Below are 57,189 nucleotides of genomic sequence, written 5' to 3' on the forward strand. Positions count from 1 at the left end.
TCCCGGTTCACTCACGACCCACGCTGTCTACCGTCTCGCGCCCGGCACGGCCCGTCTCGCGCCCGCGCCTTTTCCTCGCGCCCCGCTCCGTCTGCTCACGCCTCCCGCTCGCGTTCCCGGCACTCCACCCGGCCGGCCCACGCGGGGCCACGGCCTGGTGCACTTCGTACGCGCCGCCCACCAGGGACAGCGCAACACCCGTCCGTTCCGGCTGCCTGCCGCGCGCACGGGAACGGTTTCGGCGAAGATCTCGCCGCTCTGCTCGCCGATACTGCGGTTCGTACTGGACTCACCGAGCGCGAAGCTCGTGCCACCATCGCCTCGGCGGCCCGCCTGACGATGCCCGTTGTGCGGTCTCCGCGGCTGGATCGTGCCGACGGTTCCGGTCCCACGGACCGTACCGACCGGGCAGAACTCGCCGACCGCACCGGTCAGACCGGCTGAAGGACGGCTTCGCCGACCGCCGCGTCCGCGACCGCGCCGTCCGACGAGGCGTCCAGGTCGAGCGGGAGGTGCCGGGTGCTGGGCGTCGAACCGTGCGCCTCGGCGCGAATCCGCTGCTTGATGGTCGGCGGCAGCGCCCGGTCCTTCGGCAGCGACCACCAGGCCACCTGCGCCGGCGTGGGGGCGGCGGCGCGCGCCTCTGTACGTGCTCCTGTGCGCGCCTCCGTCCGCGCCGAAGCCGGTGCCGGGGCCGGTGCCGGCTCGGCGGCCCCGGGAGCCGTCCGGACCGTGGGGGCGCCCACCGTACGACCGGTGCGGCCCGACAGGTCGGCGGGCGCCGGTGCGGCAACGGCACCAGCGGTCGCGGTGGCCGGGGAGGTGAACCCGAGCATGGCTACGAGCGCGAAGAACGCGGTGGTGAAGGCGGCCCACACCTTCTTGGCCTGACTGGTCATGACGACCCCTCATTTCTGTTTCGTACAGCGGTGATGCACTGGATTCCGCAGCGAATCCCACGCGGGATGTTCTGCGTACTTTTCACATGATGCGGATGGGGTTCTGACATAGATGGACCAACGCACACAAAGTGTTTTTCTTCAGATGAACACCACCCGGTTGGCCCCTCCCAGCTGTGCGAACCGTTCCTGATGCGTTCCGATGAGACGTCACCTGAGGGCCCGTTACATCAAGGAGCGTCATGTCGCAGGCATCGGATCCCGCCCCCCGCAAGCGCCGGTGGCTTCCGCGTCGAAGGGTCACTCGCGCTGTGCTCGCGGTGGTTCTGGTCTGTGTCGGGGCCCTGGGCTGGTCCGTCAGCGACGCCCTGACCTACCCGGGCGACGACAGCACGGCGGCTCGGCTCGCGGGCTGGGCACGCGAGCACTCCATGGGCGTTGTGGTCGACAAGCTCGAAAACATCAGGTACGACCTCGATCCGCCCAAGGTCGGCGGATCCCTCTCGTCCGACGCCCAGGCCCGCATGAACCAGACCGCAGCGGCTCCGGCGCCCCCGAGCGGTCCTCAACTGCCGCTGCACGCTCAGTTGCGCCCGCCCGTCTCCCCATCACTGAAGGGCGAGGGCGTCTACCGTGCGCTGGCCTTCGACAGGAAGGGCCGGCCGATCGTGCAGGGGACGTATGTGCGCCCCGACGCGGAGCACACCTCGTACGAGGCCGCGATCGCGTGGATCAGCGCCGCAGACGCCCGCTTCCAGCTGCACCCGGGCGTCCGCGAGCCGGGCGGCACCTTCTCCGTCCCGCCGAACATTCCCAAGGGCAGCCGCAGCGGACTCGTGGCCAGTTGGAACGGTGGCTTCAAAATCACCGACGGCGGCTCGAAAGGCGGCTTCTACCTCAACGGCCGCACCGCGGGAACGCTCCGCGACGGAGCGGCCTCCGAGGTGTTCTACCGCGACGGTTCCTTCAAACTGGGCGTCTGGGGCCGCGATGTGCACATGACCCCGGACGTCGTCGGCGTCCGCCAGTGCCTGGAGCTGATGGTCGACGGTGGCCGCGTCGTACCGGACATCGACAGCGACTCCAAGTGGGGTGCCACCGACCAGAGCCGGATGTTCGTGGAACGCTCGGGCGTCGGCGTCACCGCCAAGGGCGACGTCATCATGGTGGTCGGCCAGGCGCTGACCGCCCGCACGCTCGCGGAACTGATGCAGCGCGCCGGTGCCGTACGCGCCATGCCCCTGGACATGAACCGTGCCTGGCCCTCGTTCATGAGCTACGACGGCACGCACGACCCGGCCGACCCGACCCCGAAGAACATCCTCGACTTCGAGAACCCGCCGGAGCGCTATTACAACGAAGCGACGCGGGATTTCGTCGCCGTGTACGCACGCTGAGCCGGGAGCGCGGCGAGAAGGGGCGCCCGGAGAATCCGATCCGCACCGGTCCTCACCCGAGGGGTTCCGGGCCAACTGTTCGCGTCGGCAAGGCTTCAGGCGGGGTTCTCGCCGAGCATCAACATGATGTGCTCGTGCTCGCCGTACCGGACCGTCCCGGTGCGCCGGAAGCCGTGTTTCTCCAGCAGCCGCACCGAGCCGGTGTTCCCTGCGAAGGGATCGGCGTACAGGGGACGGGCCTTCTCCCGCTCCAGGAACAGCGCCAGTGCCCGCGTGCCGATCCCCCGACCCCAGTACTGCCTGCCGAGCCAGTACCCGATGAAGCGCCGCCCCTCGTCCCACCACGCCACCGCGTTGCCCGCCAGATCTCCGTCGACCGTGATGGCCTGCACGAAGTTGGTGGGATCCCCAAGAACCTTCGTCGTCCAGTGGGTCATGAACGGTTCCCGTTCCCGGGGCGTGAACTTCGACCGTTTCATGGCCTCAGGATCGTGCTCCTGTGCGAAGAACTCCTCCAGATCGGCCGGTTCGACATCTCTCAAGCGCACCTGATCAACCATGTCGACGGAGTCTGCCACCTGCCACTGACACTCCCGGGCCGCGGTTCCTGACCTGCCGTGCGCAGCCGTGCCCGGTCGAGCGGGGAGCACCGGGAAACGACGCTCGCCCGCGGAGAGCGAGCAGCACGACGGCCCCTGACCGATGACCTGGTCAGGGGCCGTCTCTCTGCGGTGGGTGTGGGATTTGAACCCACGGTGACTCTCGCCACGACGGTTTTCAAGACCGTTCCCTTAGGCCGCTCGGGCAACCCACCCCCGCGCCGTCCCGTCGGGACGGCGCGGGAACAGACTAGCGCCTCAGCTGTCGCCCTTGCGCTGGCCCAGGGTGACCGTGACGGTGTGATCCTTGCCGTCGCGCTTGTACGTGAGCTGGACCTTGTCGCCCGGCTTGTGCGTCCAGATCGTGCCGATCAGGGTCGGGCCGCTGTCGACCACCGTGTCGTCCAGCTTGGTGATCACGTCACCGGCCTTGAGACCCGCCTTGGCCGCGGGACCATTGGCAGTGACCGCGTCCGTGCCGCTCGCGCCCTGGTCGGAGATCTTGGCGCCGTCGCCCTGTTCGTCCATGGCGACCGTCGCGCCGATCACCGGGTAGACCGGCTCGCCGGTCTTGATCAACTGCTGGGCGACCGACTTCGCCTGGCTGATCGGGATGGCGAAGCCCAGGCCGATCGAACCCGCCTGCGAATCGCCGCCCATGCTGCCGCTGCTCGCCGACTGGATGGCCGAGTTGATGCCGATGACCGCGCCGCGGTCGTCGAGCAGCGGGCCGCCGGAGTTGCCCGGGTTGATCGAGGCGTCCGTCTGCAGGGCGCTCATGTACGAGGCCTTGCTGCCCGAACCGTCGCCCGAGGCGACCGGGCGGTTCTTCGCGCTGATGATGCCCGTCGTCACCGTGTTGGACAGGCCGAAGGGCGCGCCGATCGCGATGGTCTCGTCGCCGACCGCGACCTCGTCCGAGTTGCCGAGGGCGAGCGGGGTCAGGCCCGACGGCGCGTTCTTCAGCTTCACCACGGCCACGTCGTAGCCCTGGGCCCGGCCCACCACCTCGGCGTCGTACTTCTTGCCGTTGGAGAAGGTCGCCGTCAGGGTGCCCCCGTCGGCTGCTCCGGCCACCACATGGTTGTTGGTGAGGATGTGGCCCTGGGTGTCGTAGATGAACCCGGTGCCGGTGCCGCCGTCGCCGTTGCCGCTCTTCGCCTCGATGGTGACGACGCTCGGCAGTGCCCGCGCGGCGATCCCCGCGACCGTGTTCGCCGAGCGCTTGACCTCCTGGCCCTTGCCCGGCGCGGAGACGGTGGTCGAGCCCGTCGCGTTGTCGCTGTGCTCGGCGGCGAAGTACCCGATGCCGCCACCGATGCCGCCCGCCACCAGCGCCGCGACGATCACCGCGGCGACCAGACCGCCCGCGCGCCTCGCGGGTGCCGCGGGCGGAGGCGGTACGGGTGCGCCCCAGACCGGTCCGCCGGTGCTGCCGTAGCCACCGCCGTACGCCGGGAGGACCGGCGGGGGAGGCGGCCATCCGGCGCTCGCCGCCTGGGCCGGTACGGACTCGTCGGCGGTCACCGGTCCCGGAAGCTGCGCGGTGGCTTCGGTGGCGGAAGCGGGCGTGCCCTCAGGAGCGGCAACCGGCACGGGAGGTGCGGACGGGGCGGGTGGTGCGGTCTCGGCCGCCGTGCCCTCGGTGCCCTCGTTCTCGGTGCTCACAGCTCTTTCTCCTCGGTTCCACGTCGTCTCGGTCAGAGTCCCGCTGTGCAAGTGTTGCAAGTGTCTGCGGACAGCTTTTCCCACAGCACGTCGGGGCACTGTAAACGGGAGCTGTGCATCTGCTCCCCCATCCTTTATTTCGGATGAAAAGGATGCACCTTCACACCGTCGCGTGCTCTTGTCTGCCTCCACCTACCCCGTCACGGTGGCACCATGACGCGGTGAACCACGTACGGCAGCACAGCATCCAGGTCGTCGCCCACCGGGGAGCCTCCGAGGACGCCCCCGAGCACACCCTCGCCGCGTACACACGAGCCATCGAGGACGGGGCGGACGCCCTCGAATGCGATGTGCGGCTCACCGCCGACGGCCATCTCGTCTGTGTGCACGACCGCCGGGTCAACCGTACGTCCGACGGGCGCGGTGCGGTCTCCGCCCTGGAGCTGTCCGACCTGGCAGCCCTCGACTTCGGGTCCTGGCGGAGCTGGAAGGACTCCGAGGAATCCCCGGACTGGGACCGCGAGAGCACGTCCGTACTCACCCTGGAACGGCTGCTGGAGCTGGTCCACGACTCCGGACGGCGGGTGGAACTGGCCATCGAGACCAAGCACCCCACCCGCTGGGCAGGTCAGGTGGAGGAGAAGCTCCTCGCGGCGCTGGCCCGCTTCGGTCTGGACTCCCCGGCGCCCGGCGAGGCGTCGCCGGTACGGATCATGAGCTTCTCCGCGCGCTCGCTGCACCGGGTCGCCGCCGCCGCCCCCGCCGTCCCCACCGTCTACCTGCTGCAGTTCCTGTCCCCCCGGCTGCGCGACGGGCGACTGCCCGCCGGGGCCGGGATCGCGGGCCCGGGGATGCGGATCGTGCGCAATCACCCCGGTTACGTCGAGCGGCTGCACCGGGCAGGGCACCAGGTGCACGTGTGGACCGTGAACGAGCCCGAGGACGTCGAACTCTGCGCGGAACTGGGCGTCGACGCCATCATCACCAACCGGCCGAAACAGGTCTTGTCCCAGCTGGGCCGGTCCTAGTACTGGTCACTGCACTGGTTACAGGGAGTGCACCGGCGCGTTCGATGCGTATTCGATCGTTACGAGTGCATCACCGGGCCCCCTTTGGCCGGTTTCCGGTCCAGTCCACCGGGGCATCCACTCGTTGGCGTGGGGCAAAGGAGGTCTCGGGGGTGGCGTTGGTGGTGGCACAAGAAGTGCCCACGTCGTCGAGCATGGCCGTACCCCACGGCCCTGCGGGCGTGGGTGAGGCTAGGCACCGGATGCGTGATCAGTTGCGCAGGACCGGAGTGTCCGACTCGGTGGTCGACGATGCCGTGCTGATCCTTTCCGAACTGCTCAGCAATGCCTGCCGGCACGGCAGGCCGCTGGGACAGGCGGAGATCGGTGACGGGGATGTGCGCGCCGCCTGGTGCGTGGACAAGGCAGGCAGACTGACCGTGGAAGTGACGGATGGCGGGGGTCCGACCCGACCGATTCCGGCCACTCCGTCGGTCACTGCGAGAGGCGGTCGCGGGCTCAACATCATCAGCGCGCTGGCCCGGGAATGGGGCGTACGGGACAACGCGTCGGGGGAGGTGACGGTCTGGGTGCTCGTCACCGAGGGCCGCCGCGAGGACTTCGCCACGCACGGCGCGGGCCGCGGTCCCGACTTCGCGGACGTGTTCGACGACCTCGACTAGTGCCGCGACCAGATCCGGGCCTGCTCCGGCGACGGACCGGCGGGGTGCACCCGCCGGTTCTCCGGAGGGGGCAGGGTCCGGTGTACCGGCGAGGCCCCGGGTCGGCGGACCACGCACCGTGTGGCCCCGCACGATCGGCCGGACATCCCATAGGCTCGCGCCAGACACAGGACCAGCGCAGTCGGGAGAGAGCCGCACCATGGCGAAGAAGCGTCCTCAGACGAAGGCCCCTCAAGGGAACCGCGGGGCCAGCCCTGAGCACATCCCCGCGGTCGGGGCACGTGAGCCCTGCCCGTGCGGCTCCGGCCGCCGCTACAAGGCCTGCCACGGCCGGGCCGCGGCGCATGCCGTGACCGAACTGGTCCAGCGGCCGTTCGAAGGTCTGCCCGGCGAGGGCGACTGGGTCGCCCTGCGCGAGCTGGTGCCCGCCGCGACCGTCGAACTGACCCTGAAGGGCGGCCTCCCCGAGGGCGTGCCGTCCGTGACGCTGGCGACCGTGCTGCCGATGGCGTGGCCCGCGCTGCGCCGGGACGACGGTTCCGTCCTGCTCGGTCTGCAGAACGACACCCCTTCCGGCGACCTCAGCCGCGACCTGGCCGACACCCTTCAGCGTGCGCTGACCGTGGCGCCCGGTACCCCGGTCGCCTCCCAGCAGGCCGCTCCCGACGGTCCCCGGCTGCAGGATCTGCTGGACCCCGACGCCCCGTTCGAGCCGGTCGTGCACTCCGGGTTCGAGTTCTGGGTGCCGGATTCGGAGAACGCCGCCGCGGAGGTCACCGCCTCGCTGGAGCGCGCGAACGAAGCGGCCATCCCGACCGTGAAGCTCACCTCGGCGGACTCGGCCTACTGGTGCGAGACGCCGGACAAGAACCATCTGCGCTGGGTCATGCCGTATCCCGAGGAGCGGCTCCTGGACGCCCTGGCCCGGCTGCACGCGGCAGGCACCTCCTCGCTCGGTGCCGGCACCCGGCTGGTCGGGTCCTTCCGGGCACACGGTCTCACCGTCCCGGTGTGGGACCTGCCGAGCGCGATGAGTGCCGAGGAGTGCGAGAAGCCCGCGGCGGAGTTCGCCGAGCGGCTGACCGCGGCGCTCGCCTCGGACGCCCCGCTGACCCCGGAGGAGCGCCGGGCGCGCGGCGGGCTCACCAACCGCCAGGTGACCCTCAGCTGAGAGTGACGACCCTGCGGGAACAGCAGGTGACTCCGGTCACAACTGCCCGTACCCGCAGGTGAGTCGCTGTCCGAATACGTGAGATCGAATTTGCGAACCGCCGATCTCTTGTTACCGTTCTATAAGCCCGGTCGTTGGTGCATCCCCCGTCGCCAACGGCCGGGCCTTTCCATGTCCGGGCCCGCCAATGGCCCGCAGGGGGCGCGGAGTTGCTTCCCGTACGCCGGTTCACGCGCTGTCGCGCGGCGGCCGTATGCCACGGCCGCGCACGCGACGACCGTCAATAGGCGAGTCTGCTACCGCCACCCGGAGCGCCGGTGCTCGCCTCGACCAGCGCGTCCACCACCGCTCCGACATCCGGCAGCCACGGCGCGGCGGATCCCGGAATCGGCTCCGCCGTACGCGCCGGGGCCCGGCCGGTCAGGGTGCGTCCCAGGCCCCAGGACGAGAGTCGGGGAGGGAGTTGAGGGACGGGAGAAGGGGCCCGCTCCCACCACACCGGCCCCTTGCCGGTCTCCGACGGCGGCAGTACGAGATAGCCGCCCTCACCGTGGAAGCGCAGCGAACTGGGCACCCACTCCTTGGCGTGCAGCAGTGCGCCGAGCCGCTCCAGGGAGTACGGAGCCACCAGCAGCGACCAGCGCGTGGGCGTCGCCACGACCGGGCCGAGCCGCATGCCCAACTGGTCGAGGGCCACCAGGGCACGTGCACCCGCGGCAGCCGGAAGGCTGAGCGCGCAGGGCGCACGCCCCCCCGTCGCAATTATCACCGGCGCATCGGGCCGGTTGGTCCACCACCAGCGCACCATGCGCGCGTCGGTGGTGGCCGCCAGCAGGCCGGGGTCGAAGGGGTGTGCGCCGGGTACGACGCACTCGGGGTCGGGGCAGGCACAGCCGCGCTCCCGGCCGCCCGGGGCGGTGTGCCCCACGCCGGGAACCACGGGCCATTGCCAGCCGGTGGCACAGGTCAGCGCCGCATCGAGCTGTGCGTGCCTCCCACTGCGCCGGAACCGGAGCCCACGTCGCCTTCCGAGGATCTCGCGCATGAGCGCTCGTTCCTTTCCGTTGAACGCCGAGGTCCACATCGCGCCACGCATGCGGCGCATCACTGTGTGCACACGAACTCTGAGCCTGTGGTGTGGATTTCCAGCAGGGCGGAGCCTGGTCCGAGTTCATTGGTCGAGCTTGCCGAAGGGTGGCGCATGGCGCGTGCGTGGCGCGTACCTGTCCCGTGCTGTCCGTGCTGTGTCGCTATGCCACTGTGCGAACCCCGCCATTCGGGGATGGGGCGCGACCCTCGGCGGTAGAGACGCCCAGGTCTGCCGCCAGGTTCCGGGGCCGTACCAACTGCCCCTGGCCATCACCGATTACGTACCCACCGCATTCGATATGACGCGCTGCCGAACGGCCTCAGTCGACATCAAATAACTGCACGGGGGGGTATTTTTCGGCCAAGTTGGCTGTCTACTGGAGAGAGCAGGGTTATCCCACGGACACCAGGAGCCCCAAGGGGACAATGCTGGACATCTCCTTACTTCTGCGTGTACATGTGGATCCATTGATAGCTACGCAGAATGACTTGGGGGTTTGCGATGCTATTGAGCGAAATGCACCAGTCAGAAAGCCGGCTGCCATGAGCGCCTCCCACCTGCCGAAAGTGGCTGGAATCAACTCCCCAGTTCCGGCTCCCGCGCAGACTGCTGCACCTCTTCCGGCCCCCGCACCGGATCCCGCGCCCGGCACAACTCCCGGCGCCCTGATCCAGGACCGGCTGGCCGGCTGGGTCTTCGACCTCACCACGTTGCACGAGCTCACCGAACGACTGGCAGCCACCTCCGGCCTGGACGAAGCCCTCCGGGAATTCCTGCGGGCGGGCGCCGCACTGCTCGGGGCCCGCCGCGGTCTGGTCGTCCTGGAACCGGCCGAACCGAACGGCCCGATCGGCACGCACGGCCCCACGGTCACCGTAGGACTCGGCCTCTCCCACGCCGAGCTCGGCCACATCGAGACCCTTCCGCGCGGTGTCACCGCGTACGGGCGCATCCTGGACGCCACGGGCGCCGGCGCAGTCCCCGTCGGCGGCTTCGCCGACCCCGACCTCCGCCACGACAAGACCCTCGACCCCCGCCTGCGCGACGTGGCGGCCCGCATCGGCTGCGCGGCGAGCTACGCACTCCCACTGGCGAGCGGACCGGCGGGAGTGCCGAGACCGGTGCTGGGCGCGGCCGTCTGGTTCTACGACGAACCCGCCGAGCCCGCAGGCCGCAGACGCCGCCTCGCCGGGCTCTACGCCCAGTACGCGAGCGAACACCTGGCCCGGCTGGTCGAGCTGGACCGGGCCCGCATCCGCGTGGCCACCCTCGCCGAGGAGTTGCTGCCCAGCAGGCTGCCCCGGGTGCCCGGCGTCCAGCTGGCCGCCTGCCACCGCACCGGACCGCGCGGTGGCGGCGACTGGTACGACGCGCTGCCGCTGCCCGAGGGCGCGCTCGGGCTGGCCGTCGGATCGGTCACCGGATCGGGGGCCGGGGCCACCGCCGCGATGGGGCGGCTGCGGGCCAGTCTGCGGGCGTACGCCGTGATGGAGGGCGAGGATCCCGTCGCCGTACTCTCCGACCTCGAACTGCTGCTGCGGCTCACCGAACCCGCCCGCTCGGCCACCGTGCTCTTCGCCTACTGCGAACCCGCGCGGCGCACGATCCTGCTCGCCGGGGCCGGACACACCCCGCCGCTGATCGTCGGCGACCGGCGCACCGAGTTCGTGGAGACCTCGCTGTCCGCGCCGCTGGGGATGCTCGCCTGCTGGGAGGCGCCGAGTGCGGCGTTCTCACCGGCCCCGGGAGAAACGGTGCTGCTCTGCACGGACGGACTGCTGCGCCGTACCGGAGACCCCATGGACCGGGCGTTCGCCCGGCTCCACTCGGCAGCGGCGAGCGTGCCCAGGGCGCTGCTCGGCGATCCTGCCGAGATCGCCGGTCACGTCCTGCGGACGGTGCTGCCCGACGGCCTCGACCAGCGGGAGAGCCCCGAGGACGTGGTGATCCTGGCGGCCCGCTTCGACTGAGTCCGGCCGCCTCTCCGGTGCCGGCCGGCCCTCCGGTGCCGGCCGGCCCGAACCACGGGCGCCGTGCGGGGCGTTCGGGTAAGAGGCCTTTCGACCCTGGGCCCCCTTCCGTACGCCCGTACGATGGAGGGGGCCCAGTGTCGTAACGCCCCGTGGCGTAACAAGGAGACAGAACGTGTCTGAGGAGCTCACCCCGGCGACCCCCGAGACCCCGGAGAACCCGGAGAACCCGGAAGCAGCGGAGCCCAAGCCCCGGAAGAACGGCCTGTACCCGGCCGTCACCGAAGAGCTCGCCGCGAACATGAAGTCCGGCTGGGCCGACACCGAGCTGCACGGTCTGGAGCCGATCGCCCAGGCCGACCGGACCTCCGCCCGCCGTGCCTCGCTCTCCGCGCGCTTCCCCGGCGAGCGTCTGGTGATCCCCGCGGGCAACCTGAAGACCCGCTCCAACGACACCGAGTACGCCTTCCGCGCCTCCACCGAGTACGCGTACCTGACCGGCGACCAGACCCAGGACGGCGTCCTGGTCCTGGAACCGGCGGAGGACGGGCACACCGCGACGGTCTACCTGCTGCCCCGCTCGAACCGGGAGAACGGCGAGTTCTGGCTGGACGGCCAGGGCGAGCTGTGGGTCGGCCGCAGGCACTCCCTCGCCGAGGCCGAGCAACTCCTCGGCATCCCCGCGAAGGACGTGCGCGAGCTGCCCACCGCGCTCACGAAGGCCACCGGGCCGGTCCGGAACGTACGCGGCCACGACGCCGGCATCGAGAGCGCGCTGACCGACAAGGCCACCGCCGAGCGCGACGAGGAGCTGCGCGTGTACCTCTCCGAGGCGCGCGCGGTGAAGGACGCCTTCGAGATCGGCGAACTGCAGAAGGCCGTCGACGCGACGGTGCGCGGCTTCGAGGACGTCGTGAAGATCCTCGACAAGGCCGAGGCCACCTCCGAGCGGTACATCGAGGGCACCTTCTTCCTGCGCGCCCGCGTCGAGGGCAACGACATCGGCTACGGCTCGATCTGCGCCGCGGGCCCGCACGCCACCACCCTGCACTGGGTGCGCAACGACGGCGACGTCCGCCGCGGTGAGCTGCTGCTGCTCGACGCCGGTGTCGAGACCCACACCCTGTACACCGCCGATGTGACCCGGACGCTTCCCGTCGACGGGCGCTTCAACGAGCTGCAGCGCAAGATCTACGACGCGGTGTACGAAGCGCAGGAGGCCGGTATCGCCGCCGTCAAGCCCGGCGCCGCCTACCGCGACTTCCACGACGCGTCGCAGCGCGTGCTCGCCGAGAAGCTCATCGAGTGGGGCCTGCTCGAAGGCCCGGTGGAGCGCGTGCTGGAACTGGGCCTCCAGCGCCGCTGGACCCTGCACGGCACCGGCCACATGCTCGGCCTCGACGTCCACGACTGCGCCGCCGCGCGCACCGAGGCGTACGTCAACGGCACCCTGGAGCCGGGTATGTGCCTGACCGTCGAGCCCGGTCTGTACTTCCAGTCCGACGACCTCACCGTGCCCGAGGAGTACCGCGGTACCGGCGTCCGCATCGAGGACGACATCCTCGTCACCGAGGACGGCAACCGGAACCTGTCCGCGGGCCTGCCGCGCCGGTCCGACGAGGTCGAGGCCTGGATGGCCGCGGTCAAGCAGGGCTGACCAGGTCCGCCGGATCCCCGGGGACGCGCTCGCTCAGGAAGCCCTGAGCAGCGCGTCCTCGCGCCATTTCAGGACCTTGTCGAAGCGCACCATGGCGCCCCGGCCCGGTCTGTTGCGGAAGTCGGCGTGGTCGGAGAGCTGCTCGATCAGACCGAGTCCGCGGCCGTTCTCGGACGGGGCCGACGGCTGCGCCCGGAGGTTCCGCCGGGCGGCGCCGCGCCCCCGCCCTGCCGGGAAGCCCGGACCCGAGTCGGTGACCTCGATACGGCACCGCTCGCCGTCCAGGAACGCGGTCACGCAGTACCCCTGGGACGGGGAAGCGGCGCCCGGTCCTTCGTACCCGCCGTGCTCCACCGCGTTCGCGCAGGCCTCGGTGAGGGCGACCGACAGGTCGAAGGAGATGTCCGGGTCGACCCCCGCGGTCTCCATGGCGCCGAGCAGAAGACGGCGGGCCAGCGGAACGCTGGCGGCTTCGCGCCGCAAGTGGAGAGACCACCAGATGCCCATGCTCCAGCCTCCTGGCTGCGGCGCTGCCGCTCGACATATCGATACCTATTGCCGCAGGACCCGGGGGGTAAGCACGCGGTTGACGTGATAACGCTCATTCGGCGGACGCGCGTACCCCGGGCGCCGGTGTACCGGAGGGTGTGTCAGCGGACGCTCCGGCGGGTGCGTCAGCGGGGCCGGCGCGGCGCCCCGGGACGGATGGTGACCTTCCGGACCTGCCGTACGAAGTGACCCGGGCCAGTGCGATGATGGCCCGGCCATGCTTACCTCTGCCGTACGCGCCGGAGCCGGTCCACGGCTCCTGAGGACCGCGGTCTTCACCGCGGTCTGCGTCGTGCTGGCCGGGGTGGGGCACACGCTGGCCTCCGGTGCGGCCGTCCCCTGGTGGCCACTGGCTCTGGGATTCCTCGGCCTGTTCGCGGTGGCGGCGCCCTTCGCCGGGCGCGAGCGGTCGCTGCCGGGCATCGCCGCCGGGCTGACCGCGGGGCAGCTCGCCCTGCACACCGTTTTCGGCCTCGGACAGCACGGCGCCATGGGTGCGATGGGCCCGATGGGTACGGCGGCGCAGTCCGCCGTCGGCCACCCCGGGGGAGACACCTCCGCGCTGGTCGCGCTCGCCGGGAGACTCGTCTGCGGCGCCGGGGCCGCGCCACTGAGCCTCGCCCAGGCGCACAGCATCGTCACCGCGGCGGGCCTCGACCCGGGCTCGGCCCAGGCCGCACCGCACCGTATGGCGGCGACGGCGGCCACGTCGACCGTCTTCATGCTGCCCACCCTCCCCATGGCGCTCGGCCATCTGCTGGCCGCGCTCGCCACCGGCTGGCTGCTGCGGCGCGGAGAGATCGCACTGTTCCGGCTGACCCGGCTGTCGCACGGGGTTGCCGAGGGGGCGCTCGTGGGCAATCTGCGCGCCGCGCTCGCTCTGGTACGCGCCCTGCGCACCGGACTTCCGGAAGCACCCGCACAGGGACCGCGCGCCGGGTACGCACCACTCCCCGCTCCACTGTGGACCGCGGGCGAGGCGCTTCAGCACACGGTGATCAGGCGCGGGCCGCCCTCCGCGTACGCACCAGCAGCCTGACGCGGCACCCCCCACGCACGTAGCGAGCGGGAGCGGTGCCGCGCTGCCCGCGCGCACCGGCGTGCGGGCCGCCACCCTTCCCTTTCGCACCGTGGAGTGTGTTCCGTATGAGCGTCAACACCCGTCGCATCGCCGTGATCGGTGGCATCGCCGCCACCTCCGTCCTGCTGGTCTCGGGCACCGCTTTCGCGCACGTCACCGTCCAGCCGCAGGGCGAGGCCGCCAAGGGCGGCTACGCCACCATCGCCTTCAAGGTCCCCAACGAGCGTGACAACGCCGCGACCACGAAGCTCGAAGTCAACTTCCCGACCGACCACCCGCTCGCCTCGGTGATGCCGGAGCCGGTGCCGGGCTGGCAGGTCAAGGTCACCACGTCCAAGCTCGCCAAGCCGGTGACCCTGCACGGCAAGCAGATCGACGAGGCCGTCTCGAAGGTCACCTGGACCGGCGGGAAGATCGAGCCCGGTCAGTTCCAGCAGTTCCCGCTCTCCGTCGGCCAGTTGCCCACCGACACCGACCAGCTCGCGTTCAAGGCGCTCCAGACCTACTCCGACAAGGAGGTCGTGCGCTGGATCGAAGAGCAGAAGCCGGGCGCCGAGGAGCCCCAGAACCCGGCACCGGTGCTCACGCTCAGCGCCGCCGACACCGCGGGCGCCACCCCGGACAGCGCCTCCGGAAAGACCTCGGACTCCGGCAACGGGACCGCCACGCGGGCCACCGCTTCGTCGTCCGACAGCAGTGACAACACCGCCAGGATCCTCGGCGTCATCGGCATCGTCATCGGCATCGCGGGCATCGCCTTCGGTGTCCTCGCCGGCCGCCGCCGTACCCACTGACGGCCCACCCCCGACCAGCAACTGGGACATTTCTCCATGCGCAGCACGTACAAGAAGTCTCTGACGGCCGCCGCCCTCGTGGCGGCGACCGCCTTCTCCCTCGCGGCCTGCAGCACCGACAGCGGCAGCGACAGCTCCGGCAAGAGCTCGGTCGCCGATGTGTCGGGCGCGACGAAGACGAAGGCCGCGACCGTACTCGACACCCCGTTCAAGAAGCCGGACTTCGTCCTCACGGACACCCACGGCAAGAAGTTCGACTTCCGTGAGCAGACCAAGGGCAAGCCGACGCTCGTCTACTTCGGGTACACGCACTGCCCCGACATCTGCCCGCTGACCATGAGCAACCTCGCCGTGGCCAAGAAGGCGCTGCCCAAGGCCGACCAGGACAAGCTCCAGGTCGTCTTCATCACCACCGATCCCGACCGGGACACCCCCGCCGAGCTCGGCAAGTGGCTGAAGGCGCAGGACCCGTCGTTCATCGGGCTCACCGGAGACTTCAAGACCATCCAGGCCGGAGCCCGCTCGATCGGCATCGGGATCTCCCCGACGACGAAGGAGAAGGACGGCACGATCGTCTCCATGCACGGTGCGCAGGTCATGGCGTTCTCGCCGAAGACCGACGCGGGTTACGTGCTGTACGGCGAGGACACCACCGTCGGCGACTACACCAAGGATCTCCCCAAGCTCATCAGGGGCGAGACCCCGTGAGCCGTCTCGCCACCGGGGCCACCGCCTGTGCCATAGCCGCCACCGCGGCGCTGGCACTGGCGGGCTGCTCGTCGTCCGGCGACGGCGCGAGCGCGGACGCCCGGCCCGAGCTGAAGGTCACCGAGTCCTTCATGCCCGAGCCGGTCGGCGGCAGCGGTATGGCCGCCGGATTCGTGACCGTGACCAACAGCGGCTCCACCGCGGACCGGCTCACCTCCGTCACCAGCACCCTCTCCGACGACATCACCCTCCACACCACCAAGGACCAGCAGATGCGGGAGGTGAAGTCCCTCCCGGTCCCCGCCCACGGCGAACTGGACCTGGAGCGCGGCGGGAACCACCTCATGTTCATGCACCTCAAGAAACAGCCCGAGCGCGGCGAGAAGGTCGCCGTGGAACTGCATTTCGAGAAGGGCGGCGTGCTCAAGGCCGAACTTCCCGTCAAGGAACCCACTTACCAGCCGGAACACAAGTGAGGGACTGACACATGACGGCGTCCACCGCTCCTCCGCGCTCCGGGCTCCCGCTCGCGCGGCTGCTGCTCGTCACGGCGGCACTCCTCGGCACACTGTTCGCCGCGGCCTCCCCCGCCTCCGCGCACGCGGCCCTGCTCGGCAGCACCCCGAACGCCGGGGCGGTGGTCGCCCAACCTCCCCCGAACGTCGCGCTCACCTTCTCCGAACAGGTCGCCATGGACAACAAGTCCGTCCGCGTCCTCGACCCGAAAGGCAACCGCGCCGACAAGGGCGTACTCCGTAACTTCTCCAAGGGCAGCACCGTCAGCTACGGCGTCGACCTGCGCCCCGGCCTCGCCAACGGCACCTACACGGTCGCCTGGCAGGCCGTCTCCGCCGACAGCCACCCGGTGTCCGGCGCCTTCACCTTCTCCATCGGCGCCCCGTCGAAGACCAGCGTCACGGCGACGGGGGACAACGTCGGCGGCGGCCTCGTCGGGTTCCTCTACGGCACCGCGCGCTACTTCGCTTACGCCGGGTTCATCCTGCTCGTCGGCGGCGGCGCCTTCGTCCTCGCCTGCTGGCAGCGCGGCGCGGGACAGCCTCCGCTGCAGAAGCTCGTCGTCCGTGGCTGGCTGACGCTGACCGCGGCCACGCTCGTCCTGCTGCTGCTCAGGGCCCCGTACACCGGATCGGGGCAGCTCGCCGACGCCTTCGACCTCAGCGCGCTCAAAGCCGTGCTCCAGACCAGACCCGGGGCGGCGCTCGTCTCCCGGCTGCTGCTCCTCGGCGCCGCCGCGCTGTTCGTCGCCGTCCTCTTCGGCGCCTACGCCAGGCGGGAGGACGGAAAGGAGAAGAAGGACCTCGCCTTCGGCCTGGGCCTCGGCGGAGCGGTCGTCGCCGCCGGGATCGCCGCCACCTGGTCGCTCACCGAGCACGCCTCGGTCGGCCTCCAGCCGGGTATCGCGATGCCCGTCGACGTCGTCCATCTGCTCGCGGTCGCCACCTGGCTCGGCGGGCTCACGGCGCTGCTCGTCGCGCTCTTCCGTACTCCGTCCATCGAACGTTCCGCCGTACAGCGCTTCTCCCGTATCGCGTTCGTCTCCGTCTGCGTCCTGGCGGCCACCGGCGTCTACCAGTCCTGGCGGCAGCTCGGCAGCTGGTCGGCGCTGTTCGGTACGGGGTACGGGCAGCTGCTCCTGGTCAAGGTCGGGCTCGTCGCGGTGGTCGTCTGCATCGCCTGGTTCTCCCGGCGCTGGACGGGGCGGTTGTCGGAGCACTCCGCCGCCACCGCGCCGGACGCAGCCGCGGTCCAGGACACGGCAGTTCCGGTCACGGCGGTCTCGGTCACGGCAGTTCCGGACACCACGGTCCAGGACACCGCTTCGGACGCCGCGGTTCCGGACACCGCCGCGGAGCGCCCCGAACCGGTGACCGTCCCCGAAGACCCCCGCCGCGCCGCCCAGCTCGCCCGCCAGCGGGCCGCCAGGACCGTGGTGCGCGAGAAGCGGATCAGGGACGCCGACCCGCACCGCACCGGCCTGCGCAAGTCGGTGCTCGCCGAGGCCGGGATCGCCGTGGTACTGCTGGCCGTCACCACGGTGCTGACGACCACCGAACCGGGCAGGACCGAGGAGGAAGCCGGGCGGGCCACGTCCGCGACCGCGGCGGTCCCCTCGGGTCCGGTCGACATCACCCTCCCCTTCGACACCGGCGGCCCCAAGGGAAAGGGGACCGTGGCCCTCGAAATCACCCCGGGCCGCACCGGCGGCAACCAGCTGCACGTCTTCGTGAACAACCCCGCCGGGAAGCCCTACGACATCCCCGAGGTCAAGATCGCGCTGACCCTCGCGGCGAAGAAGATCGGTCCACTGCCCGTCGTCCCCACCCATCTGTTCACCGGACACTGGAGTGCGGACGGCGTGCAGATCCCGATGGCCGGCAGCTGGGACGTCGCCGTGACCGTGCGGACCTCCGACATCGACCAGACCACCGTGAACAAGACAGTGAAGATCGGCTGACCCCTATGAACGACATCTCCAGGAGGCGGCTGCTGGGAACCGCGGGCGCCGTGGGCGCGGGCGGACTCGTGGTGGGGGGCGCGGGCGGCGCCGCCGCGTACGCCGCCACCTCGGCGGACCCGGCCACCGCGCTGACGACGGTCGGCTCCACCGAGGTCGCCTTCCACGCCGGTGCCGGACGCACCCGGCACCAGGCGGGCATCACCACCCCGGCACAGTCCACCGGGTATCTGATCGCCTTCGACCTGGCAGCGGGTGCGGGCCGCGCCGGGGCCGCCGCGCTGCTGCGCCGCTGGTCGGCGAGCGCACAGCGGCTGATGGCGGGCGAACCGGTCGGCGACGACACCGGAATCGCGCTCGACGCGGGCCCCTCGTCCCTGACCGTCACCTTCGGCTTCGGGCGGTCCTTCTTCGACCGCACCGGTCTCACCGCGCAGCGCCCCGGCCGGCTCGACCCGCTGCCCGACTTCTCGTCCGACCAGCTGGACGCCAGGCGCAGCAACGGTGACCTCTGGGTGCAGATCGGCGCGAACGACCCGCTCGTCGCCTTCCACGCCCTGCGCTCCCTGCAGAACGAGGCGGGATCGGCCGCCCGCGTGCGCTGGCAGATGAACGGCTTCAACCGTTCGCCCGGAGCCACCGCGTCCCCCATGACCACGCGCAACCTGATGGGCCAGATCGACGGGACGGGCAACCCGAAACCCTCCGAGAGCGACTTCGACCAGCGCATCTTCGTGCCGGACGGCGACGGCAAGGGCGCGGGCGCACAGCCCGAGTGGATGGCGGGCGGCTCGTACGCCGTCGTACGCCGCATCAGGATGCTCCTCGACGACTGGGAGAAGCTCACGGTCGCCAAGCAGGAGAAGGTCATCGGGCGGCGCAAGAAGGACGGCGCCCCGCTGACCGGTGGCACCGAGACGACCGAGATGGACCTGGACAAGGCCGGGCCGGACGGCAAGTTCGTCATCCCCGACAACGCCCATGCCCGGATCTCGGCTCCCGAACAGAACGGCGGCGCCGCGCTGTTGCGGCGCACCTTCTCGTACCACGACGGGATCGGCGCGGACGGTACGCCGGACGCCGGGCTGCTCTTCGTCTGCTGGCAGGCCGACCCGATGCGCGGCTTCGTGCCGGTGCAGCGGAAGCTGGACCGCGGTGACGCGCTGTCGCCGTTCATCCGGCACGAGGCGAGCGGGCTCTTCGCCGTGCCCGCGGGCCCCGGGCCCGGGGAGTACGTGGGCCAGCGTCTCGTCGAAGGCCACTGAGCGCGGGCCGTCCTCGGTGGACGCCCGGCCCCCGGGCGTTCGGGCCATTAGGGTGACCGTATGTCAGCCACGCGCTTCACCTACCTGGGTCCCGAGGGCACGTTCACCGAGGCGGCCCTGCGTACGCTCCCCGAGGCCGCCACCCGCGAGCTCGTCCCGATGGTGTCCGTACCGGCCGCCCTCGACGCGGTACGGACCGGGGAGGCCGCCGCCGCACTCGTACCGATCGAGAACTCGGTCGAGGGCGGTGTCACCGCGACCCTCGACGAACTGGCGGGCGGCGAGCCGCTGATGATCTACCGCGAGGTGCTGCTGCCGATCGCCTTCGCGCTGCTGGTCCGGCCGGGGACGACACTGGCCGAGGTGAAGACGGTGACCGGCCATCCGGTCGCCCAGCCGCAGGTACGCAACTGGCTGCGGGCCAATCTCCCCGAAGCGCTGTGGGAGTCGGCCGCCTCCAACGCGGACGGCGCTCGGCTCGTTCAGGAGGGGCGCTTCGACGCGGCCTTCGCCGGGGAGTTCGCCGCGGCCACCTACGGGCTCGAACCGCTGATCACCGAGATCCACGACGCGCAGAACGCCGAGACGCGCTTCGTCCTGGTGGGACGTCCCGCCCGGCCCGCGTCACCGACCGGTGCGGACAAGACGTCGGTGGTCGTCTGGCAGCGCGAGGACCACCCGGGTGCACTGCTCGAAATCCTCCAGGAGTTCGCGGTGCGCGGGGTCAACCTGATGCTGCTCCAGTCGCGGCCGACGGGTGAGGGGATCGGCAACTACTGCTTCGCCATCGACGCCGAGGGCCACATCTCGGACCGGCGGGTGGGCGAGGCCCTGATGGGGCTGAAGCGGAGCTGCCCGGAGGTGCGGTTCCTGGGTTCGTACCCGCGGGCCGGTGTCGCGCCGGGGGCGGTCCGGGCGCTGCGGCCGGGGACGTCGGACCCGGAGTTCGTGGCGGCTTCGGACTGGCTGGCGCGCAGCGAGGACGGCCGGGTCTGAGACGGTCGGAGACCGGCGGTTCCGGGCGGGGGACCGGGCGGGTCTCCGCGCGGGCGGACCGTTCCCGCGGACGGGCCGCGCTGCCGCCGCTGGTCGTACCTCCGGATTTCCACACTCCGGCAGAGTTATCCACAGGCGGCCTCTCGACCTGGGGACAAGTCGACAGTGCTGGGCGACATGGTCGACAAATCACCCTAGCGACGACACTTCCGTCCACAGGGCGCCAGGTGGGGCGCTGTCAGCTCAATTCCGTTGATCAACTCTTTAGAGCGAGCAATTCCCACCCGAATGAGTGCGTGGAGTGGGTTTAAGGGGAGAACCCTTCGCCCCTCATGAGGCTTTCGGAACGGTCTCGCCCGTGATCCACAGATCTCCCACACAGCCTGTGGATAACATTCCGGAGCTGTGGATTCCTGTGGACAAGGGATCCCAAGTCCCGCTCCCCACAAGGGAGGTGGGTCAACGGTCGCGAATGGAATGCCCCATTCCGGGGAATTTCCGCACCGCTATTGACCTCCTGCGAGCACCCGGTGAAAAGGGATCCCGAAACCGCCGCACGCTTTCCCCCCGCCACGCTCCACCATTCCATAGATAGCGCATCAATTCGGACAAAGTGCCGCGTGAATGGATAACGAGTCGAGCGCCGGAAGCGGGCACCGGTAGCCTGGTGGGGTGATTGACCTTCGCCTGCTCCGTGAGGACCCCGACCGTGTTCGCGCCTCCCAGCGCGCCCGTGGAGAGGACGTCGCCCTCGTCGACGCCCTGCTCTCCGCCGACGAACGGCGCAGGTCGTCCGGGCTCCGCTTCGACGAACTGCGCTCCGAGCAGAAATCGCTCGGCAAGCTGATCCCCAAGGCGTCGGGTGACGAGAAGGCCGAGCTGCTCAAGAAGACGGGCCAGCTCGCCGCAGCCGTCAAGGCGGCCGACGCCGAGCAGAACGAGGCCGACGAGGAGACCAGGCGCCTCCTGCTCCAGTTGGGCAACCTCGTGCACCCCGACGTACCGGTCGGCGGCGAGGAGGACTTCACCGTCCTGGAGACGCACGGCACGATCCGCGACTTCGCGGCCGAGGGTTTCGAGCCCAAGGACCACCTGGAGCTCGGCGAACTGCTGCACGCCATCGACACCGAACGCGGCGCGAAGGTCTCGGGCTCGCGCTTCTACTACATGACGGGCGTCGGCGCGCTGCTCGAACTGGCGCTGATCAACGCCGCGATCGCCCAGGCCACCGAGGCCGGGTTCATCCCGATGCTGACGCCCGCGCTGGTCCGCCCGCGCGCCATGGAGGGCACCGGCTTCCTCGGCCAGGCCGCCGAGAACGTCTACCACCTGGAGAAGGACGACTACTACCTGGTCGGCACCTCCGAGGTCCCGCTGGCCGGGTACCACATGGACGAGATCATCGAGGCCGACCAGCTCCCGCTGCGGTACGCGGGCTACTCGCCCTGCTACCGCCGCGAGGCCGGTACGTACGGCAAGGACACCCGGGGCATCTTCCGGGTGCACCAGTTCAACAAGGTCGAGATGTTCTCGTACGTCCACCCCGACGACGCGGCGGCCGAGCACCAGCGGCTCCTGGAGTGGGAGAAGCAGTGGCTGACCGGCCTCGAACTGCCCTTCCAGGTGATCGATGTGGCCACCGGTGACCTGGGGGCCTCGGCATCCCGGAAGTTCGACTGCGAGGCGTGGATCCCGACCCAGGGCAAGTACCGCGAGCTGACCTCGGCGTCGAACTGCGACGGATTCCAGGCGCGCCGCCTGTCGGTCCGGATGCGCGAGGGCAAGAAGGTCCAGCCGCTCTCGACGCTCAACGGCACGCTCTGCGCCGTACCGCGCACGATCGTGGCGATCCTGGAGAACCACCAGCTCGCCGACGGCTCGGTCCGGGTGCCGCCGGTGCTGCGTCCGTACCTCGGTGGCCGGGAGACCCTCGACCCCGTCAAGTAGGACCGCGGTCCAGGACCGCCCGGCGAAGACGTCTGGAGCCTCTGCCCACGTGAAATCTGCCCTGCCCTACAAGCTGGTCGCGACCGACCTCGACGGCACACTGCTGCGCGAGGACGGGTCGGTCTCGGAGCGCACCCGTGACGCACTCGCCGCGGTCACCGCGGCGGGTGCGGCGCACATCGTCGTCACCGGCCGGGCCGCGCCGTGGACCCGGCACGTCCTCGACGACCTGGGCTACCAGGGGCTCGCGGTGTGCGCACAGGGGGCGCAGATCTACCACGCGGGCGAGGGCCGGCTGCTCACGTCGGTGACCCTGGACCGTCGGCTGGCCGCGCTCGCGATCGCCAAGATCGAGGCCGGGACCGGACCGCTGGCCCTGGCCGTGAGCCGGGACGGCCTGGACGGCGAGGTGCTGGTGAGCGCGGACTTCCGCCCGCACGACGGCCCGCTGCCCGTGGTGCCGTTCGAGGACCCCGCCGAGCTGTGGTCGCAGCCGCTGAACAAGGTCTACATACAGCACCCGGAACTGAGCGACGACGCCCTCGCACAGACCGCGCGGCAGGTGGTCGGAAACCTCGTGGACGTGGTGATGGCCGGCCCTGGCGTGGTGGAGATCCTGCCGCTGGGGCTGAACAAGGCGACGGGCCTGTCACTGGCGGCGCGGCGGCTGAAGCTCACCGCCGCGGACACGATCGCGTTCGGGGACATGCCGAACGACATCCCGATGTTCGGGTGGGCCGCGCGGGGTGTGGCCATGGCCAATGCGCACGACTCGCTGAAGAGCGTGGCGCACGAGGTCACGTCCTCGAACGAGGACGACGGCATCGCCGTGGTGCTGGAGCGGCTCCTCCAGGGGCCTCGGATCTGAACGCGTCGCCGGGAAGGCGGGACCGTGCGATGGGCACGGACCCGCCCCGGGCGACTGTCCGGGTGGCACGTCGGAGGGTGATGTGAACACTCCGGTGCCCGACCCGAACCGCCCCGCTGGGAGCCGGGCGGACTCGATCTCTCGGTCCTGGCCCCGCTCCTCTCCCGGCCCTGTGGTGTGCTGAGCGCCGTACCGCCCAGCCCAACCACTGTGCCCGGACCGGGAGTTCACCGCTACTGGTTTTCCGTTCGACTGCTGTACGAAAATGGCGCGCATGCAGTTGTAGGATGACTGGGCAATGGGGTGAATCGGTGAACGGTTGGATGTGAGTCGGCATGGCACTGCAAGCAGCGGGACGGCACTCCCTGGTGGACACGGTCGTCGAACAGCTGCGGACCCAGCTGGCCGACGGCGAGTGGGGGGTCGGCGACCGCATCCCCACCGAGCACGATCTCGCCGAGCAGCTCGGTGTCGGGCGCAACACCGTCCGCGAGGCGGTACGGGTGCTGGTGCACGCCGGACTGCTGGAGTCCCGCCAGGGCAACGGCACCTTCGTACGCTCGACGGCCGACCCGTCCGCCGTGCTGCGCACCCTGCGGCACGCGGGCGTGCTCGACGTCCTGGAGCTGCGGGTCGGGCTGGAGGCGGAAGCGGCGCGGCTGGCCTCGGTGCGGCGGGACGCGAACGATCTGGCCCGGCTGCGGGGCGCGCTGACCGCCCTGGGCGAGCAGGGCGACCGGGCCGCCGCCGCGGATCTGGAGTTCCATCTGGCCGTGGTCGAAGCCACCCACAACCCGATGTTCACCGAGGTCTACCGCTTCTTCGCCACCCAGGTCCACGAGGTGCTGAGCACCGCGATCGGGGACGGCGAGATGCCGCCGATCGACCTGGGAACACACCGGGCGCTGGTCGACGCCATCGAGAGCGGCGATCCGCAGGCGGCCGACCGGGTCGCGCGCGCGCTCCTCCAGGAGCCGATCGACGCGGTCAGCGCGCTGCTCGCGCGCTGACACCGCTCCCTTCTCCCGCCGCCTCCCCCGCTCTCCTCCTGTCGCTCTTCAGAAAGGGGCCTGTTTTGTCACGCCCGGATTCGGACCAGTTGCTCCCCGACGCGGAGGCCGACGTCCGGCCGTCCGCCGAGGGGATCGCCGCACGGCGCGCGCTGCTCGCCCACCCCGTGGTCCTGCTCGTCGGCATCGTGCTCGCCTCGCTCAACATGCGGGCGGCGCTGGCCAGCGTGTCGCCCCTGGTCAGCGAGATCAGCTCCACGTTCGGCCTCTCGTCGACGGCGTCGAGCCTGGTGACCTCGGTGCCTGTGCTGTTCCTCGGGGTGGGCGCGGCGATCGCCCCCTGGCTGGCCCGCCGCTTCGGTACCGAGGTGGTGCTGTTGTGCGCGCTCGTCCTGCTCGGCATCGGCATTCTGGTCCGGGTACTGCCGTCGGTGTTCGCGCTGTACGGCGGCGGAGTGCTGGCCGGTACCGCGATAGCCCTGCTCAACGTGTTGATGCCGGGGCTGATCAAGCGGGACTTCCCGGACCGGGCGGCGTCGATGACGTCCGTGTACACGGGCGCGATGATCGCCGGGGCCACGCTCTGCGCCGCCGCCTCGGTACCGCTGGAGAAGGCGTTCGGGAACAGCTGGCAGGCGTCGCTCGCCTTCTGGTCCCTGCTGGCGGCGGTCGCCGCGGTGGCCTGGCTGCCGCAGGTACTGATCGCCCGCGGCCGTACGGGTCACGAGGTACGCGTCACCCCGGCCGGGCCGCCCCGGAGCGTCTGGCGCTCCGCGCTGGCCTGGCAGGTCACGCTGTTCATGGGGCTCCAGTCGGTGTGGACGTACGTCCTCATCGCCTGGATGCCGACGATCTTCACGGATCACGGGATGAGCCGGTCGACGGCCGGAGCGATCTTCGCGTTCAACAATCTGATCCAGGTCGCGGGCGCGTTCGGCGTCCCCCTGCTGGCGGGCCGTATGCGCAGCCAGCGCCCGCTGGTCGCGCTGGTCACCTCGATGGTGGCCGTCGGCTACGCGGGCCTGATGATCGCCCCGGTGTCCGGCGCCTGGCTGTGGTCGGCGGTTCTCGGCATCGGCCAGGGCGGCGGGGTGGGACTGGCCCTGACCATGATCGTGCTGCGTTCGGGCGACGCACAGACGGCGGCCCGGCTGTCCGGAATGGCACAGACGGTGGGCTACCTGCTCGCGGCGGCCGGTCCGCTGACGGCGGGCGCGGTGTACCAGGCGACGGGCGACTGGACGCTGCCGATCTCGCTGGTGCTGGGGGTGTGCGCGGCGGCCCTGGTGGTGGGCCTGTTCGCGGCCCGCGACCGGAAGGTCTAGCCGGGAGCTGCGCGGAAGTTGCCGGACGGGATTCATCTCCGTACGGAGGACGTGGCGCGGTACTTCGCGGTATCCACAGACGCCGTCCACAGCATCGTCAGGCGGCACCGCGAAGAGCTGCAGACCAACGGGCTGACCACTCTGAAAGGCCCTGACCTGCACTCCTTTGAACTGGTCATTTTGACCAGTTCAAAGGACGGCGCCCCGGAAAGTTATCCACAGGGGCGTGCGCACCTGCGTCTCTACACCCGCAGGACCGTCCTCAACATCGCCATGCTGCTGCGTGACAGCGAGGTCGCCCGTCGCGTCCGCACGTACCTTCTCGACGCCGAGGAGTCCCGTCCCGCGGTGGCCGTGTTCGATCCTCGGTACGACGGGATCGACCGCCGCGTCACCGATCTGGAGTCCGCGATGGGCGAGGTCGGGCCCGTGCTGCGGGAGCTGGGGCCGGTGCTGACCCGCATGTCGCACCGGCTGGAGGCGATGGACCGGCGGCTCGACGCCACCAACCGGGTCCTCGGCGCGATGAGCGTCCGTCTCTCCGACGTCATCCAGGACGTCGCGGAGATCAAGCGGGCGCTGCCACCGGTTCCCCGTCAGCGGCGTGGCAGCCGGCGGCGCTGACCCTCTGAGCAAGGGCACCGCACGACGGCGGGGCCGGAGCTGATGCCCCGGCCCCGCCGTCGTCGTACTCCTGGTGTCTCACTCGTCGCCGGCGAGCGTCAGCCTGCGCAGTTTCTGTCCCGCGTACCAGGTGGCCAGGACGGTGACCGCCACCAGCAGCACCACCGACAGCGGCAGTCCGACGTCCGACGTGATGGCCCCCGGTGCGCCGATCTTCTCGGCCAGGGACAGCGACCACTGCTGGATGCTGAGCGTGCGCGCCCCCGAGACGAAGCTGCCGAAGAGGGTCTCCCAGACCAGGGCGTAGACCAGTCCGGCGACGACCGCGTGCCGGGTGATCGTGCCGAGGAGCAGGAAGACCGCGGCGTACGCGATGGACGCGACCAGTGCGGCGACCGTGTAGGCGATCGCGATCTGGTGGCCGTTGCCGTTGAGGATCATGCCCGCGATGAACGTCGGGATCGCGGAGAACGCCATCGTCACGGCGATCGCGACGATGAGTTTCGTGAAGATGATCGTGGGCCGCTTCACCGGCTTGGCGAGCAGATAGACGATCGAGCCGTCGTCGATCTCCGGGCCGATCGCTCCCGTACCGGCGATGACACCGATCAGCGGCACCATCGTGGCCATGGCGAAGCCGCCGAGCACATCGGTGGCGACCCCGTCGTCGGCGCCGCTGAAGCCGCGTACCGCTACGGAGATCACGATCAGCAGCGCGGGCAGGATGAACAGAATCGCGGCTCGGCGGCGGCCGAGCAGGGCCCGGTAGGTGAGCCGGGCGACTGTGGGGTTGTACATGGACGTCACAGCTCCTTTCAGGCCGCTACGAGGTACGAGAAGACCGATTCCAGGGACTCGTCCGAGGGCGAGACGGTGAGGAGCCGGATGCCGTGCTCACGGGCCACGCGCGGCAGCAGCTCCGTGAAGCGGCCGAAGTCGACCGCCTGGATGCGCAGCGCGCCCTCCGTGACGTCCACCTCGATCCCGGCGGTGGACGGGTCGGCGATCAGTGCGGCGGCCAGTACCCGGTCGTCGCTGGACCGTACGAGGTAGCGGTGCGGACGGTCCGTCATCAGCCGGCGGATCTTGCGGAAGTCGCCGGAGGCGGCATGCCGTCCCGCCACGATCACCTCGATGTGCGAGGCGAGTTGCTCGACCTCCTCCAGGATGTGCGAGGAGAACAGCACCGTGCGGCCCTCCGCGCCCATCCGCCGCAGCAGATCCATCAGCTGCATGCGCTGGCGCGGGTCCATGCCGTTGAAGGGCTCGTCGAGGAGCAGCACGCTGGGGTCGTGGACCAGGGCGGACGCCATCTTCACGCGCTGGCGCATGCCCTTGCTGTACGTCGCGATCTTGCGGTCCTGTGCCTGCTCCATCTCGACCGTGGCGAGGGCCTGTTGTGCGGCGCGCTCGTTCAGTCCGTGGAGTTCGGCGTTGGCGACGACGAACTCACGGCCCGTGAGGAAGTCGTACATCGCCTCCCGTTCGGGCACGATGCCGATCTTCCGGTAGACGGTCTCGTTCTGCCAGATCGTCTCGCCGTCGAGGGTGACCGCGCCCGTGGAGGGGGCGAGGAAGCCGCCCATCATGTTGATGAGGGTGGACTTGCCCGCGCCGTTGGGGCCGAGGAGGCCGGTGACGCCGGGGCCGACCGTCATGGTGATGTCGTTGACCGCCACCACGTTGCCGAACCAGCGCGAGGTGTGGTCGATGTTGATCGTGGTCACAGCCCGACCTTCCGGTAGCGGCGCATCAGGACGGCGTACGAGCCGGCGATGAGCGCGAGAACGACGAGCAGATAGACCACACCGACACCGGCTCCCGGGCCCACTCCCCCGGGGAAGTCGGAGGTGGCGCCGAGGAAGGCGGTCTGTACGCCGTCGATCAGGGTGATCGGGGAGAACAGGCCGAGCCAGCTGACCGCTCCGGTCGCACCCTGGGAGAAGGCGATGGCCTGGACGGTGGAGACCGCGCCGTAGGTGATGGTCAGTACGGCGATGACGGCCGCGACGCCGAAGCCACGGCGCGGGGTGAGCGCGGCGACGACCAGGGCGATGCCGGAGAAGAGCAGTGAGAGGAGCGCCACCGAGACCAGTCCCTGGCCGAACCCCTTGGTCTGGTCGGCGAAGTCGAGTTTGGCGAGGAGCCCGCCGATATAGAGGATCACGATCGGCGTCGCGGTCAGTGCGAACAGGGCCGAGGCCATCGCGGCGTACTTGGCGAGGACGTAGTCGACGCGTTCGATGGGGCGCGAGAAGTAGAGCGGGATGGACTTGAACCGCAGGTCGCGGGAGACGGACTGCGGGGCCTGCGCGGCGAGGTACAGGCCGATGATCGCCTGGGTGACGATCGCGTACTGCGTGTAGTCCAGCGGCAGGGCCTTCGCCTTGGTCGCCACGGCGACCGCCACGATGATCGCGGCGGGCACGCACATCACGCCGAAGAGGATCATCGGCAGCACCTTGGACTTGGCCGAACGGCCCAGCCCGTAGGACCCGCGCAGGGACTGCGAGAAGAGGGAGCGGCGGGCGTAGGCACGGCCCAGGCGCTGGCCGTCGTACTTCCGGTATCCGATGTTGTGGATCTGGGTGGTCTCGGTACTCATCGCGCCTGCACCTCCTGCTTCTGCTGTCCCTGTTGCTGCGCGGGCGGGGAGTGGTCGGTGGCTTGCGAACGGTCGGTGTGGAAGACCTCGGCGATGTGGTGGCGGCGCTGTTCCATCCGTACGAGCCCCAGGCCCAGGTCGGCGACCGTGTCGCGCACCAGGTCGTAGGTCTCCTCGCCGGACGCTTCGACCAGCAGGATGTGACCGGCGCCCGGCAGTCCCTCCTCGACGCCCTCGTGCAGGGTCACTCCCGCGGCGGCCAGCGTCTCGCGCAGCACCTGCGTACCGTCCGGGTGCGTGTCGGTGTCCGTGACCTCGACCGCCAGCGTCGCGGTGGTCTGGGTGAAGTCGCTGGTGGAGCTGGAGCGGAGCAGCGTGCCGCCGTCGATGACGACGACGTGGTCGCAGGTGCGTTCCAGTTCACCGAGGAGGTGTGACGTGACCAGGACCGAGATGCCGAAGTCCGTGTGGACCCGGCGGATCAGCGCGAGCATCTCGTCGCGGCCGACCGGGTCCAGGCCGTTGGTCGGCTCGTCGAGGAGCACCAACTGCGGGTCGTGGACCAGCGCCTGGGCCAGCTTCACCCGCTGTTTCATCCCGGTCGAGTAGCCGCCGATGGGTCGGTAGCGCTCCTCGTACAGGCCGACGTGGCGCAGCGTGTCCGCGGTGCGCTCGCGTGCCGCGGTGAGCGGCAGTCCGGACATGCGCGCCATGTGGACGACGAACTCGGTGGCCGAGACGTCGGGCGGCAGGCAGTCGTGTTCGGGCATGTATCCGACGCGCTCACGGATCTCGGCGCCGCTGGTGGCGACATCGAGTCCGAGCACGGCGGCCCGGCCTTCCGTGGCGGGGGACAGCCCCAACAGGATCTTGATCAACGTGGACTTGCCGGCTCCGTTGGCGCCCACCAGGCCGGTCACACCGGGTCCGATGTCCAAGGAGAGCCGGTCAAGTGCGGTCACCCTCGGGAACCGCTTGCTCAGGCTTTCGGTCGCGATCACAGTCACATTCCGAAGGTAGTGGCGCATGTCATGTCCGGCGTCACCCCAGACGGCTGGATCCCTGTCCGACTCCAGGCGTACAGGACCCGTAGGGGCCCGGTACGAGAGAGCTACGGTCGTCCGTTCGGACCCGCCCCGGTCCGGGCGGAAGAGCCCGGTGCGCGCGGCGCCGGACGGTCCGGTTGTCCACAGGCTGCGCGGGGCTCTTGACGTAGCCGCCGGGCATTGTCACATTCATCAGTGTCAAGTTACGAGCACGTACCGCACACAGGACGGGACGGACGGGTGGCATGGCCTCAGCGGTGAAGTCAGCGGGGAATCCGGGCAGGAAGCCGGTGGGGACATCGGTGGGCGGTCCGGTGGGGAGTGCCGCCGCGCGGCGGGCACGGTCCGCGCAACTGCAAGGGTTCCGGGAGGTCCAGACCCTTGCGTACGCCTGTGCGGAGGCGGTCGCCGCCCAGCTCAGACCGGGTGTGACCGAGCGCGAGGCAGCGCGGATGCAGCGCGAGTGGCTGTACCGGCGGGGTGTGCGGGACTGGTTCCATCTGCCCTTCGCCTGGTTCGGGGACCGGACGGCTTTCACGGGCTTCAAGGTGCCGTTGCAGTTCTTCCCGACGAACCGGCGGCTGGAGGCCGGTATGCCCTTCATCCTCGACATGGCCCCGGTCTTCCGGGGTTTCACCGCGGACATCGGCTACTCGGGCTGCCTGGGCCTCAACCCCGTGCACGACCGGCTGCTCGCCGATCTGGCGGCCCACCGCGAGCTGATCCTGCGCGAGGTGCGTGAGCGGCGCACGCTGCGCACGATCTACCAGGACGTCGACCGGCTGATGGTCCGCCAGGGATACGCGAACCGGCACCGCGCCTACCCCTTCGGCGTGATCGCGCACAAGGTCGGGCAGGTCAGGGAGCGCCGCTGGTCGCCCCATGTCTTCGGCTTCGGTACCCGGTCGCTGAAGGGGCTGGCGAGCGACGCGCTGCATGGCCACCGGGACGGCTGGTCACCGCTGTGGAGCCCGTACCGCTTCTCCGACCACCCGCCCCGGCCCGGACTGTGGGCGGTCGAACCACACCTCGGATTCCGGGGAACCGGCGCCAAGTTCGAGGAGATCCTGGTCGTCACCGACTCGGCCGACCCCGAGCAGAGCGCCTTCTGGCTGGACGACGATCTGCCGCATGTGCGGCGCTGGGCAGAGGAGAGGGCCGCGTGAGCGCAGGGATCGAAGGAGCGCGTGAGCGCTGGGTGCGCACCGGCGGGATCGAGCTGTGCGTCGCCGAACTGGGCGACCCGGACCGGCCGACGGTCCTGCTGGTGCACGGCTATCCGGACAGCAAGGAGGTGTGGACCGAGGTCGCGGCGCGGCTGGCCGCGCGCTTCCATGTGGTGCTGTACGACGTCCGGGGCCACGGCAGGTCCACGGCACCGGTTCCGCTGCGCGGCGGCTTCACGCTGGAGAAGCTGACCGACGACTTCCTGGCCGTCGCCGACGCGGTGAGCCCCGGCCGGCCGGTGCATCTCGTCGGCCACGACTGGGGATCCGTGCAGTCCTGGGAGTTCGTGACCGTCCCGCGCACCGAGGGCCGGATCGCCTCCTTCACCTCGCTGTCCGGGCCTTCGCTGGACCACTTCGGGCTCTGGATCAAGAAGCGGATGTCCCGGCCCACCCCCCGCAGAGCCGCCCAACTGGTCGGCCAGGGAGCCAAGTCCTGGTACGTGTACATGCTGCACACCCCGGTGCTGCCGGAGCTGGCCTGGCGCGGACCGCTCGGCAGACGCTGGCCGAAGATCCTTGAGCGGGTGGAGAAAGTGCCCCCGGGCGACTACCCGACGGACTCGCTGCCCTCGGACGCCGCGCACGGCGCCTGGCTCTACCGCGACAACGTCCGCCCCCGGCTGCGCAGACCGCGCGCCGACGCGTACGCGCACGCGCCCGTCCAGCTGATCACGCCGACCGGGGACGCCTTCCTCTCCGAGCGGCTCTACGACGACCTGGAGCACTGGGCTCCGCAGTTGACGCGCCGTACGCTGCCCGCCAAGCACTGGGTGCCGCGCACCCGGCCGGATCAGCTGGCCGCCTGGATCGGCGAGTTCGTCACGGCGCACGAGAACCCGGCCGCCACTCCGCGCGCCGTGGCCACCGGGCCGCACGCCGAGCGCTTCGGCGGGCAGCTCGTGCTGGTGACGGGCGCGGCGAGTGGCATCGGGCGGGCCACCGCGTTCGCGTTCGCCGAGTCGGGGGCCCGGATCGTGGCCGTCGACCGGGATGCGGAAGGAGCGGCCCGTACCGCGGAGATGGCCCGGCTCATCGGCTCTCCCGAGGCCTGGGGCGAGGCCGTGGACGTCAGCGACGAACAGGCGATGGAGAAGCTCGCCGCGAAGGTGGCCGCCGAGTACGGCACGGTGGACGTCCTGGTCAACAACGCGGGCATCGGCTTCTCGGGGCCGTTCCTCGACACCACGAGCGAGGACTGGAAGCAGGTCCTCGACGTCAATCTGTGGGGGGTCATCCACGGCTGCCGGCTCTTCGGCAGGCAGATGGCCGCGCGCGGTCAGGGCGGCCACATCGTCAACACCGCTTCGGCCGCCGCCTTCCAGCCGTCGAAGGCGCTGCCCGCGTACGCCACGTCCAAGGCGGCGGTGCTGATGCTGAGCGAGTGCCTGCGCGCGGAGCTGGCCGGGCAGGACATCGGCGTCAGTGCGATCTGCCCCGGCATCGTGAACACCGGCATCACCTCCACCGCGCGCTTCGCCGGGGTCTCTCCGGACGAGGAGAGGCGCAAGCAGAAGAAGTCGTCCCGGCTGTACGGACTGCGCAACTACCCGCCGGAGAAGGTGGCGGAGGCGATCCTGTCCGCGGTGGTGCACAACCGGGCGGTGGTTCCGGTGACACCCGAGGCACGCGGCGCCCTCTTCATGTCACGGTTCGCACCGAAGTCCTTGCGGGCGGTCGCGCGATGGGAGCCACCGCTGTGAGCACCGAGAAGTACACCGAGCAGCACACCGGGACCGACGCGCCGTACGCGATCACCCCGCGCCGGGTCTCCTTCGACTGGGCCGCCACCCCGCTGCACTGGATACCGGACGAGCCCACCGCCACCCATGTGATCAATGTGCTGCATCTGCTGCTCCCGGCGGGCGAGCTGTGGTTCGTGAAGGTCTTCAAGGAGGCCCTGCCCCTGGTCGCCGATCCGGAACTGCTCAAGGACGTCAAGGGGTTCATGGGCCAGGAGGCCACCCACAGCGTGCAGCACTCCCATGTCCTGGACCACCTCGCCGCCCAGCGGCTCGACACCGCGGCATACACCCGGCACGTCGACTTCCTCTTCGAGAAACTCCTCGGCGAGCAGCCGCCGTTCGGTGTGCCGGTACCGGAGCGGGAATGGCTGCGCTTCCGGCTGTCCCTGATCGCCGCGATCGAGCAGTTCACCGCAGTCCTCGGTAATTGGGTGCTGCACGCCGACGCCCTCGACACGGCCGGGTCCGACGCGGTGATGCTCGATCTGCTGCGCTGGCACGGCGCGGAGGAGGTCGAGCACCGGGCCGTGGCCTTCGACATGTACCAGCACTGCGGCGGCGAAGGGCTGCCCCGGTACGCCCGCAGGATCGAGGGCATGGCCGTGGTCACTCCGGTGCTGCTGTGGCTGTGGGCGTGGGGCGCCTCGTATCTGGTACGCCACGACCCCCGGCTGGCGGGGAGGCTGCGCTACTCGCTGCGCGGGCACAACAGGGCGGTCGCCAAAGGGCTGCTGCCCACCTGGGGCGAGCTGGGCTCGGCGATACCCCGCTACTTCCGGCGGTCGTACCATCCCTCCCAGGAGGGCTCGCTGAGCAAGGCGGTCGAATACCTCGCGACCTCGCCCGCCGCCCGTGCGGCAGCGGGTGCGATCGGGCGGGCGGCCTTGTCGTAGTCCCGCCGCCCCACGGTGCGACGGGCACCAGGGGCGCGGGCGTGGAGGGAGAGAGCGTGTCCGGGCAGAGAACAGGGGCGGCGGAACCCGAGTACCGGATCGAGGACCTGGCGCACCACAGCGGCGCCACGGTCCGTACGATCCGCGCCTACCAGGACCGGGGTCTGCTGCCCAAGCCGCAGCGGCGCGGCCGGTCCAACGTGTACGGGGACAGCCATGTCGCACGGCTGCGGCAGATCGCTGATCTGCTCGACCGGGGCTACACCCTGGCCTCCATCAAGGAGCTGCTGGAGGCGTGGGACGCGGGCCGGGGGCTCGGCGGTGTGCTCGGTCTCGTCGCCGAGGTCAGCGGAGGCTGGACCGACGAGGAGGCGGACCGGATCTCCCGGGCGGAACTGGTCGGGAAGTTCGGCGGGGTCCGCGACGACGGGGCCGTGGCCGACGCGGTGGCGCTGGGCGTGCTGGAGCCGATCCCGGGCCGCGACGACGAGTTCCTGGTACCGAGCCCGCAGGAGCTGGACGTAGCGGTGGAACTGCACGCGGCCGGTGTACCGCTGAAGGCCATCTCCGTTCATCTGCGGGAGCTGCGCGGTCAGGTCGAACACATCGCGTCCCGGTTCCTGGAGTTCACGACGGAGCATGTCTTCGCCCGGTACCTGGGGCACCCGCCGCCCGACGAGGCGCAGGTGGCGGAGGCCGCCTCGCTCGTACGGCGGCTGCGACCGCTGGCACAGCAGAGCGTCGACGCCGAACTGGCGCGGGCCATGCGGCTGTTCGCCACCCGCCATCTCCAGCAGCACCTGGAACCGGACGGCCCGCCCGTGCATCCGGAGGGCAGGACGGCCGTAGCGCTCCCGGCAGCCACGATCCGTGCGGTGGAGAAGCTGGCGGGCCGGGAGAACACGGCCGCTTTCATCACTGCGGCCACCGAACGGGAGCTCCAGGCACGGACGTTGGACGCTCTGACTTATCCCCAGCCCGAAGACGGGCAGGTCGGGCAAAAGCCGTAAACCACACCCGCCTTGTCCACAGATCCGTCAAATTCCCTGTGGATAAACCCCCTTGCCTGTGGATCATGCGTAACTCGGCGGGCGCAGAAGGTAATTCGGATGCACGCCGGTGCGCTCCGCTCGCACCCTTGTCGAATGAACGACAGACACACCGTGAAGGTGTCGAAGTACCTCTCCAGACATCTGCGGCACCAGCCCGAGCGCATCGGCATCACTCTCGACGAGCACGGCTGGGTGGAGGTCGACACGCTGCTCCGCGCGGCTGCGGCGCACGGACTCCGATTCACCCGGGCCGAGCTGGACCATGTCGTCGCGGTCGACGACAAGCAGCGCTTCACCGTCGAAGGCGCGCGGATCCGGGCCAACCAGGGGCACACCGTCGAGGTCGATCTCGGCCTGCCGGCGGCCGAGCCGCCCGCGTACCTCTACCACGGGACGGTCGCCCGCAGCCTCGACGCGATCCGCGCCGAGGGCCTGCGCCCGATGAACCGCCACCACGTCCATCTCTCGGCGGACCGCGGGACGGCGACCCGGGTGGGCGCCAGGCGGGGACGCCCGGTGGTGCTGAGCGTGGACGCCGGGGCCATGCACGGCGCCGGCCACGTCTTCCGGGTCAGTGCCAACGGGGTATGGCTCACCGACCGGGTGCCGCCGGAGTTCCTGCGCCTCCGGGGCTGACCGGATCCGCCGCCCGCCCCGGTCCGGCTCAGTTCAGCTGCTTCGGCGCCTCGGTCGCGATCCGCTCGAAGACCTTCTCGTCGGCGGCGAAGATCGTTCCGGGGATCGGTGCGTGGATCACGATCTCGTCGATACCGAGTGCCGCGTACCTGCCCGCGAAGTCGACGAAGGCGTCGAGGGACTCCATCGGACGGCCCTCGTCCGGAGTGAAGCCGGTGAGCAGGATCTTCTCGACACCTGCGACGTCCCTGCCGATCTCGTCACAGGCGGCGGCGAGCTTGCCGATCTGCCCCCGGACGGCTTCGACCGACTCCTCGGAGGTGCCGGTCTCGAAGATCTTCGGGTCGCCCGTCGTCACCCAGGCCTGCCCGTGTCCCGCGGCGATCCGCATTCCGCGCGGACCGGTGGCGGCGACGGCGAACGGGAGCCTCGGCCCCTGCACACAGCCGGGCAGATTACGGACCTCGTCGGCGGAGTAGTACGTGCCCCGGTGGGACACCGAACCCTCGGTCAGCAGCCGGTCGAGCAGCGGTACGAACTCCCCGAAGCGGTCGGCCCGCTCCCGCGGGGTCCACGGTTCCTGGCCCAGCGCCGTCGCGTCGAACCCGCTGCCCCCGGCGCCGATACCCAGGGTGATCCGGCCGCCGGAGACATCGTCCAGCGCGATCAGGTCCTTGGCGAGCGTCACCGGGTGCCGGAAGTTCGGCGAGGTGACGAGCGTGCCCAGCCGGATGTGCCCGGTCGCCGCCGCCGCCGCGGTCAGCGTCGGCACCGCACCGAACCACGGGCCGTCGCGGAACGGCACCCGCCAGGACAGATGATCGTAGGTGTACGCGGTGTGGAAACCCAGCCCCTCGGCGCGCACCCACTGCTCACGGCCACCCTCGCGCCAGCGGCGGACGGGGAGAATCACGGTACTCAGACGCATGGCCACGACCCTACGTCGTACCCGCCCCCGGGCGGACCCGGTCGCCGGACCGGACCGCACGCACCCCACCCGGCGGCGCCTCCGGGGACGGGAACGCGGCCCGGACGCTCACCGGCGGGGCCCGCCCGGCTCAGCCGCGTGCCCGCGCACGCTCTCAGATGTGCGACCTTTCGCACGCCCGTGCGCTCCGTGCGGGAGAATGGTCCGGTGACCTCAGCTACCGGCCCCGCCGCCCCCCTTCCGCCCCGGCTGATCGCCACCGATCTGGACGGCACCCTGCTGCGGGACGACAGGACCGTCTCGGACCGCACCATCGCCGCGCTGGCCGCCGCCGAGGAGGCCGGGATCGACGTCTTCTTCGTCACCGGTCGTCCGGCCCGGTGGATGGATGTCGTCAGCGACCACGTCCACGGCCACGGCCTCGCCATCTGCGGCAACGGCGCAGCCGTGGTCGACCTGCACGGCGACGGAGGCGGACACGTCTTCGTCAAGGTCCTCCCCCTGGAGCGCACCGACGCACTCGACGTGATCTCCATCCTGCGAGCCGCCGCACCCGGCATCTCGTTCGCCGTGGAGCGGACCGGCGGCATCCACCACGAACTGGCCTACCCCCCGATGCAGTTCGACCCCGCATCGAGCGTCGCACCCGCCGAGAAGCTGCTCGCTCCGGACTCCGACATCGCGGATCAGCCGGTACTGAAGGTGCTCGCGCACCACCCCGAGCTGGCGCCCGACGACTTCCTCGCCCTGGCGCGCGCCGCCGTCGGGGACCGCGCGTCCATCACCCGCTCCAGCCCGACCGCGCTGCTGGAGATCAGCGGCGCCGGTGTCTCCAAGGCGGGCACCCTGGAACTGTGCTGCGCCGAGCGGGGCATCGCCCCGTCCGAGGTCGTCGCCTTCGGTGACATGCCGAACGATGTCGAGATGCTGAGCTGGGCGGGCACCTCGTACGCGATGGGCAACGCCCACCCGGAAGCGGTGGCCGCCGCTTCGGGGCGGACTCTGACGAACAACGAGGACGGCGTCGCGGTCATCATCGAGCAGATCCTCAAGGCCCGCTGACACCTGGCGCCTCACCACGAGTCCCGCTGACACCGGCGCCGCTGCTGCCCGGCGGTCCGGCGCGGTCCCGGCCCGGCGCAGCTACAGCGGGGCCTCCCACACCACCGTCGTGCCGCCGCCCCCGCCGCCGAGTCCCGGACCGTGGCTGCTCGATCCGCCCAGCGACTCCGCGCGCCTGTCGAGATTGCGCAGCCCGCTGCGGCGCCCGCCCTCCGGAATGCCGACACCGTCGTCGGCAACGGTGAGACGCACCGCCGGACGGCCGTCGTCCAGGTGCGCGGTAGCGTCGACGACCACTTCGATACGGGAGGCACGGGCGTGCCGGAAGGCATTGGACAGCGCCTCCCGCAGCGCAGCAATCAGGTTCTTCCCCGTCAGTTCACCGACGGCCGTGTCGACCGCGCCCACAAAGCGGTGTTCCGGCTTGAACCCGAGTGGCACGGCCGCCATGTTGATCTCCCGCAGCACCCGCTTGCACAGCCCCGAGGGCGCTTCGGCGGGCCCCTGCTGGAGCGCGAAAATGGCGGTGCGGATCTCCTGGATCGTGACGTCCAGTTCGTCCACGGCCTTCCCCACACCGTCTCTGACCTCGGGCATCGCGGACTGCCGGTGGGCGCCCTCCAGCATCATTCCGGTGGCGAACAGCCGCTGGATGACCAGGTCGTGCAGATCGCGGGCGATCCGGTCGCGGTCCTCGAAGACCGCGAGGCGCTCCCTGTCCCGCTGCGCGTCGGCCATCATCAGTGCCAGCGCGGCCTGTGAGGCGAACTGCGCGGCCAGCGAGCGCTCGGCCGCGCTGAACGGCCGGGCGCCCCGCTCGCGCGGAGTCGCCAGTACGCCCAGCAGACGGCCCCCGCTGTGCAGCGGCAGCAGCATGCTCGGCCCGTACTCCCTGCCGAGATCGGTGATCATCCGCGGGTCGGTGGCCGAGTCGTCCACGAACACCGGGGAGCCCGAGAGCAGCGTCGCCACGATGCCGCTCTCCGGCGGGGCGATCATCCCCAGCGCGGGGCCGGGCCGGTCGGTGGAGGAGAGGGCGACGACCTCAAGACCGCCCTCGGTGGCGGGCAGCATGACCACCCCGACCGCCGCGTCCGCGAGCCGGCGCGCCTGCTCGGCGACCACCGAGAGCGCGTCATCGGCATCGCCACCGGCCAGCAGCGCCGTGGTGACGGCCACCGAGCCGTCGATCCACCGCTCACGCTGCCGGGCGGCCTCGTACAGCCGCGCGTTGTTGATCGCGATGCCCGCCTCGGTGGAGAGGACCCGGACCATGTGGAAGTCGGCGTCGGTGAATTCGGCCCCGCCCTTCTTCTCGGCGACGTAGAGATTGCCGAAGGTCTCCCCCTGTACCTGGACGGGTCCCCCCAGGAAGGTCCGCATCGGCGGATGGTGCGGAGGGAACCCGCCCGCGCGCGGATCCTCCGTCAGATCGGTGAGCCGCACCCCGTGGGACTCGTTGATCAGCGCGCCCAGCAGCCCGGTCCGCCCGTCGGGGATCCGGCCGATCCTGGCCGCGTCCTCGGGTGCGATGCCGTACGTGACGAAGTCGCTGAGGCCGCCGCGCTCCCGGTCGACGACCCCGATGGCCGCGTACCTGGAGTCCGTCAGCCCCGCCGCGGTCTCGCAGATCCTGTTCAGGGTGGAGTGCAGTTCGAGCCCCGTGCCGATGGTGCGCATGGCGTCGAGCAGCTGCGGCACACGCTCGGTGAGTTCGGCGGAGAGCCCGCGCAGGCTGTGGTTCGCGCCGGTGGGGGGCTTCGGGGGATCGGTCGGATCCGGAGCTGGCATACCCCGAAGCCTAGTTAGTCCCATTTGGAGTGGAAAGTCAGATTCTGTCGGCTCCGAGGAGATCACCGGCCTCTTCCCGCTCCAGCATCCGCCGCAGCGGGCCCTCCGAAGCGGCCAGCTCGGCGTACGGTCCGCGCTGCACCACCCGGCCGCCGTCCAGCACGATCACCTCGTCGACGGCGTCCAGACCCCGGAGCCGGTGCGTGATGAGCAGCGTGGTGCGCCCTTCGGTGGCGGCCAGCAGATCGGCGGTCAGCGCGTCGGCGGTCGCCAGATCGAGATGCTCGGCCGGCTCGTCCAGTACGAGTACGGGGAAGTCGGCGAGCAGCGCGCGGGCCAGTGCGAGGCGCTGGCGCTGGCCGCCCGAGAGCCGGGCACCGTGCTCGCCGACCGGCGTGTCGAGCCCCTCGGGCAGCCCGTCCACCCACTCCAGCAGCCGGGCGGCGGCCAGCGCGTCGCGCAGGTCCTCCTGCGAGGCCCCGGTGCGGGCCAGCCGCAGGTTCTCCCGGAGGGAACTGTCGAAGATGTGCGCGTCCTGGGCGCACAGCCCGACGAACCCGCGCACCGCGTCACCGTCCATCGCACCGGCGGCCACCCCGCCGAGGGTGTACGTCCCGGTCTCGGCGTCCAGGAAGCGCAGCAGTACCTGCGCGAGCGTCGTCTTGCCGGACCCGGAAGGGCCGACGACAGCGACCCGCCGGCCGGCTTCGAGACGGAGAGCTACCCCGTCGAGCGCCTTCCGCCGCTGTCCCGGGTAGCGCGCGCTCAGCCCGCGCACCTCCAGCGGGAACGGCAGGTCCACCGCCGTCCCGACCGCCACCGGGTGCTGCGGTTCCTGTACGGGGACGGGCGCGTCCAGCACCTCGTACACCCGCTCCGCGCTCCGTCGCACCCGCTGCCGGTACTGCACGGCGAGCGGCAGCCCGGTGACCGCTTCGAAAGCGGCCAGCGGCGTCAGGACCACCACGGCGAGTTCCACACCTGCGAGCCGCCCGTCGCGCACGGCCTGCACTCCGACCACCGCGGCAGCCGCGACGGTCAGCCCGCACACGAGCGCGGTCAGCCCGCCGCCGAGCGCGGTGGCGGTGGCTCCCCGCGAGGCGATCCGGGTCAGCGTCCGGTCGGCGTCCCGGGTCGCACGCAGCCTCCCGCGCAGCGCACCGGCGACCGTCAGCTCTGCGGTTCCGGAGAGCAGATCGACGACGCGGGTGGCCAGCACTCCGCGTGCGGGGGCCAGTTGACGCTCGGCCCGTCGGGCGAAGGCGCCGCTCAGCACGGGCACCCCGATCCCGGCGGCGAGCAGCCCCACGGCGAGCACGGCGCCCGCGGCGGGCAGCAGCCAGGCGGTGAATCCGACCGCGCCCGCGCCCACCACCACGGCGACCGCCGCCGGGAGCAACCAGCGCAGCCAGTAGTCCTGGAGCGCGTCCACATCAGCCACCAGCCGCGACAGCAGATCCCCGCGGCGCACCCGGCCCAGACCGGCCGGGGCGATCCGCTCCAGCCTGCGGTAGACGGCGACCCGCAGGTCGGCGAGCATCCGCAGCACCGCGTCGTGCGACACCAGCCGCTCGGCATAGCGGAAGACGGCCCGCCCGGTCCCGAAGGCCCGCGTCGCCGTGACCGCGACCATCAGGTACAGCACCGGCGGCTCCTGGGAAGCCCGCGAAATGAGCCACCCCGAGGTCGCCAGGAGACCCACGGCGGACCCCAGGGCGAGACTCCCGAGCAGCAGGGCCAGCAGCAACCGCCCCCGCAGCGCACCGGCCGTGTCCCGCACCCGCGCCAGCGGACCCCGTCCCGACCGTCCTGAGCGGGGAGCGTCAGAAGCCGGAGCCTCGTCGGCCGCTGCCTCCTCGGCAGCGCGCGGGGCGGGCACGGTGGTCCGGTCGTCCGGCCCGTCCGTGACGAGCGTGCCGGACGGCCGGAGCGGCCCCGGAGCCAGCGCCACGACCCGGTCGGCCACGGCGAGCAGCGCGGGGCGGTGCACCACCAGCACCACGGTCCGGCCCACCGACAGACGCCGCACCGCGTCGACGATGCCTGCCTCCGTCTCGCCGTCCAGCGCCGCCGTGGGCTCGTCGAGCAGCAGGACCGGCCGGTCGGCGAGGAACGCCCTTGCCAGTGCGAGCCGTTGGCGCTGTCCGGCGGAGAGCCCCGCACCGCCCTCTCCCAGCACCGTCTGCACGCCGTCCGGCAGCGCGGAGACAAAACCGTGGGCTCCTGCCTCCCGCAGGGCGTCGTGCACCGCGGACTCCTCCGCATCGGGCCGCGCCAGCCGTACGTTCTCGGCGATCGTCCCCGCGAACAGGTACGGCTGCTGCGGTACCCATGCGATCTGCTCCCGCCACCGCTCGGGCGAGAGCGAGGCCAGTTCCACGGAGCCGACCCGTACCTGTCCCTCGTCCGGGGGCGCGAAGCCCAGCAGGACGTTGAGCAGCGTCGACTTCCCGACTCCGCTCGGTCCCGTGACCGCGACCGTCTCCCCGGCCTCCACGATCAGCGAAGCCGAATCCAGTGAGGGTTCCGTGCGGCCGGGGTGGCGTACCGTCACCTGGTCCAGTTCCAGCCGGAGCGAGTCCGGAAACTCCCGGTCACCACCCGTCGGCAGCGGTGTCTCCAGAACGGCGAAGATCTCCTCGGCGGCCGAGAGCCCCTCCGCCGCCGCGTGGTATTGCGCCCCCACCTGCCGCAGCGGCAGATACGCCTCGGGAGCCAGCACGAGGATCACCAGCCCCGTGTACAGGTCCAGTTCCCCCTTGACCAGCCGCAGCCCGATGCCCACGGCAACCAGGGCCACCGAAAGGGTCGCCAGCAGCTCCAGGGCGAACGACGACAGGAACGCGATCCGCAGCGTCCGCAGCGTGGCCTTCCGGTACTGGTCCGTGATGGCCCTGATCGATTCGGCCTGGGCCTTGGCCCGCCCGAACACCTTCAGCGTCGGCAGCCCGGCGACCACGTCCAGGAAGTGCCCCGACAGCCGGGACAGCAGATGCCACTGCCGGTCCATCCGCGCCTGGGCGGCCCAGCCGATGAGCATCATGAACACCGGAATCAGCGGAAGCGTCACCACGATGATCGCCGCCGACACCCAGTCCTCGGTGACGATCCGCGCCAGCACCGCCACCGGCACCACCACCGCGAGCCCCAGCTGCGGAAGGTAGCGCGAGAAGTAGTCGTCGAGCGCGTCGACACCACGAGTGGCGAGCGCGACCAGCGATCCCGTCCGCTGCCCGGTCAGCCACTGGGGCCCCAGCTCGGCAGAGCGCTCCAGCAGCCGGCCGCGCAGTTCGGACTTGACCGCCGCACTGGCCCGGTGCGCGGCCAGCTCGGTCAGCCAGGACACCAGTCCCCGGCCCAGCGCGACCGCCGCGAGCAGCAGCAGGGGTGTCCGCAGCCCGGCCCCGTCGAGACCGTTCTGGAACGCCCCCACCACCACATCGGCGATCAGCATCGCCTGGGCCACGACCAGGCCCGCGCCGGCCAGCCCGAGGACCACCACCGCCCCCAGGAAGAGACGGGTGGCGCCGGCGTACCGGAGCAGACGCGGGTCGATCGGTTTCACGTGAAACATCCCCCACTAGTGGGCATCGGCGATGTGCTGCGTGCCCAGCCGCTTGCGGAACACCCAGTAAGTCCAGCCCTGGTAGAGCAGGACCAGCGGCGTCATGATGCCCGCCACCCAGGTCATGACCTTGAGCGTGTAGTGGCCGGACGCCGCGTTGTCGATCGTCAGATTCCAGGCCGAGTTGAGCGAGGACGGCATCACGTCGGGCGCCAGCGAGAGGAACAGCGCCGCCACCGTGGCGGCGATGGCCACCCCGGTGAAGGTGAAGGCCCAGCCCTCCCGCTCCCGTGCGTTCATCACGAACGCCACGACCAGCGCGGCCAGTGCCACGCAGAGCGCGATCAGTGTGGAGCCGTCTCCCCGGTCCGCCTGCAGCCAGATCAGGAAGGCAGCCGCGAGCGCCACGGTGACGACCGCGGCCTTCGCCGCGAAGGCCCTGGCGCGTACCCGGATGTCCCCGACGGTCTTGAGCGCCGTGAAGACAGCCCCGTGCAGCGTGCACAGCGCGGTGAAGGCGAATCCGCCGAGGAAGGCGTACCCGTTCAGCAGGTCCCCGAAGGAACCGGCGTAGTCCTGATGGCTGTTGACCGGCACACCGTGGACCAGGTTGGCGAAGATCATCCCCCAGAGGAAGGGAAGCAGCAGCGAGGTGGTGAAGAGCGCCCACTCCCAGTTGCGCTGCCAGCTCTCCTCGGGCCGCTTGTGTCGGTACTCGAAGGACAGCACCCGCACGATCAGCAGCAGGAGGACCAGGACGAGCAGCAGATAGAAGCCGCTGAAGAAGGTCGCGTACCAGACCGGGAAGGCGGCGAACATCGCACCGGCCGCGGTGATCAGCCACACCTCGTTGCCGTCCCAGACGGGACCGATGATGTTGATCAGTACCCGTCGCTCCCGGCGGTCCCTGGCCAGCAGCCGGGTGAGAATGCCGACCCCGAAGTCGAAGCCTTCGAGGAAGAAGTAGCCGGTCCACAGAACGGCGATCAGCAGAAACCAGAAGTCGTTGAGGCCCATGACGTCTCTCCTCTCAGTACGCGAAGGTCAGGGGTTTGTCGGCGTCCTCGTCCGGACCGCCGGATCCACCGGGTCCGCCGGACGAGGGCCCGCGCAGCCGTGGGTCCTTGGCCGGTGGCTGTTCGTCGGTGTCGGGGCCCATCACCGCGTACTTCTTCATCAGCCGGACGTTGATCCAGCCCAGCACCGTGTACAGCGTCATCAGGACGATCAGCGAGATCAGCATCTCCGTCTGGGAGACCCCGGGAGAGACCGAGTCGGCCGTCTTGAAGAGGCCGAACACCGCCCAGGGCTGCCTGCCCATCTCGGTGAAGACCCAGCCGATCGAGTTGGCGATCAGCGGGAAGACCAGTGAGGCCATGCCGACCCGCCAGCCCCACTTCGTGAAGAAGGGGTTGAGCTCCCGGCCCGCAGTCAGCATCAGCTTGGGCGCCTCGTCGTCACCGGTGCGGTGCTCGGGCAGCAGCCACTTCTTCTTCCGGGTGAGCCAGAGTCCGGCGGCTGCGGCCACGGAGGCCGTGAGCCCGATGCCGATCATGAGCCGGAAGCCCCAGAAGGTGACGAAGATGTTGGGTACGTAGTCGTCGGGCTTGCCGCCGTACTTGGCCGCCTCCGCCTTCGCGGTCTCATGGATGCCGGGCACCGCGGTGTGGAAGTCGTCATGGGCGAGGAACGACAGTATCCCCGGGATCGACAGCTCCACGGAGTTGTGGCCCGCTGCCACGTTGCCGACCGCGAAGATCGAGAACGGCGCAGGTGCCTCGGTGTCCCAGAGCGCCTCGGCAGCGGCCATCTTCATGGGCTGCTGCTCGAACATCACCTTGCCCAGCTGGTCGCCGGAGAGTGCGGTGAGGATGCCCGCGGTCACCGTCATGACCAGGCCCATGCGCAGCGAGGTGCGCATCATGCCGGTGCGCTTCCGGTCGGTCGCGGTGCCCGCCGCCCTGGCCCGCCTGATCTTCCACAGGTGGTAGCTGGCGATCCCGACGACGAAGGCGCCGCCGGTGAGGAAGGCCGAGGTCATGGTGTGGGTGAAGACGACCAGCGCGGTCTTCTGGGTGAGCACCCCCCAGATGTCGTTGAGGTGGGCCACGCCGGTGGCGCGGTCGATGCTGTACCCGACGGGGTGCTGCATCCAGGAGTTGGCCGCCAGGATGAAGTACGCCGAGAAGGTGGTGCCGATCGCCACCATCCAGATGCAGGCGCAGTGGAGCTTCTTCGGCAGCTTGTCCCAGCCGAAGATCCACAGTCCGATGAACGTGGACTCGAAGAAGAAGGCGATCAGCGCTTCCATCGCGAGCGGGGCACCGAAGACGTCACCGACGAACTTCGAGTAGTCGGACCAGTTCATCCCGAACTGGAACTCCTGGACGAGGCCGGTGGCGACCCCGATCGCGAGGTTGATCAGCAGGAGCTTCCCCCAGAACTTCGTGGCGTGGAAGTACTTCTCCTTGCCGGTCCGCACCCAGGCGGTTTCGAAGCCCGCGGCGATCGCCGCGAGGGAGATCGTGAGGGGGACGAACAGGTAGTGGTAGACGGTGGTCAGCCCGAACTGCCATCGCGCCAGGGTATCCGGCGCCAGAGCTAGTTCCACGTCGTCACTCTCCTTACGTGGCTGTGGTCACAGCGGCAGTCTGCCCCTTTGATCCCACCCAGCCCGGATGAAAAGGGACACGCTTGTGAAAGCGTTCACATTCACAAGCAATATTACGTAAGCACTTTTGACATGACGAAGGCGGGGTGCCTTTACGGCACCCCGCCCTGTTTCGACCCTGTTCGGAAGGGCCTCCCGCCCTCTGCCCGAAGAGCTACAGCTCCTTGCGGAAGGCCGCCGCCGCCTGCAGGAAGAGATCGTTGCCCTCGGCCTCGCCGATCGTGACGCGTACGCCCTCGTCCCCGAAGGGACGCACGACCACGCCGGCCCTGTCGCAGAACGCCGCGAAGTCGCCGGTGCGCTCACCCAGCCGCAGCCACACGAAGTTCGCCTGCGTCGCGGGCACCTTCCAGCCCTGGCCGACCAGGCCCTCGTACACCCGCTCCCGCTCGCCGACCAGCGCGCCGACCCGGCCCAGCAGTTCGTCCTCGGCCCGCAGCGAGGCCACCGCCGCGTCCTGTCCCAGCTGGCTCACGCCGAAGGGCAGCGCGGTCTTGCGCAGCGCGGCGGCCACCGGCTCATGGGCGACGGCGAAGCCGACCCGCAGCCCGGCCAGGCCGTACGCCTTGGAGAAGGTCCGCAGCACCGCCACATTGGGGCGGTCCCGGTAGAGCTCGATGCCGTCGGGGACATCGAGGTCACGGTTGAACTCGCGGTACGCCTCGTCCAGGACCACCAGGATGTCGGACGGCACCCGGTCCAGGAATCGCTCCAGCTGCGCCCTGCGCACCACGGTGCCGGTCGGGTTGTTGGGGTTGCAGACGAAGATCATCCGGGTGCGCTCGGTGATCGCGTCGGCCATCGCGTCCAGGTCGTGGACCTCGTCGGAGTCCAGCGGCACCTGCACCGCGGTCGCCCCGCTGATCCTCGTGATGATCGGGTACGCCTCGAACGACCGCCAGGCGTAGATCACCTCGTCGCCCGGCCCCGACGTCGCCTGCAACAGCGACTGCGCGACACCGACGGATCCGGTGCCGGTCGCCAGATGGGAGACGGGGACCCCGAAGCGCTCGGCCAGTTCGTTCATCAGGCCGGTGCACGCCATGTCCGGGTACCGGTTGAAGGTGCCGGCTGCGGCGATCGCGCTCTCCATCACACCGGGCAGCGGCGGATAGGGGTTCTCGTTGGAGGACAGCTTGTACGCGACCGGACCGTCGGCAGCGGCCGGCTTGCCCGGTACATAGGCGGGGATGCTGTCCAGTACGGCGCGCAGCTTGGGGCTCTTCTCGCTCACAGCGGGTCCTCCTCGGCTCGGATAGGCACACCTTATGAGGGCCGGCGGCTGCTGCGAATGGCGGGCACGGGAAGGGGGAGCGCTGCCGCATCCGGCGCGCGCCGGTGGCTTGCGCCGTGGCGCGCGTCCCTCGAACCAGTGAGTTGAGACCTCATCGCAACATCAGCCATGGGGCAGGTTCAGGTCGATCGACACCCGAGACTCCCATGACCAAGGGGCCAACTCCCGTGCATTCCAAGGCGATCGGCTCTAAATGATCATGCAGAAACGTGCCTGTCAACGGATGCATATGCGCTCAGTCCCACCCCCCTCCATCGACCTACTATCGGCTCGCCATGACAGCAGCAGGGAAGCACCAGGTGAGCCGGGCGGAGACTCCCCGCAGGGCCAACCGGCAAGGACGAGCGGGCATCCGGGACGTGGCCGCCGCAGCCGGTGTCTCCATCACGACCGTCTCCGACGCGCTCAACGGCAAGGGCAGGCTCCCGGACGCCACCCGCCGCCATGTCCGCGAGGTCGCAGACCGGCTGGGCTATCGCCCTTCCGCCGCGGCCCGAACCCTCCGTACCGGCAAGTCGGGCCTCATCGGCCTGACCGTGACGACCTACGGGGATGAACCTTTCACCTTCACCGAATTCGCGTACTTCGCCGAGATGGCCAGAGCCGCCACCTCCGCCGCGCTCGCACGCGGCTATGCCCTCGTCATCCTCCCCGCCACCTCACGCCACAGCGCGGTCGACGTCTGGTCGAACGTCGCCCTCGACGGCACCGTCGTCATCGACCCCTCCGATCACGACCCGGTCGTCAGCGAACTCGTACGCCAAGGGCTCCCCGTCGTCTCCGACGGACGCCCGGCGGGCTCCCTGCCCGTCACGGCCTGGGTCGACAACGACCACGAAGCCGCGGTCCTCGATCTGCTCGACCACCTGGCCGCCGCCGGAGCCCGCCGTATCGGGCTGCTGACCGGCACCACCACCGACACCTACACCCGCCTCTCCACCACCGCGTATCTGCACTGGTGCGAGCGGGTCGGACAGGACCCGGTCTACGAGTCCTACCCCGCCCACGACCCCTGCGCCGGAGCCGTCGCGGCCGACCGGCTCCTCGCCCGCCCCGACCGGCCCGACGCCGTGTACGGGCTCTTCGACCCGAACGGCACCGACCTGCTGGCAGCGGCGCGACGGTACGGACTGCGCGTCCCCGAGGATCTGCTGCTGGTCTGCTGCAGCGAATCCACCGTGTACGCCAGCACCGAGCCGCCCATCACCACCCTGTCCCTCAAGCCCCGCCGGATCGGCACCGCGGTCATCCAGTTACTCATCGACGCCATCGAAGGCATCAACGACGACCACCCGGTCGAGCAGGTGATACCGACCGAACTCATCGTCCGGACCTCCTCGCAGCGCCGTCCGCCGCGCACCACGGTGAGCGCACCGCGCTCTCCCGCCCCGGACTGATCGCCTCATTAGGCGCGAAACGGTCAGTCGACCCCAGGAGCGCACGGATTCAGCCCCCCTGGTGCGTCACACATACCGAGTCGCATTCCTATGATGGGCGGACGACACCGCGGACCCCCCGACCAGGCAGGTCCGACCGGTGCACGGCGGCGCGACGGTGGTGGAGGGGTCGATGACTCAGGGGGCCGGTCTGGAACCCGCGATGCGGACGGCGACAGTGCGGGACTTCCGCGTACCGCCTCTGCCCGCGCCCGAGCACGTCCACGACGCCGGGAGGCCGCCTCGGTACGCCGCCGGTGAGGAGCCGGACGGATACACGCCGACCCAGCGGGACCTCCCGGTCATCGGCCGCGGCGCCCCCGCCGACACGCTCGTCGTACGGACCGTGCCCGACCCCGCGGCGGCCGACGCCGCCGAGACGGCCGTCGCCGATGCCGACGGGGGCCCCGGGCCGCTCTTCGTCGTCGGTGACGTCCACGGGTACCTCGACGAGCTCCTGGCCGCCCTGCGCGCCCAGGGGCTCATCGACGCCGAGGGCAACTGGTCCGCGGGCAACGCCCGGCTCTGGTTCCTCGGCGACTTCACCGACCGCGGACCCGACGGCATCGGCGTCATCGATCTCGTCATGCGGCTGTCCGCCGAGGCCGCGGCCTCGGGCGGCTACTGCAAGGCCCTGATGGGCAACCACGAACTGCTGCTGCTCGGCGCCAAGCGTTTCGGCGACACCCCCGTCAACTCCGGTGCGGGTACCGCCACTTTCCAGGCCGCCTGGCTGCTGAACGGCGGCCAGAAGGCCGACATGGACCGGCTCCAGGACGTTCATCTCCAGTGGATGTCCCGGCTCGACGCCATCGAGCTGGAGGACGACCACCTCCTGGTGCACTCCGACACCACGGCCTATCTCGACTACGGCGATTCCCTCGAAGCCGTCAACGACACCGTCCGCGAGACACTCACCCGCAACGACGCCGACGAGTGCTGGGACCTGTTCCGCAAGTTCACCAAGCGCTTCGCGTTCCGCGACGAGTCGGGGCCGCAGGCGGTCCGGGAGCTCCTCGGGGTCTTCGGCGGCCATCGCATCGTCCACGGTCACAGCCCCATTCCGTATCTGCTGGGCGAGGTCGGGGCCGAGGACGGCGAGGACGGACCGCGCACGGTCATCGAGGGGCCGCACGTGTACGCCGACGGGCTCGCCATCGCCATGGACGGCGGCGTGACCATGGCCGGAAAGCTGCTCGTGGTCCGGCTTCCGCTCCCCAACTGATCGGCGGACCGAGAGGCGATTTACGGAAACCCTCTGTTACCCCGTGCCATTACCGCTCTACCATCGGGTTATCCGTAGCAGGCTCTCCTCCGTTCACGTCCGACCGCCCGTCAGAAGGCGGGCGGTCCAGGCCAACGGAGCATCGGGGGATGCACATGAACAGCGATTCGCACCTGCGGACCGAAGACCGCCCGGAGTTCGAGCGAGTTCTCGACGACGCGCTGCGCGCCGCACCGGACCGACCGGACCTCGCCGCAGTGGGACAGCGGCTCAACAGCGAACAGCTGCGCACCATGGTGCTCAACGCGGATGCCCTCGTCACCACGGCCGCGGCAGCCGAGTACGAGCACTTCGTGAAGATGCGGGCCGAGCTGCGCGCACCCGCCGCGGCCTCGGTACGGACCGCCGTTCTCACCCCGGGCCGGGGCGGGACCGGTTCGGGCGCCGGGCTCACCGCCGTCGTCGCCGTGCTGGCCCCCGTACTGGCGGGCACCGCAGCCGCGATCTTCCTGCTGGTGGGCTATCTGCTGAAGGCTCTCAGCGCACCGCCCGCCTTCGCCGACACCATGGTCACCGCGGGCTGGGCCTTCGCCGCGCTCACCGCTGCCGCCATCCTGTTCGCCGCGATCGGGCTGCTCATCACCGCCCTGCGCAACAGCTCGAACGAGGTGCACCGGGAGGCCGAGGAGGAGAACGGCGACGACGAACTGTCCGAGGAGGTCGCCCGCGCCCGTGACGCCTGGCGTCACGCGCTGCTGGAGCGGGGCATCGTCCCGTTCCTGCGCAACGCCCTCGCCGACCCCAGCGCCGACCCGGCGGCCCCCGCCCCGTACCGTCCGGCGGGCCGCATCCCCAGCCTCGGCTACAGCCGGCCCGACTTCACCGGCCCGGACGAAGGAACGGCCGCCCACGAGCGTCCCAGTTTCACCAGCCCGGACTTCACCAGTCCGGACTTCGGCGGCCCCGACCACCAGCCGGAGTAGGACCGCCCCGGACCGGCAGGCCCCCTGGACTTCGCCGAAGCCGGGGGGGGGCTGCCGGACCGGTCGGCTCAGTCGGCCAGCGGCAGATACACCCGGTTCCCGCTCGCCGCGAACTCCTCGGACTTCGCCGCCATCCCCGCCTCGATCTCCTCCTGGCTGCCGCCGTGTTCCCGGCGGATGTCCTGGGAGATCTTCATCGAGCAGAACTTCGGCCCGCACATGGAACAGAAATGCGCGGTCTTCGCGGGCTCCGCGGGCAGCGTCTCGTCGTGGAACTCCCGTGCGGTGACCGGGTCGAGCGCCAGATTGAACTGGTCCTCCCACCGGAACTCGAAACGCGCGTCCGACAGCGCGTCGTCCCACGCCTGCGCGCCGGGATGCCCCTTGGCGAGGTCCGCCGCGTGCGCCGCGATCTTGTACGTGATGACACCGGTCTTCACGTCGTCACGGTTGGGCAGGCCCAGGTGCTCCTTGGGCGTGACGTAGCAGAGCATGGCCGTCCCCCACCAGGCGATCATCGCCGCCCCGATGCCGGAGGTGATGTGGTCGTACGCGGGGGCCACATCCGTGGTGAGCGGGCCGAGCGTGTAGAACGGCGCCTCCTCGCAGATCTCCTGCTGGAGGTCGATGTTCTCCTTGATCTTGTGCATCGGGACGTGCCCGGGGCCCTCGATCATCGTCTGCACGCCATGGCGTTTGGCGATCGTGTTCAGTTCCCCGAGGGTGCGCAACTCCGCGAACTGCGCCTCGTCGTTGGCGTCCGCGATCGACCCGGGCCGCAGCCCGTCGCCCAGCGAGTACGTCACGTCGTACGAGGCCAGGATGGAGGAGAGTTCCTCGAAGTTCTCGTACAGGAACGACTCCTTGTGGTGCGCCAGGCACCAGGCGGCCATGATCGAGCCGCCGCGCGAGACGATGCCCGTCTTCCGGCGTGCGGTGAGGGGCACGTACCTGAGCAGCACCCCCGCGTGCACCGTCATGTAGTCGACGCCCTGCTCGGCCTGCTCGATGACCGTGTCCTTGTAGATCTCCCAGGTCAGCTCCTCGGCCCGGCCGTCGACCTTCTCCAGTGCCTGGTAGAGCGGGACCGTGCCGATGGGGACGGGGGAATTGCGCAGCACCCACTCGCGGGTGGTGTGGATGTTGCGGCCGGTGGACAGGTCCATGACGGTGTCCGCGCCCCACTTGGTGGCCCAGGTCATCTTGTCCACCTCCTCCTCGATGGAGGAAGTGACCGCGGAATTGCCGATGTTGGCGTTGACCTTCACCAGGAACCGCTTGCCGATGATCATCGGCTCGATCTCCGGATGGTTGACGTTGGCCGGCAGCACGGCCCGGCCCGCGGCGATCTCTTCGCGTACGACCTCGGGGGAGACGTTCTCGCGGATCGCGACGTACTCCATCTCCGGGGTGATCTCCCCGCGCACGGCGTACGCGAGCTGACTCACCGCGCGCCCCTCGCGCCCCCTACGCGGCTGGCGGGGCCGGCCGGGGAAGACCGCGTCCAGGTTGCGCAGTCCTCCGCGGGGTGAGGTGTGCTTGATCCCGTCGTCCTCGGGGCGGGCCGGGCGGCCCGCGTACTCCTCGGTGTCGCCGCGGCCGATGATCCAGTGCTCCCGGAGCGGGGCGAGCCCGCGCCGTACGTCGGTCTCGACGGTGGGGTCGGTGTACGGGCCCGACGTGTCGTACAGCGTCACGTCCTGCCCGTTGGTGAGGTGCACTTGTCGGACGGGGACCCTGATGTCGGGGCGCGAGCCCTCCGGGCCCCCGATGTAGCCCTTGTGCCAGCCCGGCTCGCGCTCGGGCCGATCTGTGGCAGGCGTGCGTGCATCCACTGTGGTCATGAGACCTACTCCCTACGCCGGCATTACCCGGTAACAGGTTCGGCGGTCGGCGCAGCTTCAGCGATGTGCTGTCAGCGCCCTCTCAGCCCGGTGCTCCGAGCTCCCGCGTGTGCAAAGGTGCCCCCACGCTAACGCCATCCCCCGGGCGCTGAACAGAGGGCCCCCGCCCGGCCCCCTCGGTTCTTGCGATGATCGGCCGGTGACCTCGCTCCAGGAACAGCACAGCCACACGCACGGCCACGGCCCCGCCGCACCGGTGTCGACGCATCTGCGCAAGGTCGTCGCGGCGGTGCTGATTCCCTTCGGTGCGGCGGTGATTGTCGGTCTTGTGGTGCTCTGGCCGGGCGGTGCGCCTCCGCACGCACGCAGCGGTGTCGGCTTCGACCGGCAGACGCAGCAGGGCAGGGTGGTGGCCCTGACGCCGGTCAACTGCCAGGACGTGCAGGCCGGTCAGCCGTCCGCGCCGCCGGGCGGGTCCTCCGCCACGGAGCAGCCGACGAGCCAGGGCGGGCAGGGCGGGCAGGGCAAGCTGTGCAAGAAGGCCAAGGTCGAGGTGGCGAGCGGCAAGGACAAGGGACGTACGTTCACCGAGCTCGTCCAGCCGGACGCACCGCGGCAGTTGCACCAGGGACAGGGCGTGATCGTGGCGTACGCGCCCGACGCACCGCGTGATCTCCAGTACTCGGTGTCCGACGTGGACCGGAAGTTCCCGATGGCGCTGCTGGCCGGCATCTTCGCGCTGGTGGTGGTCGCGGTGGGCCGGATGCGGGGGCTGATGGCGCTGGTGGCCCTGGCCGTCAGCTTCGCCGTACTGACGCTGTTCATCCTGCCCGCGATCCTGCAGGGTTCGAATCCGCTGGTCGTGGCGGTCATCGGGGCGAGCGCGATCATGCTGATCGCGCTCTACACCTGTCACGGGCTGACGGCGCGCACCTCGGTCGCGGTCATCGGCACGCTGATCTCGCTGATGCTGATCGGGCTGCTCGGCTCGCTGTTCATCGGCTGGGCGAGCCTCTCCGGCAACACCGACGACAGCACCGGACTGATCCATGGCCTGTACCCGCACATCGACATGAGCGGGCTGCTGTTGGCGAGCGTCGTCATCGGCTCGCTCGGAGTGCTGGACGATGTGACGGTCACCCAGACCTCCGCCGTCTGGGAACTGCACCGGGCGGACCCCACGATGGGCGCACGCGGGCTCTACCGCGCCGGGATCCGGATCGGCCGCGACCACATCGCGTCGGTCGTCAACACCCTCGTCCTGGCGTACGCGGGCGCCGCCCTGCCGCTCCTGCTGCTGTTCTCCATCGCGCAGAGCAGCGTGGGTACGGTGGCCAACGCGGAGCTGGTGGCCGAGGAGATCGTACGGACCCTGGTCGGGTCCATCGGCCTGGTCGCCTCGGTGCCGGTGACCACGGCGCTCGCGGCGCTGGTGGTGGCCGCGGACCGGCGGAGCGGGGGAGAGGGGCACGCCCCGCCCGGCCGGGCGGTGCGGGGCGGTGGGGGCCGCCGCCGCAGACGCTGATCCAGGTCCGTACCGGGAGGTATCGCGGTCAGCCCGCGTTCTCCTCGGCCAGGATCCGGCCGAGCGCCTCGTCCAGGTTTCCGTCGAAGTCGCCCAGGCTGCGCTCCTGTCCGAGCGGGACGAGCTTGTCGGTGCGGTCGAGGAAGGCGATCAGCGGCGCGCTGCCCGCCCGGAAGAGCGCGCGGTCGGCGCCGACCTGGAGCCGCAGATGGACATCGGACAGTCCCGTCGGCTCGCTGGGTGAGATGTGCACATCGCCGTCGCCCGTGGGGGCGTTGATCCCGTCGAGGAGCAGTTCGCGACCGAACGTCCAGGTCACCGGTGCGTCTCCGGGAAGGTGGAAGGTCATCCGGATCGCATACGGGTCACCCACCTCGTAGCGGAGTTCCACCGGAATACGGAACGAGAGCTCCTCGGAGACGAGGAAGCTCATCATGACCTCTGCCTGGACCGATTCGCGCATGTCCCTACCCCGCAGTAGACGCCGTGTTGGATCGCAAGATGGCCGGGACTGTTCCCTCAGGCCCTCTTGACGTAATCGTGCTGTAAGCGCTAGCGGATCACAAGGAGTGATATTTCAGATACTGATAGAGAACGCGAGCGAACCGAGTAAAGCGCCAACCTCGGACCGTAGCGTTTCGACTGCGGAGCGCAACCGTTCTTCCTCGTTCGCAGGGCCGGAAATGGCCATCGCGGCGGCACCCGATCCGGCCGTGATCGGGATGGCCGCGCAGACCGTTCCGAGGGCGTACTCCTGCTGCTCGACGATCGGTTGCATACGTTCCGCAGCGGCCAGTCGCCGCAGCAGGATGCCCCGGTCACGCACCGAATGGCGGGTCAGCGGACGGACCGGATAGCGGTCCAGATGGTCCTCGCGCGAGGCCGCGTCGAGCTGGCTCAGCAGACACTGACCAAGGGCGTGTGCATGACCGGTTTCACGGAAGTCCGCCCATTCCTCGACAGCGGGCGCGGCGGGTGTGTCGGAGACCGCGACGAGCTCGATCTCGCCCTGGCGGTAGACCGCAAAATAAACCGGAACCCCGAGCGCGTCACGCCAGTGGGTGAGTGAATCGACCAGCGTGGCCCGGCGGTTCTGCACCGCTCCGCCGCCCGCCAGCCGCTCGGCTGCGGGTCCGATGACGAACACGCCGCGCTCGCGGCGCAGATATCCCTCGTGCGTCAGGGTCCGCAGCAGGTGATAGGCGGTGGGGAGGGGGAGTCCCGCCTCCCGGGCGAGCTGTTTGGCGGGGGCTCCGTCGGTGTGGGAGCCCACGGCCTCCAGCAGTCTGAGCGCTCGCTGCACCGAGCCGATCAGCGTGGGAACAGCGGTACGAGGCGTTGTCGCCAAGCGGTCACCCCCAGCATGCGGACGGACACGCCACCCGCCGCGGGGGCTCCCCCGCAGGCCCCGCCCCGCACAAACCGCAGGTCAGAGCGGTTTCAGGCCATTTTTCCCGAGGAGGCGGCAGAGCTTTCCACTCTAATCACAGCCTCCGTCCGGGCGGGGACACAGCTGTCCCCGTTCCCCCGGCCGGGCTAACGGCCGCAGGGGCTACCAGTCGTTCCGCGAGGACGACGAGGAGGTGAACTTCCGTACGACGTAGATGAGTCCGCCGACGAGCGCGACGAAGACCAGCGCCTTGAAGAGCAGCCCGATCACGAACCCGACGACCGTCGCGATGAGGCTGCCGAACACGACCAGGGCGATGACAGGCACCGCGACCCACTTCACCCACCACGGCATTCCCGCGTAAATCTCTCGGACCGCCATCGCCCTTACCTCTTCCTGGGTCTTCCTGGACCACGCCGGCCACTCCGGGTGCTCTGCTTCCGATGCTAAAGGCGCCCGGGGCAGCGGCGGGGGCCTCGCAGCCCTTGAACTCCCCTGAGCCTCCCCCTACGGGACTCCGGGAGATCCCGGCCGGTCCTCAGCCCTCGGGCGGAGAGAAGACCACGAGAACCCGCAGGTCCTCCGAGATGTGGTGGAACTTGTGCGCCACCCCGGCCGGTACGTACACCACACCGCCGCGCGCGACCTCGGTCGTCTCCGTCCCGACGGTGATCGAGGCCCGGCCGCTGACCACGAAGTACACCTCGTCCTGTCCGTGCGGCTGCTGCCGGTCGGTCCCGCCCGCGTCCAGTGCGTACAGCCCGACCGACATGTTCCGTTCGCGCAGGAACTGCAGATACGCGCCGTCGTTGGCAGCGCGCTCCGCCTCCAGTTCGTCCAGCCGGAATGCTTTCATCGCTCTTCAGCCCCTGCACTCGTACCGATCGTGTCTGCCACGATCAGACACATGAAGAATTTTGTAGTCAAGACGGTCGCCAATGCCGCGGCCCTGTTCGTAGCTGTCTGGCTACTCCAGGACATCACGCTGGGGGGCGACTCCACCGGTCGCAAGGCCGTCACGCTGGTCATCGTCGCGCTGGTCTTCGGCGTGGTGAACTTCGTGGTGAAGCCGATCGTGAAGTTGATCTCCTTCCCTCTGTTCATCCTCACCCTCGGGCTGATCACGCTGGTGATCAACGCCCTGATGCTGCTGCTGACCTCCTGGCTGGCGGGCACGCTGAACCTCGCCTTCCACGTCCACGGTTTCTGGACGGCTGTTCTGGGCGGCCTGATCATCTCGATCGTCTCGTGGGCGATGAACCTCGCCCTGCCCGACGAGGACTGAGATGACCACGACGCCCGAGATGCCCGGGACGGCCGCCGGAGACGGAACACGCGCGGTACGGGCCGGGCTGCCCACGCCGGTCAAGTACGAACCGACCCTGCCGGGGCCGGTCTTCGCCGCCCACTACCACCTGCCGGGCGAACCCATAGGGCCGTACACCTACGGCCGCGACACCAACCCGACCTGGACGCACCTGGAAGCGGCCATCAGCGAGCTGGAGTCCCCCCGGGAGCCCGCCGAGACGATCACCTTCGCCTCCGGCATGGCAGCGGTCTCCGCGGTCCTCCTCTCCCAGGCCCGCGCCGGGGACACGGTGGTCCTCCCCGACGACGGGTACCAGGCACTGCCGCTCGTACGCGAACAGCTGGAGGCGTACGGCATCACGGTGCGCACCGCGCCGACCGGTGGCGACGCGCAGTTGCGCGTGCTGGACGGCGCCCGGCTGCTGTGGATCGAGACCCCGTCCAACCCGGGTCTCGACGTCTGCGACGTACGGCGGCTCGTGGCTGCCGCGCACGCGGGCGGAACGCTGGTCGCCGTCGACAACACCCTCGCGACACCGCTCGGGCAGCAACCGCTGGATCTCGGCGCGGACTTCGCCGTGGCGAGCGGCACCAAGGGCCTGACCGGACACGGGGACCTCCTGCTCGGTTACGTGACCTGCCGCGACCCGGAGCTCGCCGCCCGGGTCAGGAAGTGGCGCAAGGTGGTCGGGGCGATCCCCGGACCGATGGAGGCCTGGCTCGCGCACCGCTCGCTCGCCACGATCCAGCTGCGCGCGGACCGGCAGTCGGCGAACGCGCTGGCGCTCGCCGAGGCACTGGGCGAGCGCACGGAGATCACCGGACTGCGCCATCCCGGACTGCCGTCGGACCCCGCGCACCGGACGGCGGCGGGGCAGATGCGCCGCTTCGGCTGCGTGGTCTCGTTCGTGCTGCCCGACCGCGAGCACGCCGAACGCTTCCTGGACGCACTGCGCCTGGTCGACGACGCGACCAGCTTCGGCAGCGTGCGCTCCACCGCGGAGCGACGGGGGCGCTGGGGCGGCGACGCCGTGCCGGAAGGCTTCGTCCGCTTCTCCGCGGGCGTCGAGGACACCGCGGATCTGGTGGCCGACGTACTGCGGGCGCTGGACGAGGCCAGGCTGGAGCAGCCCGCTCCGTAGCCCGGCTACGCGCGACGGACGGTCCGAGCCTCCCCCCT

Annotated in this window: 50 protein-coding genes, 1 tRNA gene, 1 pseudogene and 1 riboswitch (1 of these 53 cut by a window edge); of the genes and pseudogenes, 31 read left to right on the forward strand and 21 right to left on the reverse strand. The window is 70.4% G+C overall.

Going from position 1 to position 57,189, the window contains the following annotated elements:
• A pseudogene (locus NBY69_RS19295) lies at window positions 1-444 on the forward strand (bifunctional DNA primase/polymerase) (it extends 434 nt beyond the left edge of the window).
• On the opposite strand, the gene NBY69_RS19300 reads toward NBY69_RS19295, so the two are convergent.
• Entirely contained in the window at window positions 432-899 is a 468-nt protein-coding gene (locus NBY69_RS19300) for a DUF6344 domain-containing protein (protein WP_250302266.1), read from the reverse strand. The pseudogene NBY69_RS19295 and the gene NBY69_RS19300 overlap by 13 nt on opposite strands.
• 242 nt (window positions 900-1,141) lie before the next feature.
• On the opposite strand from NBY69_RS19300, the gene NBY69_RS19305 reads away from it, so the two are divergent.
• Window positions 1,142-2,296, forward strand: a complete 1,155-nt coding sequence (locus NBY69_RS19305; RefSeq protein ID WP_250302267.1) for a phosphodiester glycosidase family protein — start codon at window positions 1,142-1,144, stop codon at window positions 2,294-2,296.
• Window positions 2,297-2,391: 95 nt separating this feature from the next.
• Here NBY69_RS19305 and NBY69_RS19310 read toward each other — a convergent pair whose 3' ends face one another.
• The 3 genes from NBY69_RS19310 to NBY69_RS19320 all read right to left on the reverse strand — a co-directional run bounded on the left by NBY69_RS19310 (window position 2,392) and on the right by NBY69_RS19320 (window position 4,563).
• Complete coding sequence (locus NBY69_RS19310; RefSeq protein WP_250302268.1) at window positions 2,392-2,856, reverse strand: GNAT family N-acetyltransferase; 465 nt, start codon at window positions 2,854-2,856, stop codon at window positions 2,392-2,394.
• A 169-nt stretch (window positions 2,857-3,025) separates the two neighbouring features.
• Window positions 3,026-3,110 (reverse strand) — tRNA-Ser (locus NBY69_RS19315).
• 43 nt (window positions 3,111-3,153) lie between these two features.
• A complete protein-coding gene (locus NBY69_RS19320) occupies window positions 3,154-4,563 on the reverse strand; it encodes a S1C family serine protease (RefSeq protein ID WP_250302269.1) in 1,410 nt (469 codons plus the stop codon).
• Between the two features lie 221 nt (window positions 4,564-4,784).
• On the opposite strand from NBY69_RS19320, the gene NBY69_RS19325 reads away from it, so the two are divergent.
• The 3 genes from NBY69_RS19325 (at window position 4,785) to NBY69_RS19335 (ending at window position 7,424) form a co-directional block, all read left to right on the forward strand.
• Complete coding sequence (locus NBY69_RS19325) at window positions 4,785-5,591, forward strand: glycerophosphodiester phosphodiesterase (protein WP_250302270.1); 807 nt, start codon at window positions 4,785-4,787, stop codon at window positions 5,589-5,591.
• A gap of 44 nt (window positions 5,592-5,635) precedes the next feature.
• The gene (locus NBY69_RS19330; RefSeq protein ID WP_250302271.1) at window positions 5,636-6,253 is read left to right on the forward strand and encodes an ATP-binding protein; all 618 of its coding nucleotides are present in this window, start codon (window positions 5,636-5,638) and stop codon (window positions 6,251-6,253) included.
• Between the two features lie 199 nt (window positions 6,254-6,452).
• The gene (locus tag NBY69_RS19335) at window positions 6,453-7,424 is read left to right on the forward strand and encodes a DUF5926 family protein (protein ID WP_250302272.1); all 972 of its coding nucleotides are present in this window, start codon (window positions 6,453-6,455) and stop codon (window positions 7,422-7,424) included.
• 280 nt (window positions 7,425-7,704) lie between these two features.
• Here NBY69_RS19335 and NBY69_RS19340 read toward each other — a convergent pair whose 3' ends face one another.
• On the reverse strand, window positions 7,705-8,469 hold the full coding sequence (locus NBY69_RS19340) for a bifunctional DNA primase/polymerase (RefSeq protein WP_250302273.1): 765 nt from the start codon (window positions 8,467-8,469) through the stop codon (window positions 7,705-7,707).
• Between the two features lie 470 nt (window positions 8,470-8,939).
• Here NBY69_RS19340 and NBY69_RS19345 point away from each other — a divergent pair, with 470 nt between their 5' ends.
• Window positions 8,940-10,484 carry a PP2C family protein-serine/threonine phosphatase gene (locus tag NBY69_RS19345; protein ID WP_250302274.1) on the forward strand — a complete coding sequence of 515 codons (1,545 nt, stop codon included), beginning with the start codon at window positions 8,940-8,942 and terminating at the stop codon, window positions 10,482-10,484.
• Window positions 10,485-10,659: 175 nt separating this feature from the next.
• Window positions 10,660-12,141, forward strand: a complete 1,482-nt coding sequence (locus tag NBY69_RS19350) for an aminopeptidase P family protein (protein ID WP_250302275.1) — start codon at window positions 10,660-10,662, stop codon at window positions 12,139-12,141.
• Window positions 12,142-12,174: 33 nt separating this feature from the next.
• Here the strand turns inward: NBY69_RS19350 and NBY69_RS19355 are convergent, their stop codons facing one another.
• Window positions 12,175-12,648 (reverse strand): ATP-binding protein, encoded by a 474-nt coding sequence (locus NBY69_RS19355; protein ID WP_250302276.1) that lies wholly within the window; start codon window positions 12,646-12,648, stop codon window positions 12,175-12,177.
• Window positions 12,649-12,907: 259 nt separating this feature from the next.
• Here NBY69_RS19355 and NBY69_RS19360 point away from each other — a divergent pair, with 259 nt between their 5' ends.
• The 12 genes from NBY69_RS19360 (at window position 12,908) to NBY69_RS19415 (ending at window position 25,784) form a co-directional block, all read left to right on the forward strand.
• Window positions 12,908-13,729 (forward strand): hypothetical protein, encoded by an 822-nt coding sequence (locus NBY69_RS19360; RefSeq protein ID WP_250302277.1) that lies wholly within the window; start codon window positions 12,908-12,910, stop codon window positions 13,727-13,729.
• A gap of 107 nt (window positions 13,730-13,836) precedes the next feature.
• On the forward strand, window positions 13,837-14,565 hold the full coding sequence (locus NBY69_RS19365; RefSeq protein WP_250302278.1) for a YcnI family protein: 729 nt from the start codon (window positions 13,837-13,839) through the stop codon (window positions 14,563-14,565).
• 36 nt (window positions 14,566-14,601) lie between these two features.
• On the forward strand, window positions 14,602-15,273 hold the full coding sequence (locus NBY69_RS19370; RefSeq protein WP_250302279.1) for an SCO family protein: 672 nt from the start codon (window positions 14,602-14,604) through the stop codon (window positions 15,271-15,273).
• A complete protein-coding gene (locus NBY69_RS19375) occupies window positions 15,270-15,749 on the forward strand; it encodes a copper chaperone PCu(A)C (RefSeq protein WP_250302280.1) in 480 nt (159 codons plus the stop codon). The genes NBY69_RS19370 and NBY69_RS19375 overlap by 4 nt, the downstream gene beginning before the upstream one ends.
• 11 nt (window positions 15,750-15,760) lie before the next feature.
• Window positions 15,761-17,749 carry a copper resistance CopC/CopD family protein gene (locus NBY69_RS19380; protein ID WP_250302281.1) on the forward strand — a complete coding sequence of 663 codons (1,989 nt, stop codon included), beginning with the start codon at window positions 15,761-15,763 and terminating at the stop codon, window positions 17,747-17,749.
• A gap of 5 nt (window positions 17,750-17,754) precedes the next feature.
• Window positions 17,755-19,014 (forward strand): iron uptake transporter deferrochelatase/peroxidase subunit, encoded by a 1,260-nt coding sequence (gene efeB / locus NBY69_RS19385; protein WP_250302282.1) that lies wholly within the window; start codon window positions 17,755-17,757, stop codon window positions 19,012-19,014.
• 60 nt (window positions 19,015-19,074) lie between these two features.
• Window positions 19,075-20,010, forward strand: a complete 936-nt coding sequence (pheA, locus tag NBY69_RS19390) for a prephenate dehydratase (RefSeq protein ID WP_250302283.1) — start codon at window positions 19,075-19,077, stop codon at window positions 20,008-20,010.
• Window positions 20,011-20,682: 672 nt separating this feature from the next.
• Window positions 20,683-21,957, forward strand: a complete 1,275-nt coding sequence (gene serS, locus NBY69_RS19395; protein ID WP_250302284.1) for a serine--tRNA ligase — start codon at window positions 20,683-20,685, stop codon at window positions 21,955-21,957.
• Between the two features lie 49 nt (window positions 21,958-22,006).
• Complete coding sequence (locus NBY69_RS19400) at window positions 22,007-22,825, forward strand: HAD family hydrolase (RefSeq protein ID WP_250302285.1); 819 nt, start codon at window positions 22,007-22,009, stop codon at window positions 22,823-22,825.
• A 335-nt stretch (window positions 22,826-23,160) separates the two neighbouring features.
• Window positions 23,161-23,835: a FadR/GntR family transcriptional regulator gene (locus NBY69_RS19405; RefSeq protein ID WP_250302286.1), complete on the forward strand. Its 675-nt coding sequence runs from the start codon at window positions 23,161-23,163 to the stop codon at window positions 23,833-23,835.
• 65 nt (window positions 23,836-23,900) lie between these two features.
• Entirely contained in the window at window positions 23,901-25,160 is a 1,260-nt protein-coding gene (locus NBY69_RS19410; protein ID WP_250302287.1) for an MFS transporter, read from the forward strand.
• Window positions 25,161-25,340: 180 nt separating this feature from the next.
• Window positions 25,341-25,784: a hypothetical protein gene (locus NBY69_RS19415; RefSeq protein WP_250302288.1), complete on the forward strand. Its 444-nt coding sequence runs from the start codon at window positions 25,341-25,343 to the stop codon at window positions 25,782-25,784.
• 78 nt (window positions 25,785-25,862) lie between these two features.
• Here the strand turns inward: NBY69_RS19415 and NBY69_RS19420 are convergent, their stop codons facing one another.
• Genes NBY69_RS19420 through NBY69_RS19435 form a run of 4 tightly spaced genes read right to left on the reverse strand, consistent with a single transcriptional unit; the run spans window position 25,863 to window position 29,417 of the window.
• The gene (locus tag NBY69_RS19420) at window positions 25,863-26,582 is read right to left on the reverse strand and encodes an ABC transporter permease (protein ID WP_250302289.1); all 720 of its coding nucleotides are present in this window, start codon (window positions 26,580-26,582) and stop codon (window positions 25,863-25,865) included.
• Window positions 26,583-26,599: 17 nt separating this feature from the next.
• Window positions 26,600-27,511, reverse strand: coding sequence for an ABC transporter ATP-binding protein (locus tag NBY69_RS19425; RefSeq protein WP_250302290.1), 912 nt, complete (start codon window positions 27,509-27,511; stop codon window positions 26,600-26,602).
• Window positions 27,508-28,389 carry an ABC transporter permease gene (locus tag NBY69_RS19430; protein ID WP_250302291.1) on the reverse strand — a complete coding sequence of 294 codons (882 nt, stop codon included), beginning with the start codon at window positions 28,387-28,389 and terminating at the stop codon, window positions 27,508-27,510. The genes NBY69_RS19425 and NBY69_RS19430 overlap by 4 nt, the downstream gene beginning before the upstream one ends.
• A complete protein-coding gene (locus NBY69_RS19435; protein ID WP_250302292.1) occupies window positions 28,386-29,417 on the reverse strand; it encodes an ABC transporter ATP-binding protein in 1,032 nt (343 codons plus the stop codon). Before NBY69_RS19435 ends, NBY69_RS19430 begins: the two co-directional genes overlap by 4 nt.
• Before the next feature lie 263 nt (window positions 29,418-29,680).
• On the opposite strand from NBY69_RS19435, the gene NBY69_RS19440 reads away from it, so the two are divergent.
• From NBY69_RS19440 to NBY69_RS19460, 5 genes are all read left to right on the forward strand, one after another.
• A complete protein-coding gene (locus NBY69_RS19440; protein WP_250302293.1) occupies window positions 29,681-30,601 on the forward strand; it encodes a M24 family metallopeptidase in 921 nt (306 codons plus the stop codon).
• Window positions 30,598-32,364, forward strand: a complete 1,767-nt coding sequence (locus NBY69_RS19445) for an SDR family oxidoreductase (protein ID WP_250302294.1) — start codon at window positions 30,598-30,600, stop codon at window positions 32,362-32,364. Before NBY69_RS19440 ends, NBY69_RS19445 begins: the two co-directional genes overlap by 4 nt.
• Window positions 32,361-33,299 (forward strand): metal-dependent hydrolase, encoded by a 939-nt coding sequence (locus NBY69_RS19450; protein WP_250302295.1) that lies wholly within the window; start codon window positions 32,361-32,363, stop codon window positions 33,297-33,299. Before NBY69_RS19445 ends, NBY69_RS19450 begins: the two co-directional genes overlap by 4 nt.
• Window positions 33,300-33,355: 56 nt before the next feature.
• Complete coding sequence (locus NBY69_RS19455; RefSeq protein ID WP_250302296.1) at window positions 33,356-34,309, forward strand: MerR family transcriptional regulator; 954 nt, start codon at window positions 33,356-33,358, stop codon at window positions 34,307-34,309.
• A 135-nt stretch (window positions 34,310-34,444) separates the two neighbouring features.
• Window positions 34,445-34,987, forward strand: a complete 543-nt coding sequence (locus NBY69_RS19460; RefSeq protein WP_250302297.1) for an RNA 2'-phosphotransferase — start codon at window positions 34,445-34,447, stop codon at window positions 34,985-34,987.
• 28 nt (window positions 34,988-35,015) lie between these two features.
• Here the strand turns inward: NBY69_RS19460 and NBY69_RS19465 are convergent, their stop codons facing one another.
• Window positions 35,016-35,921: an LLM class flavin-dependent oxidoreductase gene (locus NBY69_RS19465; RefSeq protein WP_250302298.1), complete on the reverse strand. Its 906-nt coding sequence runs from the start codon at window positions 35,919-35,921 to the stop codon at window positions 35,016-35,018.
• A gap of 201 nt (window positions 35,922-36,122) precedes the next feature.
• On the opposite strand from NBY69_RS19465, the gene NBY69_RS19470 reads away from it, so the two are divergent.
• Window positions 36,123-36,977 (forward strand): Cof-type HAD-IIB family hydrolase, encoded by an 855-nt coding sequence (locus NBY69_RS19470; protein ID WP_250302299.1) that lies wholly within the window; start codon window positions 36,123-36,125, stop codon window positions 36,975-36,977.
• An 81-nt stretch (window positions 36,978-37,058) separates the two neighbouring features.
• Here the strand turns inward: NBY69_RS19470 and NBY69_RS19475 are convergent, their stop codons facing one another.
• The 5 genes from NBY69_RS19475 to hisC all read right to left on the reverse strand — a co-directional run bounded on the left by NBY69_RS19475 (window position 37,059) and on the right by hisC (window position 46,238).
• Window positions 37,059-38,768 (reverse strand): GAF domain-containing sensor histidine kinase, encoded by a 1,710-nt coding sequence (locus NBY69_RS19475; protein WP_250302300.1) that lies wholly within the window; start codon window positions 38,766-38,768, stop codon window positions 37,059-37,061.
• Window positions 38,769-38,805: 37 nt separating this feature from the next.
• Complete coding sequence (cydD, locus tag NBY69_RS19480) at window positions 38,806-42,333, reverse strand: thiol reductant ABC exporter subunit CydD (RefSeq protein WP_250302301.1); 3,528 nt, start codon at window positions 42,331-42,333, stop codon at window positions 38,806-38,808.
• Between the two features lie 15 nt (window positions 42,334-42,348).
• Window positions 42,349-43,350, reverse strand: coding sequence for a cytochrome d ubiquinol oxidase subunit II (cydB, locus tag NBY69_RS19485; RefSeq protein WP_250302302.1), 1,002 nt, complete (start codon window positions 43,348-43,350; stop codon window positions 42,349-42,351).
• A gap of 13 nt (window positions 43,351-43,363) precedes the next feature.
• The gene (locus tag NBY69_RS19490; protein WP_250302303.1) at window positions 43,364-44,944 is read right to left on the reverse strand and encodes a cytochrome ubiquinol oxidase subunit I; all 1,581 of its coding nucleotides are present in this window, start codon (window positions 44,942-44,944) and stop codon (window positions 43,364-43,366) included.
• 214 nt (window positions 44,945-45,158) lie between these two features.
• The gene (gene hisC / locus NBY69_RS19495; RefSeq protein ID WP_250302304.1) at window positions 45,159-46,238 is read right to left on the reverse strand and encodes a histidinol-phosphate transaminase; all 1,080 of its coding nucleotides are present in this window, start codon (window positions 46,236-46,238) and stop codon (window positions 45,159-45,161) included.
• 335 nt (window positions 46,239-46,573) lie between these two features.
• On the opposite strand from hisC, the gene NBY69_RS19500 reads away from it, so the two are divergent.
• From NBY69_RS19500 to NBY69_RS19510, 3 genes are all read left to right on the forward strand, one after another.
• Window positions 46,574-47,695, forward strand: a complete 1,122-nt coding sequence (locus tag NBY69_RS19500; RefSeq protein ID WP_250302305.1) for a LacI family DNA-binding transcriptional regulator — start codon at window positions 46,574-46,576, stop codon at window positions 47,693-47,695.
• Window positions 47,696-47,852: 157 nt separating this feature from the next.
• Window positions 47,853-48,959, forward strand: a complete 1,107-nt coding sequence (locus NBY69_RS19505; RefSeq protein ID WP_250302428.1) for a metallophosphoesterase — start codon at window positions 47,853-47,855, stop codon at window positions 48,957-48,959.
• 149 nt (window positions 48,960-49,108) lie between these two features.
• Window positions 49,109-49,942: a hypothetical protein gene (locus NBY69_RS19510; RefSeq protein ID WP_250302306.1), complete on the forward strand. Its 834-nt coding sequence runs from the start codon at window positions 49,109-49,111 to the stop codon at window positions 49,940-49,942.
• 68 nt (window positions 49,943-50,010) lie between these two features.
• Here NBY69_RS19510 and thiC read toward each other — a convergent pair whose 3' ends face one another.
• Entirely contained in the window at window positions 50,011-51,786 is a 1,776-nt protein-coding gene (thiC, locus tag NBY69_RS19515) for a phosphomethylpyrimidine synthase ThiC (RefSeq protein WP_250302307.1), read from the reverse strand.
• A riboswitch (TPP riboswitch) is annotated at window positions 51,779-51,903 on the reverse strand. (Overlaps the previous gene by 8 nt.)
• Before the next feature lie 82 nt (window positions 51,904-51,985).
• On the opposite strand from thiC, the gene NBY69_RS19520 reads away from it, so the two are divergent.
• On the forward strand, window positions 51,986-53,311 hold the full coding sequence (locus tag NBY69_RS19520) for a YibE/F family protein (RefSeq protein WP_250302308.1): 1,326 nt from the start codon (window positions 51,986-51,988) through the stop codon (window positions 53,309-53,311).
• Between the two features lie 28 nt (window positions 53,312-53,339).
• Here NBY69_RS19520 and NBY69_RS19525 read toward each other — a convergent pair whose 3' ends face one another.
• The 4 genes from NBY69_RS19525 to NBY69_RS19540 form a co-directional block, all read right to left on the reverse strand.
• On the reverse strand, window positions 53,340-53,774 hold the full coding sequence (locus NBY69_RS19525; protein ID WP_250302309.1) for an SsgA family sporulation/cell division regulator: 435 nt from the start codon (window positions 53,772-53,774) through the stop codon (window positions 53,340-53,342).
• Window positions 53,775-53,888: 114 nt separating this feature from the next.
• Window positions 53,889-54,659, reverse strand: coding sequence for an IclR family transcriptional regulator (locus NBY69_RS19530; protein WP_250302310.1), 771 nt, complete (start codon window positions 54,657-54,659; stop codon window positions 53,889-53,891).
• Window positions 54,660-54,863: 204 nt separating this feature from the next.
• Window positions 54,864-55,082: a DUF5326 family protein gene (locus NBY69_RS19535; RefSeq protein ID WP_250302311.1), complete on the reverse strand. Its 219-nt coding sequence runs from the start codon at window positions 55,080-55,082 to the stop codon at window positions 54,864-54,866.
• Window positions 55,083-55,239: 157 nt separating this feature from the next.
• Complete coding sequence (locus NBY69_RS19540; protein WP_250302312.1) at window positions 55,240-55,557, reverse strand: cupin domain-containing protein; 318 nt, start codon at window positions 55,555-55,557, stop codon at window positions 55,240-55,242.
• Window positions 55,558-55,608: 51 nt separating this feature from the next.
• Between NBY69_RS19540 and NBY69_RS19545 the strand changes: the two genes are divergently transcribed.
• Together NBY69_RS19545 and NBY69_RS19550 are read left to right on the forward strand one after the other, a co-directional pair.
• Entirely contained in the window at window positions 55,609-55,986 is a 378-nt protein-coding gene (locus NBY69_RS19545) for a phage holin family protein (protein ID WP_250302313.1), read from the forward strand.
• A 1-nt stretch (window position 55,987) separates the two neighbouring features.
• A complete protein-coding gene (locus NBY69_RS19550; RefSeq protein ID WP_250302314.1) occupies window positions 55,988-57,151 on the forward strand; it encodes a cystathionine gamma-lyase in 1,164 nt (387 codons plus the stop codon).
• Window positions 57,152-57,189: the final 38 nt, after the last annotated feature.

The organism is Streptomyces sp. A 4/2 (assembly GCF_940670765.1).
Taxonomy (GTDB): Bacteria; Actinomycetota; Actinomycetes; order Streptomycetales; family Streptomycetaceae; genus Streptomyces.

Excerpts from the sequence above, each read along its gene's own strand:
- NBY69_RS19355 (WP_250302276.1), bottom strand. The coding sequence starts at position 12,648 with ATGGGCATCTGGTGGTCTCTCCACTTGCGGCGCGAAGCCGCCAGCGTT.
- NBY69_RS19345 (WP_250302274.1), top strand. The coding sequence starts at position 8,940 with ATGCTGGACATCTCCTTACTTCTGCGTGTACATGTGGATCCATTGATA.
- NBY69_RS19440 (WP_250302293.1), top strand. The coding sequence starts at position 29,681 with ATGGCCTCAGCGGTGAAGTCAGCGGGGAATCCGGGCAGGAAGCCGGTG.
- NBY69_RS19405 (WP_250302286.1), top strand. The coding sequence starts at position 23,161 with ATGGCACTGCAAGCAGCGGGACGGCACTCCCTGGTGGACACGGTCGTC.
- NBY69_RS19475 (WP_250302300.1), bottom strand. The coding sequence starts at position 38,768 with ATGCCAGCTCCGGATCCGACCGATCCCCCGAAGCCCCCCACCGGCGCG.
- NBY69_RS19430 (WP_250302291.1), bottom strand. The coding sequence starts at position 28,389 with ATGAGTACCGAGACCACCCAGATCCACAACATCGGATACCGGAAGTAC.
- NBY69_RS19305 (WP_250302267.1), top strand. The coding sequence starts at position 1,142 with ATGTCGCAGGCATCGGATCCCGCCCCCCGCAAGCGCCGGTGGCTTCCG.
- NBY69_RS19310 (WP_250302268.1), bottom strand. The coding sequence starts at position 2,856 with ATGGTTGATCAGGTGCGCTTGAGAGATGTCGAACCGGCCGATCTGGAG.
- NBY69_RS19420 (WP_250302289.1), bottom strand. The coding sequence starts at position 26,582 with ATGTACAACCCCACAGTCGCCCGGCTCACCTACCGGGCCCTGCTCGGC.
- cydB (WP_250302302.1), bottom strand. The coding sequence starts at position 43,350 with ATGGGCCTCAACGACTTCTGGTTTCTGCTGATCGCCGTTCTGTGGACC.
- NBY69_RS19365 (WP_250302278.1), top strand. The coding sequence starts at position 13,837 with ATGAGCGTCAACACCCGTCGCATCGCCGTGATCGGTGGCATCGCCGCC.
- NBY69_RS19360 (WP_250302277.1), top strand. The coding sequence starts at position 12,908 with ATGCTTACCTCTGCCGTACGCGCCGGAGCCGGTCCACGGCTCCTGAGG.
- NBY69_RS19545 (WP_250302313.1), top strand. The coding sequence starts at position 55,609 with ATGAAGAATTTTGTAGTCAAGACGGTCGCCAATGCCGCGGCCCTGTTC.
- NBY69_RS19525 (WP_250302309.1), bottom strand. The coding sequence starts at position 53,774 with ATGCGCGAATCGGTCCAGGCAGAGGTCATGATGAGCTTCCTCGTCTCC.
- NBY69_RS19500 (WP_250302305.1), top strand. The coding sequence starts at position 46,574 with ATGACAGCAGCAGGGAAGCACCAGGTGAGCCGGGCGGAGACTCCCCGC.
- NBY69_RS19550 (WP_250302314.1), top strand. The coding sequence starts at position 55,988 with ATGACCACGACGCCCGAGATGCCCGGGACGGCCGCCGGAGACGGAACA.
- NBY69_RS19340 (WP_250302273.1), bottom strand. The coding sequence starts at position 8,469 with ATGCGCGAGATCCTCGGAAGGCGACGTGGGCTCCGGTTCCGGCGCAGT.
- pheA (WP_250302283.1), top strand. The coding sequence starts at position 19,075 with ATGTCAGCCACGCGCTTCACCTACCTGGGTCCCGAGGGCACGTTCACC.
- NBY69_RS19510 (WP_250302306.1), top strand. The coding sequence starts at position 49,109 with ATGCACATGAACAGCGATTCGCACCTGCGGACCGAAGACCGCCCGGAG.
- NBY69_RS19330 (WP_250302271.1), top strand. The coding sequence starts at position 5,636 with ATGCGTATTCGATCGTTACGAGTGCATCACCGGGCCCCCTTTGGCCGG.
- NBY69_RS19435 (WP_250302292.1), bottom strand. The coding sequence starts at position 29,417 with ATGCGCCACTACCTTCGGAATGTGACTGTGATCGCGACCGAAAGCCTG.
- thiC (WP_250302307.1), bottom strand. The coding sequence starts at position 51,786 with ATGACCACAGTGGATGCACGCACGCCTGCCACAGATCGGCCCGAGCGC.
- NBY69_RS19460 (WP_250302297.1), top strand. The coding sequence starts at position 34,445 with ATGAACGACAGACACACCGTGAAGGTGTCGAAGTACCTCTCCAGACAT.
- NBY69_RS19540 (WP_250302312.1), bottom strand. The coding sequence starts at position 55,557 with ATGAAAGCATTCCGGCTGGACGAACTGGAGGCGGAGCGCGCTGCCAAC.
- NBY69_RS19535 (WP_250302311.1), bottom strand. The coding sequence starts at position 55,082 with ATGGCGGTCCGAGAGATTTACGCGGGAATGCCGTGGTGGGTGAAGTGG.
- NBY69_RS19370 (WP_250302279.1), top strand. The coding sequence starts at position 14,602 with ATGCGCAGCACGTACAAGAAGTCTCTGACGGCCGCCGCCCTCGTGGCG.
- efeB (WP_250302282.1), top strand. The coding sequence starts at position 17,755 with ATGAACGACATCTCCAGGAGGCGGCTGCTGGGAACCGCGGGCGCCGTG.
- NBY69_RS19335 (WP_250302272.1), top strand. The coding sequence starts at position 6,453 with ATGGCGAAGAAGCGTCCTCAGACGAAGGCCCCTCAAGGGAACCGCGGG.
- NBY69_RS19380 (WP_250302281.1), top strand. The coding sequence starts at position 15,761 with ATGACGGCGTCCACCGCTCCTCCGCGCTCCGGGCTCCCGCTCGCGCGG.
- NBY69_RS19300 (WP_250302266.1), bottom strand. The coding sequence starts at position 899 with ATGACCAGTCAGGCCAAGAAGGTGTGGGCCGCCTTCACCACCGCGTTC.